General features: G+C 73.0%; 50 protein-coding genes and 1 pseudogene (2 of these 51 running past the window's edge). 21 read left to right on the top strand and 30 right to left on the bottom strand.

Annotation, left to right across the window (positions count from 1 at the left end):
• Both pcrA and ACFWIA_RS03905 read right to left on the bottom strand, forming a co-directional pair.
• Positions 1–1334 carry the 5' portion of a DNA helicase PcrA gene (pcrA, locus tag ACFWIA_RS03910; RefSeq protein ID WP_387000079.1) on the bottom strand. The gene continues 1204 nt to the left of window position 1, outside the view, so 1334 of the gene's 2538 nt are visible here — the first part of the coding sequence; it begins with the start codon at positions 1332–1334; the stop codon falls past the left edge of the window.
• Between the two features lie 652 nt (positions 1335–1986).
• Positions 1987–2340: a hypothetical protein gene (locus tag ACFWIA_RS03905; protein ID WP_387000077.1), complete on the bottom strand. Its 354-nt coding sequence runs from the start codon at positions 2338–2340 to the stop codon at positions 1987–1989.
• Between the two features lie 320 nt (positions 2341–2660).
• On the opposite strand from ACFWIA_RS03905, the gene ACFWIA_RS03900 reads away from it, so the two are divergent.
• On the top strand, positions 2661–3698 hold the full coding sequence (locus tag ACFWIA_RS03900; protein WP_387000074.1) for an NlpC/P60 family protein: 1038 nt from the start codon (positions 2661–2663) through the stop codon (positions 3696–3698).
• A 39-nt stretch (positions 3699–3737) separates the two neighbouring features.
• Here ACFWIA_RS03900 and ACFWIA_RS03895 read toward each other — a convergent pair whose 3' ends face one another.
• Positions 3738–4442, bottom strand: coding sequence for a LuxR C-terminal-related transcriptional regulator (locus ACFWIA_RS03895; protein WP_385493512.1), 705 nt, complete (start codon positions 4440–4442; stop codon positions 3738–3740).
• A complete protein-coding gene (locus ACFWIA_RS03890) occupies positions 4439–5734 on the bottom strand; it encodes a PspC domain-containing protein (protein ID WP_387000072.1) in 1296 nt (431 codons plus the stop codon). The genes ACFWIA_RS03895 and ACFWIA_RS03890 overlap by 4 nt, the downstream gene beginning before the upstream one ends.
• Before the next feature lie 249 nt (positions 5735–5983).
• Here ACFWIA_RS03890 and ACFWIA_RS03885 point away from each other — a divergent pair, with 249 nt between their 5' ends.
• The 3 genes from ACFWIA_RS03885 to ACFWIA_RS03875 all read left to right on the top strand — a co-directional run bounded on the left by ACFWIA_RS03885 (position 5984) and on the right by ACFWIA_RS03875 (position 8183).
• Positions 5984–7306 (top strand): PspC domain-containing protein, encoded by a 1323-nt coding sequence (locus ACFWIA_RS03885; RefSeq protein WP_387000070.1) that lies wholly within the window; start codon positions 5984–5986, stop codon positions 7304–7306.
• Positions 7296–7520 (top strand): hypothetical protein, encoded by a 225-nt coding sequence (locus ACFWIA_RS03880; protein ID WP_387000068.1) that lies wholly within the window; start codon positions 7296–7298, stop codon positions 7518–7520. Before ACFWIA_RS03885 ends, ACFWIA_RS03880 begins: the two co-directional genes overlap by 11 nt.
• 138 nt (positions 7521–7658) lie before the next feature.
• A complete protein-coding gene (locus ACFWIA_RS03875) occupies positions 7659–8183 on the top strand; it encodes a DoxX family protein (RefSeq protein ID WP_387000067.1) in 525 nt (174 codons plus the stop codon).
• Positions 8184–8633: 450 nt separating this feature from the next.
• On the opposite strand, the gene ACFWIA_RS03870 is transcribed toward ACFWIA_RS03875, so the two are convergent.
• Positions 8634–9512 carry an MBL fold metallo-hydrolase gene (locus ACFWIA_RS03870; protein WP_387000065.1) on the bottom strand — a complete coding sequence of 293 codons (879 nt, stop codon included), beginning with the start codon at positions 9510–9512 and terminating at the stop codon, positions 8634–8636.
• 134 nt (positions 9513–9646) lie between these two features.
• On the opposite strand from ACFWIA_RS03870, the gene ACFWIA_RS03865 reads away from it, so the two are divergent.
• Both ACFWIA_RS03865 and ACFWIA_RS03860 read left to right on the top strand, forming a co-directional pair.
• Positions 9647–10075 (top strand): MarR family winged helix-turn-helix transcriptional regulator, encoded by a 429-nt coding sequence (locus tag ACFWIA_RS03865; RefSeq protein WP_387000063.1) that lies wholly within the window; start codon positions 9647–9649, stop codon positions 10073–10075.
• A 24-nt stretch (positions 10076–10099) separates the two neighbouring features.
• Complete coding sequence (locus ACFWIA_RS03860) at positions 10100–10813, top strand: hypothetical protein (RefSeq protein ID WP_387000061.1); 714 nt, start codon at positions 10100–10102, stop codon at positions 10811–10813.
• Positions 10814–10849: 36 nt separating this feature from the next.
• On the opposite strand, the gene ACFWIA_RS03855 is transcribed toward ACFWIA_RS03860, so the two are convergent.
• Complete coding sequence (locus ACFWIA_RS03855) at positions 10850–12118, bottom strand: hypothetical protein (RefSeq protein WP_387000060.1); 1269 nt, start codon at positions 12116–12118, stop codon at positions 10850–10852.
• Between the two features lie 467 nt (positions 12119–12585).
• On the opposite strand from ACFWIA_RS03855, the gene ACFWIA_RS03850 reads away from it, so the two are divergent.
• Positions 12586–13080: a pyridoxamine 5'-phosphate oxidase family protein gene (locus tag ACFWIA_RS03850; RefSeq protein WP_387000058.1), complete on the top strand. Its 495-nt coding sequence runs from the start codon at positions 12586–12588 to the stop codon at positions 13078–13080.
• Positions 13081–13270: 190 nt separating this feature from the next.
• Entirely contained in the window at positions 13271–14509 is a 1239-nt protein-coding gene (thrS, locus tag ACFWIA_RS03845; RefSeq protein WP_387000056.1) for a threonine--tRNA ligase, read from the top strand.
• 44 nt (positions 14510–14553) lie between these two features.
• Here the strand turns inward: thrS and tgmC are convergent, their stop codons facing one another.
• From tgmC to ACFWIA_RS03815, 6 genes are all read right to left on the bottom strand, one after another.
• Positions 14554–15696: an ATP-grasp peptide maturase system methyltransferase gene (gene tgmC / locus ACFWIA_RS03840; RefSeq protein WP_387000054.1), complete on the bottom strand. Its 1143-nt coding sequence runs from the start codon at positions 15694–15696 to the stop codon at positions 14554–14556.
• The gene (gene tgmB, locus ACFWIA_RS03835; RefSeq protein ID WP_387000052.1) at positions 15693–16655 is read right to left on the bottom strand and encodes an ATP-grasp ribosomal peptide maturase; all 963 of its coding nucleotides are present in this window, start codon (positions 16653–16655) and stop codon (positions 15693–15695) included. The genes tgmC and tgmB overlap by 4 nt, the downstream gene beginning before the upstream one ends.
• Positions 16655–16927, bottom strand: coding sequence for a putative ATP-grasp-modified RiPP (gene tgmA / locus ACFWIA_RS03830; protein WP_387000050.1), 273 nt, complete (start codon positions 16925–16927; stop codon positions 16655–16657). The genes tgmB and tgmA overlap by 1 nt, the downstream gene beginning before the upstream one ends.
• A gap of 88 nt (positions 16928–17015) precedes the next feature.
• Positions 17016–17249: a hypothetical protein gene (locus ACFWIA_RS03825; protein WP_387000048.1), complete on the bottom strand. Its 234-nt coding sequence runs from the start codon at positions 17247–17249 to the stop codon at positions 17016–17018.
• Entirely contained in the window at positions 17246–17377 is a 132-nt protein-coding gene (locus ACFWIA_RS03820; protein WP_387000046.1) for a hypothetical protein, read from the bottom strand. Before ACFWIA_RS03820 ends, ACFWIA_RS03825 begins: the two co-directional genes overlap by 4 nt.
• Entirely contained in the window at positions 17374–17670 is a 297-nt protein-coding gene (locus ACFWIA_RS03815) for a hypothetical protein (RefSeq protein WP_387000045.1), read from the bottom strand. The genes ACFWIA_RS03820 and ACFWIA_RS03815 overlap by 4 nt, the downstream gene beginning before the upstream one ends.
• A 203-nt stretch (positions 17671–17873) precedes the next feature.
• Between ACFWIA_RS03815 and ACFWIA_RS03810 the strand changes: the two genes are divergently transcribed.
• The 6 genes and pseudogenes from ACFWIA_RS03810 to ACFWIA_RS03785 all read left to right on the top strand — a co-directional run bounded on the left by ACFWIA_RS03810 (position 17874) and on the right by ACFWIA_RS03785 (position 22831).
• On the top strand, positions 17874–18752 hold the full coding sequence (locus ACFWIA_RS03810; RefSeq protein WP_387000043.1) for a helix-turn-helix domain-containing protein: 879 nt from the start codon (positions 17874–17876) through the stop codon (positions 18750–18752).
• Complete coding sequence (locus ACFWIA_RS03805; RefSeq protein WP_387000041.1) at positions 18745–18930, top strand: DUF397 domain-containing protein; 186 nt, start codon at positions 18745–18747, stop codon at positions 18928–18930. The genes ACFWIA_RS03810 and ACFWIA_RS03805 overlap by 8 nt, the downstream gene beginning before the upstream one ends.
• A gap of 128 nt (positions 18931–19058) precedes the next feature.
• Positions 19059–19304, top strand: a pseudogene (locus ACFWIA_RS03800) (LysE family transporter); the annotation flags it as partial.
• A gap of 165 nt (positions 19305–19469) precedes the next feature.
• Positions 19470–20747 (top strand): glutaminase, encoded by a 1278-nt coding sequence (locus ACFWIA_RS03795; RefSeq protein ID WP_387000039.1) that lies wholly within the window; start codon positions 19470–19472, stop codon positions 20745–20747.
• 88 nt (positions 20748–20835) lie between these two features.
• Complete coding sequence (locus ACFWIA_RS03790) at positions 20836–21942, top strand: hypothetical protein (RefSeq protein WP_387000037.1); 1107 nt, start codon at positions 20836–20838, stop codon at positions 21940–21942.
• A 25-nt stretch (positions 21943–21967) separates the two neighbouring features.
• Positions 21968–22831 carry a DUF3592 domain-containing protein gene (locus ACFWIA_RS03785; protein ID WP_387000035.1) on the top strand — a complete coding sequence of 288 codons (864 nt, stop codon included), beginning with the start codon at positions 21968–21970 and terminating at the stop codon, positions 22829–22831.
• A gap of 74 nt (positions 22832–22905) precedes the next feature.
• On the opposite strand, the gene guaA is transcribed toward ACFWIA_RS03785, so the two are convergent.
• Positions 22906–24492, bottom strand: a complete 1587-nt coding sequence (gene guaA / locus ACFWIA_RS03780) for a glutamine-hydrolyzing GMP synthase (RefSeq protein ID WP_387000033.1) — start codon at positions 24490–24492, stop codon at positions 22906–22908.
• 413 nt (positions 24493–24905) lie between these two features.
• Here guaA and ACFWIA_RS03775 point away from each other — a divergent pair, with 413 nt between their 5' ends.
• Positions 24906–25226 (top strand): chorismate mutase, encoded by a 321-nt coding sequence (locus ACFWIA_RS03775; protein WP_387000031.1) that lies wholly within the window; start codon positions 24906–24908, stop codon positions 25224–25226.
• 510 nt (positions 25227–25736) lie between these two features.
• Here the strand turns inward: ACFWIA_RS03775 and ACFWIA_RS03770 are convergent.
• Positions 25737–26294 carry a hypothetical protein gene (locus ACFWIA_RS03770; RefSeq protein WP_387000029.1) on the bottom strand — a complete coding sequence of 186 codons (558 nt, stop codon included), beginning with the start codon at positions 26292–26294 and terminating at the stop codon, positions 25737–25739.
• Here ACFWIA_RS03770 and ACFWIA_RS03765 point away from each other — a divergent pair.
• Complete coding sequence (locus ACFWIA_RS03765) at positions 26293–27072, top strand: LAETG motif-containing sortase-dependent surface protein (RefSeq protein WP_387000027.1); 780 nt, start codon at positions 26293–26295, stop codon at positions 27070–27072. The genes ACFWIA_RS03770 and ACFWIA_RS03765 overlap by 2 nt on opposite strands.
• 87 nt (positions 27073–27159) lie before the next feature.
• On the opposite strand, the gene ACFWIA_RS03760 is transcribed toward ACFWIA_RS03765, so the two are convergent.
• The 6 genes from ACFWIA_RS03760 to ACFWIA_RS03735 all read right to left on the bottom strand — a co-directional run bounded on the left by ACFWIA_RS03760 (position 27160) and on the right by ACFWIA_RS03735 (position 40578).
• Positions 27160–28782, bottom strand: coding sequence for a succinic semialdehyde dehydrogenase (locus ACFWIA_RS03760; RefSeq protein ID WP_387000025.1), 1623 nt, complete (start codon positions 28780–28782; stop codon positions 27160–27162).
• 94 nt (positions 28783–28876) lie between these two features.
• A complete protein-coding gene (locus tag ACFWIA_RS03755; protein WP_387000023.1) occupies positions 28877–30838 on the bottom strand; it encodes a serine/threonine-protein kinase in 1962 nt (653 codons plus the stop codon).
• Between the two features lie 35 nt (positions 30839–30873).
• Entirely contained in the window at positions 30874–32766 is a 1893-nt protein-coding gene (locus tag ACFWIA_RS03750; RefSeq protein WP_387000178.1) for a protein kinase, read from the bottom strand.
• 191 nt (positions 32767–32957) lie between these two features.
• Positions 32958–35723 (bottom strand): protein kinase, encoded by a 2766-nt coding sequence (locus tag ACFWIA_RS03745; protein ID WP_387000021.1) that lies wholly within the window; start codon positions 35721–35723, stop codon positions 32958–32960.
• Positions 35724–35958: 235 nt separating this feature from the next.
• On the bottom strand, positions 35959–38412 hold the full coding sequence (locus ACFWIA_RS03740; RefSeq protein ID WP_387000019.1) for a protein kinase: 2454 nt from the start codon (positions 38410–38412) through the stop codon (positions 35959–35961).
• Positions 38413–38868: 456 nt separating this feature from the next.
• Positions 38869–40578, bottom strand: a complete 1710-nt coding sequence (locus ACFWIA_RS03735; protein ID WP_387000017.1) for a glycerol-3-phosphate dehydrogenase/oxidase — start codon at positions 40576–40578, stop codon at positions 38869–38871.
• A gap of 300 nt (positions 40579–40878) precedes the next feature.
• Between ACFWIA_RS03735 and ACFWIA_RS03730 the strand changes: the two genes are divergently transcribed.
• Positions 40879–42129, top strand: a complete 1251-nt coding sequence (locus ACFWIA_RS03730) for a nucleotide sugar dehydrogenase (RefSeq protein WP_387000015.1) — start codon at positions 40879–40881, stop codon at positions 42127–42129.
• Between the two features lie 181 nt (positions 42130–42310).
• Here ACFWIA_RS03730 and ACFWIA_RS03725 read toward each other — a convergent pair whose 3' ends face one another.
• The 4 genes from ACFWIA_RS03725 to ACFWIA_RS03710 all read right to left on the bottom strand — a co-directional run bounded on the left by ACFWIA_RS03725 (position 42311) and on the right by ACFWIA_RS03710 (position 46751).
• Positions 42311–43435, bottom strand: coding sequence for a GuaB3 family IMP dehydrogenase-related protein (locus tag ACFWIA_RS03725; RefSeq protein WP_385493561.1), 1125 nt, complete (start codon positions 43433–43435; stop codon positions 42311–42313).
• A gap of 117 nt (positions 43436–43552) precedes the next feature.
• Entirely contained in the window at positions 43553–45058 is a 1506-nt protein-coding gene (gene guaB / locus ACFWIA_RS03720) for an IMP dehydrogenase (protein ID WP_385493562.1), read from the bottom strand.
• A 139-nt stretch (positions 45059–45197) separates the two neighbouring features.
• A complete protein-coding gene (locus tag ACFWIA_RS03715; RefSeq protein WP_385493564.1) occupies positions 45198–45773 on the bottom strand; it encodes a sigma-70 family RNA polymerase sigma factor in 576 nt (191 codons plus the stop codon).
• 366 nt (positions 45774–46139) lie between these two features.
• Positions 46140–46751, bottom strand: a complete 612-nt coding sequence (locus tag ACFWIA_RS03710) for a response regulator transcription factor (RefSeq protein ID WP_003948568.1) — start codon at positions 46749–46751, stop codon at positions 46140–46142.
• Positions 46752–47147: 396 nt separating this feature from the next.
• Between ACFWIA_RS03710 and ACFWIA_RS03705 the strand changes: the two genes are divergently transcribed.
• Positions 47148–47483: a WhiB family transcriptional regulator gene (locus tag ACFWIA_RS03705; RefSeq protein ID WP_387000012.1), complete on the top strand. Its 336-nt coding sequence runs from the start codon at positions 47148–47150 to the stop codon at positions 47481–47483.
• Positions 47484–47589: 106 nt separating this feature from the next.
• On the opposite strand, the gene ACFWIA_RS03700 is transcribed toward ACFWIA_RS03705, so the two are convergent.
• Positions 47590–48531, bottom strand: coding sequence for a LysR family transcriptional regulator (locus tag ACFWIA_RS03700; RefSeq protein ID WP_387000176.1), 942 nt, complete (start codon positions 48529–48531; stop codon positions 47590–47592).
• A gap of 91 nt (positions 48532–48622) precedes the next feature.
• Here ACFWIA_RS03700 and ACFWIA_RS03695 point away from each other — a divergent pair, with 91 nt between their 5' ends.
• Together ACFWIA_RS03695 and ACFWIA_RS03690 are read left to right on the top strand one after the other, a co-directional pair.
• Positions 48623–49291 (top strand): MOSC domain-containing protein, encoded by a 669-nt coding sequence (locus tag ACFWIA_RS03695; RefSeq protein WP_387000010.1) that lies wholly within the window; start codon positions 48623–48625, stop codon positions 49289–49291.
• Between the two features lie 47 nt (positions 49292–49338).
• Positions 49339–50112 (top strand): SDR family NAD(P)-dependent oxidoreductase, encoded by a 774-nt coding sequence (locus ACFWIA_RS03690; protein WP_387000008.1) that lies wholly within the window; start codon positions 49339–49341, stop codon positions 50110–50112.
• 570 nt (positions 50113–50682) lie between these two features.
• Here ACFWIA_RS03690 and groL read toward each other — a convergent pair.
• The 4 genes from groL to ACFWIA_RS03670 form a co-directional block, all read right to left on the bottom strand.
• The gene (gene groL, locus ACFWIA_RS03685) at positions 50683–52308 is read right to left on the bottom strand and encodes a chaperonin GroEL (protein WP_385493570.1); all 1626 of its coding nucleotides are present in this window, start codon (positions 52306–52308) and stop codon (positions 50683–50685) included.
• 125 nt (positions 52309–52433) lie between these two features.
• Positions 52434–52742: a co-chaperone GroES gene (groES, locus tag ACFWIA_RS03680; RefSeq protein WP_067163226.1), complete on the bottom strand. Its 309-nt coding sequence runs from the start codon at positions 52740–52742 to the stop codon at positions 52434–52436.
• A 249-nt stretch (positions 52743–52991) separates the two neighbouring features.
• The gene (locus ACFWIA_RS03675) at positions 52992–53831 is read right to left on the bottom strand and encodes a polysaccharide deacetylase family protein (RefSeq protein WP_387000006.1); all 840 of its coding nucleotides are present in this window, start codon (positions 53829–53831) and stop codon (positions 52992–52994) included.
• On the bottom strand, positions 53828–54874 hold the full coding sequence (locus ACFWIA_RS03670; protein WP_387000004.1) for a polysaccharide deacetylase family protein: 1047 nt from the start codon (positions 54872–54874) through the stop codon (positions 53828–53830). The genes ACFWIA_RS03675 and ACFWIA_RS03670 overlap by 4 nt, the downstream gene beginning before the upstream one ends.
• Here ACFWIA_RS03670 and ACFWIA_RS03665 point away from each other — a divergent pair.
• A complete protein-coding gene (locus tag ACFWIA_RS03665; protein WP_387000002.1) occupies positions 54873–56180 on the top strand; it encodes a methyltransferase domain-containing protein in 1308 nt (435 codons plus the stop codon). The two genes, ACFWIA_RS03670 and ACFWIA_RS03665, sit on opposite strands and share 2 nt — an antisense overlap.
• A 16-nt stretch (positions 56181–56196) precedes the next feature.
• Here the strand turns inward: ACFWIA_RS03665 and ACFWIA_RS03660 are convergent, their stop codons facing one another.
• Positions 56197–56796, bottom strand: partial view of an MFS transporter gene (locus ACFWIA_RS03660; protein ID WP_387000001.1) — the 3' end only. The gene runs 855 nt beyond the window's last position; the window shows 600 of its 1455 coding nt (coding positions 856–1455); the start codon falls outside the window, past its right edge; the stop codon is at positions 56197–56199.

Raw genomic sequence — 56796 nt, 5'->3', positions numbered from 1 at the left:
TGGGCGTTGGTGCGGTAGAAGAGGGCGACGTCGCCCGCCTTCGCCTCGCCCGCGTCGGTGAGCCGGTCGATCTCGTCGGCGACGAACTGCGCCTCGTCGTGCTCGGTGTCGGCGACGTATCCGGTGATCGTCGCGCCCGCGCCCGCGTTGGTCCACAGGTTCTTGGGGCGGCGGCTCTCGTTGCGCTCGATGACGGCGTTGGCGGCGCTCAGGATGGTCTGCGTGGAGCGGTAGTTCTGCTCCAGCAGGATCGTCTTCGCGTTCGGGTAGTCCTCCTCGAACTGGAGGATGTTGCGGATGGTGGCCCCGCGGAAGGCGTAGATCGACTGGTCGGCGTCGCCCACGACGCACAGTTCGGCGGGCGGCAGCTCGTCCGCGCGGGGCGGCTCGTCCTCGGCGCGGGTGCCGCCGGCGGGACCGACCAGCTCGCGGACGAGGGCGTACTGGGCGTGGTTGGTGTCCTGGTACTCGTCGACGAGGACGTGCCGGAAGCGGCGGCGGTAGTGCTCGGCGACGTCCGGGAAGGCGCGCAGCAGGTTGACCGTCGTCATGATCAGGTCGTCGAAGTCCAGGGCGTTGGCCTCGCGCAGCCGCGACTGGTAGAGCGCGTACGCCTGGGCCAGGGTCCGCTCGAAGCCTCCCCCGCCGTCGGTGCCGGCGGCCTGCGCGGCGAAGTCCTCCTCGTCGATCAGCTCGTTCTTGAGGTTGGAGATCTTCGCGCTGAAGGACTTCGGCGGGTACCGCTTGGGGTCGAGGTCCAGATCGCGGCAGACCAGGGCCATCAGGCGCTTGGAGTCGGCCGCGTCGTAGATCGAGAACGAGGAGGTGAAGCCGAGCTTCTTCGACTCGCGGCGCAGGATGCGCACGCACGCGCTGTGGAAGGTCATCACCCACATCGCGGCGGCCCGGGGGCCCACCAAGTGCTCGACGCGCTCCTTCATCTCGCCCGCGGCCTTGTTGGTGAAGGTGATCGCGAGGATCTCGCCGGGGTGCGCACCGCGGGCGGCGAGGAGGTGGGCGATGCGGTGGGTGAGGACGCGGGTCTTGCCGGAGCCGGCGCCCGCGACGATGAGCAGCGGGGAGCCCGCGTGCACCACGGCGGCGCGCTGTTCGTCGTTCAGGCCCTCCAGCAGGGACGCCGGGTCCACCGGGGGGCGCGGGGCGCCGTCGCGGTAGTGCGCGTCCCGGTGCAGCGGCGCGTCGAAGCGTCCGCCGAAGAGGTCGTCCGGGATGTCCTCCGGGGCGTGGTCCTCGGGCGGCGGGGGGTGCTCGTCCGCGGCGGGGCGCGGGGGCTGGAGTCCCGCGAGGAAGTTGTCGTCGAAAAGGCTGCTCATCGCCTCCCGAGTCTAGGCGGCACCACCGACAACCGGGACCGGTCCCGGGAACCGGGCTCTGTTCCGCGGTGCGCCCCTTCTGGTACGTCCACCTGGCGGTGCGCTCCTCAGCTCGGTGCGCTGCGGTTTCGCGCAGTTCCCCGCGCCCCTGTCGGGTGCATTCCGCTGGGCGTGCGCTGTCCGGCACGGGTGCGCGGCAGGTTTGCGCAGTTCCCCGCGCCCCTTGATCAGGTGCGTTGACCTGGCGGTGCGCTGTTCGGTTGGGGTGCGTCCCGCTGTTGCGCAGTTCCCCGCGCCCCTATCGGGTGCGTCCCGGTGCGGGTGCGCGGTGTGATTCGCGCAGTTCCCCGCGCCCCTGGATTGGGGCGCTTCTCGCCGTCGTCGTCCGCCCCCGATACGGGCCCCGATAGGGGCGCGGGGAACTGCGCGAGCAACCCAGACGCACCCGCGGACAAGGTCCCGACCAGGAAGGCCCCAATAGGGGGCGCGGGGAACTGCGCGACAGCTCAGCGCACCCGCGCCGGACCACGCACGCCCAGGTGAACGCACCCGACAGGGGCGCGGGGAACTGCGCGGAACAGCAGCGCACCGAGCTGAGCGGCGCACCGCTGAGGTGTGCGTACCGGGAGGGGTCGCGGGGAACTGCGCGGGACTAAGTCCAGAGCACTGCGATGAACACGTTCACCGTGGTGAGCCCACCGACCAGCGCGAACAACCCCTTACCGACGCCCTCGTCGTCCCGCTTCACGTACACGAGCCCGAGGATCACCACGAGCAACGCCAGCTTCACACCGATCTTGACGTTGTCGACGGTGTTGCCGTCGGCCTGGTTGAGGCCGACCAGCGCGACACCGGTGACCAACATGGTGAGCGCACCGTGCAGCATCGCGGGGGTGTAGCGGGCCGTGCCCTCGCCCATCGCCTTCAGCTGGGTGAGGAACCCGCCCAGCAGCGAGGCGATGCCGATGATGTGGAGGCCGACGACCAGATGGATGAGTACGTCCATGGGGCGGACTCTAACCGGGGCGTTCCGTTCCCTTCCGGCCAGGTGACCCTAAGCCCGACGCCCGCCATACCACCGGGAACTCCCCTCCGACCCCTCTTCCGCTACTTCGGTCACACCTGCCCGAAAGAGATCAACCCACCACCCCCAGCGGTCGGGTCCGGTCGACAGGCAGGCGCGACACGAACAGCTAAGGACAATGCGCGATGGTGCCGTCACCTTGCGTCATACCTTCCTTCACCAGCACTCGCCGGCACCACCGGCGACCCCGCCCACCGGCCGGCCGCCGCCCCGGGCGGCCCGAGGAGAGGACCCGGCACCCCGTGGCAGCGCACCGCAAGAAACCGAGGAAGCGCCCCTCGTACGGCACGGCGCTCCGCCGGGCCGTGACCCTCGCGCTCGCCGGAGCCGCCACGGCGACCACCGGCGTCCTCGACGGCACCGCCGGCGCCGACCCCGGGCCCCCGGCGGAGCAGGTCAAGGACGAGGTGGACCGGCTCTACCGGGAAGCCGAGGTCGCGACCGAGAAGTACCTCGGGGTGAAGGAGCGGACACGGGCGGCCCAGGGCGCGTACGAACGGCTCCAGGACGAGGCCGCGCGCCGCACCGACAAGCTGAACTCCGCCCGCCGCACGCTCGGTTCGTACGCCGCGGCCCAGTACCGGGAGAGCGGCATCGACCCGGGCGTGAAGCTGGCGCTGTCCGCCGACCCGGACCGGTTCCTCGCGGGGAGCGCCCTCGCCGACCGGGTCGGTGACCGTCAGGCGCAGGCCGTCGAGGAGGTGCGGCGGGAGGCGGCGGGGCTGGAGCGGCTGCGGGAGGAGGCCGGGGAGCAGCGGGACCGCGTCACCCGGCAACGGGCCGAGCTGCGGCGGCACAAGAAGGCCGTCACGGACAAGCTGGGTGCGGCGCAGCGGGTCCTGTCCCGGCTCACCGCCGCGGAACGGGAACGGGTGGCCACCGCCGGCACCGCGGCGACCGCCGGTCCCGTCGCACCCGTCACCGGCGGCTCGGCCCGGACCCGTGCGGCGATCGCGTTCGCGCAGCGGGCGATCGGCAGCCCGTACGTCTGGGGGGCCACCGGGCCGCGCGCGTTCGACTGCTCGGGGCTGACCCAGGCCGCGTACCGGGCGGCCGGGGTCTCCCTCCCGCGGACCACGTACACGCAGGTCAACGCCGGGCGACGGGTGGGGCGCCACGAACTGCGCCCGGGCGACCTGGTGTTCTTCTACCCCGGGGTCACCCACGTCGGGCTGTACGTCGGTGACGGCCGGATGATCCACGCGCCCCGGCCGGGCTCCACGGTGCGGATCGCCTCCGTGGACGAGATGCCGTTCGCCGGGGCGACCCGGGTCGTCTGACCGTCGCGTCGGACGTGGCGGTCGGACCGGGCCGTGGGGTCAGACCAGGCGGCGGGCGGTGGCCCAGCGGGTCAGCTCGTGGCGGTTGGACAGCTGGAGCTTGCGCAGCACCGCCGAGACGTGCGACTCGACCGTCTTGACGGAGATGAACAGCTGCTTGGCGATCTCCTTGTACGCGTAGCCGCGGGCGATCAGCCGCAGCACCTCGCGCTCGCGCTGGGTCAGCCGGTCCAAGTCCTCGTCGACCGGCGGGGCGTCGGTGGAGGCGAAGGCGTCGAGCACGAATCCGGCGAGCCGCGGGGAGAACACCGCATCGCCCTCCTGGACCCGGAACACCGAGTTGATCAGGTCCGCCCCCGTGATCGTCTTGGTGACGTAGCCGCGGGCGCCGCCCCGGATCACTCCGATCACGTCCTCCGCCGCGTCCGACACCGACAGCGCGAGGAAGCGCACCGGGGCCTGCGGGTCGGACATCAGGGAGGAGCAGCGGCGCAGCACCTCGACGCCGCCGCCGCCGGGCAGGTGCACGTCGAGCAGGACGACCTCGGGGCGGGTCGCCGTGATCACGGTGACCGCCTGGTCGACGTCGGCGGCCTCGCCGATGACCTCGACGCCGGTCGTCTCGGTGCGGCCGATCTCGGCCTGCACGCCCGTGCGGAACATCCGGTGGTCGTCCACGAGCACGACCCGTACCCGGCGCCCGTCCGCCGCCGTGCCCTCGTTCGCTCCGGTCACGTCGCTCATGACGTCCTCTCCGCCCTCTCCATCGTCAACTCGACCTCGGTGCCGCCGTCGGGCACCGCACGCAGTCGCGCGGTGCCGCCGTTGCGCTGCATCCGGCCGATGATCGACTCCCGTACGCCCATCCGGTCGGCGGGCACCGCGTCCAGGTCGAAGCCCGGGCCGCGGTCGCGGACCGAGACGAACACGCTGTCCCCCTCGACCTCGGCGAACACCTGGACGGCGCCGCCCTCGCCACCGTACTTGGCCGCGTTCACCATTGCTTCCCTCGCGGCCTGCATCTGTGCGGTCAGTCGGTCGTCCAGGGCGCAGTCGCCGACGACGACGACCTCGATGGGGACGCCGTGTTTGTCCTCGACCTCGGCGGCGTGCCGGCGGACCGTGTCGGCGACGTTGCCGGGGCCCTCCGCCTCCTCGTCGGCGCGCCCGCTGCCCTCCGGCTTGTACAGCCAGGCCCGCAGGTCGCGTTCCTGGGCGCGGGCGAGCCGGCGGACCTCGCCGGCGTTCTCCGCGTTGCGCTGGATCAGGGTCAGGGTGTGCAGCACCGAGTCGTGGACGTGGGCGGCGACCTCGGCGCGTTCCTGTGCGCGGATGCGCATGGTGCGCTCCTCGGACAGGTCCTGGGTCATGCGGACGAGGTAGGGGCCGGCGAGCAGGGCGATGCCGACGAGGACGGCGAGGGACGCCTGGAGGATCGAACCGAGGTGGGCCGCCGAGCCCTGGAGGACGAAGATGCCGGTGACGCCCGTACCGACCAGGAGGACACCGGCGGCGGACCGGGCGACGGCGAGGTTCCGGCCGCGGCGGGTGGCCTCCGCCCAGCGGGCCCGGCGGGCGTTGTCGGCCTGCCGCCAGACCAGGGCGACGCCCGCGCCGACCAGCAGCGTCGGCCACAGGTACGCCTTGGCGGTGGTGCTCAGGTCGACGCTGCTGACGAACATCATCGCCACCAGGACCAGGGCGAGCAGCGCGACGATCTGCCCCTTGTCGGGCTTGCGGGCCACCAGGCGGCGCCGCCCGTCCGCGGAGACCTCGGTGGTCAACGGCGGGGGCCGCTCGGCGTCGACGCCACCGACCCCGAGGGGGACGAAGAACCAGAACGCGGCGTACAGCAGCGCGCCGAGCCCGTCGGCGGTCAGCAGGCCCGCGAAGACGAGGCGCACCCAGACGACCGGCAGCCCCAGGTGTCCGGCGAGTCCCCGGGCCACCCCGCCGAGCCAACGGGCGTCGCCGCTCCGGTACAGCTTGCGCGGGGAGCGTGGTTCGTCGACGGTCGCCGTCGCTGCTTCGGGCATGCTCCGATCGTCACACGTCCCGCGCCGGCCGAACATCAGGGTCCGACCCTAAGACGCCCCTGACGCCCCTGACGCCCCCGGCGCTGGACCGTGCCGGACCGCGCCGGACTTCACTGGACAGCGCCGGGCCGCGCCGGACCGGACCGGGCTGCGCCGGGCCGTCCCGGAGGCCGCGGCCGGGGGGATATCAGGGTCGGACCAGGGTCGCCGCGGGTCCCGCCGGGGCGCGGCGACCGTCACCATGGACCCATGACCGAGCAGCAGGACGCCACCCAGCCCGCGGGCCCGGCGCCGGGCGGCGCGACGGACGCCCGGGACCGCCCACCGGCCAGGTTCCGGCGCGACCGCGAGCACAAGACGATCGGCGGCGTCTGCGCGGGGCTCGGCCGGCACTGCGACATGGACCCGGTGATCTTCCGGGTCGTGCTGGCGGTGCTGAGCGTGGCGAGCGGTCTGGGGCTCATCTTCTACGGGTTCGTCTGGCTGTTCGTCCCGCTGGACGGCGAGGACGAGAACGAGGCCCGTCGGATGCTCACCGGTCGGGTCGACGGCCCCGCCCTCACCGCGGTCGTCTTCGCGTTGGTCGGCTGCGGACTGTTCCTGTCCATGCTGAACAACGGCACGTTGATCACCTCCGGTGCCACGCTCGCCCTGCTGCTGGCGGGCGCCGGGTACTGGTCGCGGCAGCGCGACACCCCGGACCCCGATCCGCTGGCCGCGCAGGCGGTGGCCGACGCCCCGCCGGAGACGACGGCGCCGCCCGTCCCGGGTTCCGGGCCCTGGTGGCGGGACCGGCTCGACAAGGACGGTGCGCCGGGCAGCAGCACCGGATATCTGTGGGCGCCACCGGACTCCGTACCCGGGACCGCCGGGGGGACCTCCTCCGGTACGGGGTCCGGCGCCGGGGCTCCCGGCTCCGCGGGGCGCCGTCCGGGGCCGGTGGGCGGCCGGCTGATCAGCGGTTGGGTGACCTCCGCCGCCACCGCCGCGGGGGCCCTCGCCACGGTGGCGACCTGGGAGGACTCCCCGCTGACGGTGAGTCTCCAGACGGGTCTCGCGGTGGCCCTCGCGATCTTCGGCCTCGGCATCGCGATCAGTGCGTTCCTCGGGCGCACGGGTCCGGGGACGGTCGTCCTCGCCGTGGTCACCGCGGTCCTGCTGGGCATGGCGACCGCCCTGCCCGACTCGATCACCACCCACTGGCTGCGCACCACCTGGGCCCCGGCGAGCGCCGCCGCGGTGGCCCCCCGCTACGACCTGGGCACCGGGGTCGGCACCCTGGACCTGCGGAAGGCGTCGCCCGCCGCGGGCCAGACGGTGGCCTCGGACGTCACCGTCGGCGCCGGCCGCCTCAGGATCATCGTCCCGGACGACGTACGGGTCTCCCTGAAGATCACCGTCGCCCTCGGTGACATCCAACTGCCCGGCGAGGAACAGCACGACGTGGACGTCTCCCCCAGCAGGTCGAGGACCGTGACACTGGAACCGGTCCGGGCCACCGAGGACCCCGGCACCTTCGCGCTGACGCTCGACGTCGCCCTCGGACAGGCGGAGGTGGACCGTGCGGCATGAGTTCCAGCCGGGCCGGCTGATCGCGGGGCTCGTCCTGATGCTGGCCGGTGCGCTGTTCCTCGCGGACGCCACCGGGGAGGCCGAGCTGCCCTGGTACGCGCTGCCGCCGATCGTCGGGGGCGGCCTGGCCCTCGCCGCGGCGACCGGGATCGCGACGATGCTGCTGCGCCGTCGCCGTCGCGAGAGCGGTGACCGCACCGGCTCGGACGGCTGAACCCGGGCACTCCGGTGCGGAAACGGTCGCCCGGCGAGTGAGTCACGCCACGTTTCCGTACGTATGGTCCGGTGGAGGGCCCGCTACGGCGCCCTCGCGCACGTCTCCCGGACCAGGAGCGCGAAAGGCGGCGGCACGATGGCGCATTCGACGATGACGGGCTACGACAGCACGGGTGACCCCCACGACGACGGGGGGTACGGCGGCTGGCGGGCCGTCGCCGCCCGGTACTCGCTGCTCCCGCTGCGGCTGTTCCTCGGGGCGACCTTCGTGTACGCCGGGATCGACAAGCTGACCGACGACGCGTTCCTCCGCGAGACGGGGGTCGGGTCGATCGGGGACCTGATGCGCAACGTCCGGGACGGCTCGGCGGTGCCGTCCCTGGTGGACTTCGCGTTGGGCGACCCCGTGTCCTTCGGGTACGCGATCGCGCTCGGCGAGGTCGCGGTGGGCGTCGGGGCGCTGGTGGGGCTGTTGACGCGGGTGGCCGCGGTGGGCGGTGCGCTGATTTCGCTCAGCTTGTGGCTAACCGTCAGCTGGAACACCGCGCCGTACTACTACGGCAACAATCTCGTCTACCTGGTGGCGTGGACTCCGCTGATCCTTGCGGGGGCGGCGGTGGCGTCCCTCGATGCGCGGGTTGCGGCGGCGCGGTATCTGTGAGGGTTCGCGGTTCCGCGCTCCCTTGAGGTGCGTTCACCTGGCAGTGCGCTGCTCCGTACGGTGCGCTGGTGTTTCGCGCAGTTCCCCCGCGCCCCTTGTCGGGTACGTCCCGGTCGAGTGCGCTGTTCCGCGCGGTGCGCTGGGCTGTCGCGCAGTTCCCCGCGCCCCCTATCGGGGGCCGACTGGTCGGGAGTTCGTCCGCGGGTGCACGGGGGTTGCTCGCGCAGTTCCCCGCGCCCCTGTCGGGGCCCTGTCTGGGGCGGGCGGGCGGCGGCGACGGGGAGCGCCCGAGCTCCAGGGGCGCGGGGAACTGCGCAGAACGACCGCGCACCCGCACGAGACCGCGCACCCCAGCGGAACGCACCCGACTAGGGGCGCGGGGAACGGCGCGAGCGACCCCAGCGCACCCGCACGGGACCGCGCACCGCCAGGTGGACCGACCACCCGGGTTCAGGTGTCCAGGGCGCGCCAAGCGAAATCGTCGCCGTTGCGACCCACGTGGCCGAACACCACGTCGGCGAAGTGGACGCCGAAGCCGATCGTGTCGGCTTCGGCCAGTTCCGCGAGGAGCCGCCGACGGTGCTCGGCCGCGCCGACGGGATCGTGGTCGAAGACCGTGGACCACCCGGGGTGGGCGACCTGGATCGGGGAGTGCAGCGCGTCACCGAAGGCGATCAGCCGCTGCCCGCCCGAGGTGATGACGTACGCGGCGTGGCCGGGCGAGTGGCCGCCGGTGACCCGTATCCGTACGCCCGGGAAGACCTCCTGCCCGTCGGCCACCGTACGCACGTACGGGGCCAGGCCCGCGGCCTCCGGCTCCTGGAGGAGGTCGCGCCGGGCCCATTCCGGTGCGGACACCAGGTAGTCGGCACCGGCGAAGGCGGGGCGGTCGGCGCCGGGTGCGGGGTGCCAGGCCCAACCGGTGTGATCGGGGTGCAGGTGGGTGAAGGCCACCGCCTCGATCTCCTCGGGGCTGCGGCCGAGCCGGGCCAGGCCGTCCAGGAGGGCGCCCCCGTGGATCGCGCCGCGCGGGCCGTCCGGCGCGGGCGGCCAGGACTGCGGTCCGAACCCCGCGTCGATCAACAGGGCACGGTCGCCGTTCTCCACCAGCAGGCCGCCGATGCCCGCCACCAGGCTGCCGGTCTCGTCCAGGTACTCGGGGTGGGCGGCCCACACCTCATCGTTCGCGTCGGGGATCAAGTCGCGCGGCCTGAGCTGCACCGCTCCGTCCGGCACGTAGGACACCCGCGTATCGCCCAGTCGTAACGAACGGGGGCCGGCCGGCCTGCGCAGCCGCTCGTCGCCCCGGCCCCTCGTGGAATGCGTCATCTACGTCTCCCCTGCTGCGTTCTGACGGATCGTCACGGTGCCCCGTGGAGGCGACGATGACGACCATAAGCATCAAGATAGAATCATGCAAGCTAGAAATGTTCTCGCTTGATGAACTTGTTAGGGTGGGCTCCATGACGACGCCCTCGGAGCCGCACGCCATCACCGAGCGGGACCTGTGCTGCCTGGTGAACGGGCTGGCCCAGCAGATCGCCGAGCACACCCGCGACTGCGCCGTCACCCTGGGCCTCACCGGGGCCCAGGCGACCGCACTGCGCGAAATGGCCGGGCCGATGACCATGCGGGAGCTGGCCGAACGCATGAGCTGCGAACCCTCCAACGCCACCTTCGTCATCGACAAGTTGGAGAAGCAGGGCCTCGTCGAACGCCGCGCCCACCCCACCGACCGCCGCGCCAAGTGCCTCGTCCTCACCCCGGCGGGCAGCGCCGCCCGCGAACGTCTCCTCGAACTCCTCGTCCAGAACTCGCCGTTGGCCGGTCTCGACCCGGAGCAGCAGAAGTCCCTGCGCAGCCTGCTGGAGCAGGCGATCACGCGCTCCTAGCCGACGAGACCGAGGGGGTACGCGGTGTCCGTGCACGAGATCGAGGACCTGGTCGCGGACTCGGTCCGGGTCCTGGACCGCCATGCCTCGCCGGGCGACCCGCGCGTGCGGAGCTGGTTCGCGACGCTGTACCGGTTCCAGAGCGGGTACGACTGCTCGTTCACGCACTTCCGGGTGAGGGACGCCCTGCTGCGCCGCGGGTACGCGTACCGGTTCCCGGTCGAGCAGCACCCCGACCACGCCGCACGACCCGAACGCTTCGACGCACTGACCGGGTTCACCGGGCTGCGCACCTTCGACGAGGACGCCCCCGACTTCGCGGGCTACGACTCCTGGCTCGAAGACGGTTACGTCGACCCGCCGTTCCTCTACTGCGACGCCGGCACCGCACTGTGGCGGCGCATGGTCGCCGCCGGTGCGCTCCGCGGCGCCGACGCCGTCCCGCCGGCCCGCACCCCGCTCATCGAGGTGGTCCGGGAGGTCGCCGTCGCCGCCGAGGAGGTGCGGGAGCACGCACTCATCGCCACCTGGTACGCGTTCGGCTGCGCCGCCCTCCTCGGCGGCCCCGCCGGCTGCCCCTACGACGTCACCGAACTCCCGGAGCTGCCCGCCGTACGGGACCTGCGCGCGATGGTGCGCCGCACCGACACGCTCCCCCTCGCGCGACGTTCGCCCTTCGCGGTGCCCGTGGAGTTCGCCGAGGAACACGACCTCGAAGCCTGGTGGTGGCAGCTCTAGGCACGCGCCCGGCCGGCCGGGGCGCGGGGAGGTGAGCTAGTCCGCCGCGACCTCGATGGTCGTGCGGTTGGTCTCGATGCCGGCCGCGGTGATGACCTGGACGTCCACCCGGCCGGGCTCGACCTCGGCGGGGACCGGGACGGTGAGGACCCCGTCGGACGGGTTGGTGAAGCCGCCCGGGATCGGGATCAGCGGAACGTGCACGTTCACCGGGCCGATGCGCACCACCAGCCGGGTCAGCGACTCGGCGTCCTGGCCGCCGGGCGGTACGAAGCCGGCGCCGCGGATCTCGATGTCGTCCCCCGCGCGGATCGGCGAGTCGAGGTCGCCGGCCTCCCGGGCGCGCACCACGGAGTGGATGATCGGGCGCCCGCCCTCCGCGTACTTCCCGGCCAGGTAGGTCACCGCCGAGACGAGGACGAGGACCGCCAGCCCCCACGGCAGGTCGGGGAAGCGCTCCGGGCGCCGGCCCAGTCGGACGGCGGTGAAAACCAGGGCCACGCCCGTCACCAGGACGTACTGGACGTCGGTGAAGCTGCCCCGGCCGGAGTCGTCGGTGAGGAGGTCCGCGGCGCGGGGCCGCAGCGCCCGCACCTTCTGGAGCCGCTGCCCCAGCACCCGGACGGAGACGACCCGGCGGACCAGTACGGCGACCGCGCACAGCACCGCGACGACCGTGAGCGTGCCGGCGCCGCGGGCGAGCGCCAGGCCGTCGATCAGGGCGTCCCGTTCGGCGTGCCCGGAGGCGCCGGCGAGTTGGCCGGCCAGCACCAGCACCGCGTACCCGGTGAACAGCACCCACGCCCCGGCGACCGCGCGGGAGGTGGAGAGGCGGTTGTCCTCGCCGATCAGCGGGGCGAGGACCCCGCCGCTGGCCCGGTGGACCCGGGCCGCCAGGGTGAGCAGCCCGGCGACCAGGACCGTGGCGACGAGCCCCGCGGTGCGGACGGTGTTCCAGCCGGTGCCGAAGGCCGTGAAGGTCTGGACGACGAGCAGGGCCCCGGTGGCGCCCCACACCACGGCGAGGGTGCGCGGCCACAGGGACGCCCGCCAGGACGTGCCGGCGGCCCGGCCGCGGGCGGCCACCACTTCGGCGGACTGGGTGAGTTCGTCGGACACCCACTGCCGGGTGGCCCCGGCGGAACGGGCGACGGCCGCGGGCAGCCCCCGCCCGGCGGCGAGTTCGTCGCGTTTGGCGAGGAACGCGGCGACCGCGCGCCGGTGCCCCTGGCGCGCGCCGTGCGGACAGTCCCCGCACGCACAGCCGCCCTCGTGCGTGTCCCGCCCCGCGTCCGTCAGTGCCACCGCGCCCACTCCGCTTTCCCCGTAGGTCCCCGCGTCGCCGCCGGTTCCGATCGTGCTCCGCGCTCGCGTCTTCGCACGCACGGGAGTTGACCCGTACGCGGACGCAAGTTCCTTGTGATGAACGAGAATTGTGCCCTACCCGGGCGGGCTCCGAGGGCCCCGGGCACCCCCGGAACGGGAGAGTGCCGGGTGTCCGGCTTGACCGGAGCGCGCGTTTTCCGCCGCGATCGAGGTCCGTACGGGTTCGTCCGGTACGCGGGATTGCGCCGTTCCGCCGTACGCGGGCGTTCATCGTCGCTGGTGAGGCGGTTGCGACGGGTCCGTGTGCGGATGGCGGACGCGACGCAGCGCGCTGTGTTCGAAACGGAACGCAACCGTTTCCGGGGGTCGACGGGCCACGGAGCCGATCGGTGGACGTCCAGGAATACCAGACAGAAGCTGTCGGGTATTGGGGGAACAGTGGCGGCATGCGAGAGACATCCCCACCGCGCCACTGGGCGGCGTTCGCCGCCGCCGCACCCGAACTCGCGGCAGCGGCCGAAGCACGGTTCGCCGCCCACACCCACCACACGCTCGCGACCCTCCGCCGGGACGGGTCGCCCCGGACCTCCGGCATCGAGGTCCAGTTCCGGTACGGGGAGCTGACGATGGGCATGATGCCGGACTCCGTGAAGGCGCGGGACCTGCTGCGCGACCCCCGCTTCGCGCTCCAGGCCAACCACGGGTCCGGCGCGGGGGAACTCGCCCAGGGGGACGTACGGGTCGCCGGGCGGGCGGTGGAGGTCGTCGACGCCGACGAGCTGGCACGGTTCCGAGCGGAGGTGGGGCCGCCGCCCGGTCCGTTCCACCTGTTCCGTACGGAGGTCACGGAGGTCGTGCGGACCACCGTCGAGGACGAGCAGTACTTGGTGGTCGAGTTCTGGACGCCGGCGGCCGGGGTGCGGCGCCGCCGCCGGACCTGACGAGGAACGAGCGTGTGGGCATCGCGAGGTCCTGCTAACGTTTCCGACATGAAGCGCGCTGCGATGACGACGACGCCGGAGAGTGTCCCGGCGCGCTGACAGACGATCTGATCCGAAGCCCCGGGGCCAAGTGCCCCGGGGCTTCGTCGTAGGCCCGGTCACTTGCCCCGCACCCAGCGAGGAGACCGCGATGACCACCCGGCACGACCACCGCAAACTGGGCCGTGAGCTGAACCTGTTCGACACCGACCCGCTGATCGGCGCCGGCCTGCCGTACTGGCTGCCCGACGGCGCGACCGTACGGCACGTCCTGGAGGAGTACGTCCGTGACGCCGAGCGGCGGGCGGGCTACCAGCACGTGTACTCACCGGTGCTCGGCAAGCGGGAGCTGTACGAGATCTCGGGGCACTGGGCGCACTACAGCGACGACATGTTCCCGCCGATGGACCTCGGCGGGGAGCAGGTCGTCCTACGGCCCAGCCTGTGCCCCCACCACGCGGTGATCTACCGCTCCCGCTCCCACAGCTACCGCGAACTGCCCCTGCGCATGGCGGAACTGGGCGGCATGTACCGCTCCGAACTCTCCGGCGTGCTCGGCGGGCTGACCCGGGTGCGGGCCATCCAGCTCAACGACGGGCATGTCTTCTGCACCCTGGACCAGGTCGCCGAGGAGGCGCGGGCGGCGCTGGAGATGATCCGCCGGGCGTACGAGGCGCTCGGCATCGTCCCGACCCGCTACCGGCTCTCCCTCCCGGGTCCCGGTGGCAAGTACGTGGCCGCACCCGAGAAGTGGCAACGGTCCACCGCCCTGCTGACCGAGGTCCTCGACGGCTCCGGCCTGCCCTACGAGGCGGCAGGGGGAGAGGCCGCGTTCTACGGTCCCAAGATCGACGTCCAGGTCACCGACGGCGCCGGCCGGGAGTCCACCCTGTCCACCGTCCAGGTCGACTTCCACCAGCCCGAGCAGTTCGACCTGCACTACGTCGGCGCGGACGGCGCCAAGCACCGCCCGGTCATGGTCCACCGCAGCATCATCGGCAGCGTGGAGCGAGCCGTCGCCCACCTCGTGGAACAGCACGGCGGCGCCTTCCCCGCCTGGCTCGCCCCCACCCAGCTGGTGGTCCTCCCGATCTCCGACACCGAACTGCCGCACGCCGAAGCCCTCGCCCGGCGCTGCGCTGCTCTCGGGCTGCGCGCCCGGATCGCGGGACCGGACCGCGGCAGCCTGGGCGCCCGCATCCGCGAGGCCCGCCTGGTTCCCTACCAGGCCGTCATCGGCGCCAAGGAGGCCGCTGACGAGTCCGTCGCCCTGCGCCTGCGCGACGGACGCCGACTCGACCCGCAGCCGGTCGCCGGCGCGCTGACCCGCATCAGCGCCCTCGTCGGGGCCCACAGCACCGAACTGTGGGCCGACCCCGCCGCCGCGTAGCAGCGTCGGGATCGGCGTGCCCGGGTGACGCCGGACAGGACGGGTCAGATCGGCAGGTCCCAGCCGGGCCCGTCCTCGCTGCCGAGCCACACCCGCTGACCGGCGGTCGAGACCGTGAGGCCGAACGCCTCCTGCCCGGGTTCGTCGGCGGACTGCCAGCACTGCACGGCCCGTTCGACCCGGTCCCACAGCCGCACGGGCCCGCGCTGCACGACGGTCCACCCGCCGTCGGGACCGGGAGCCGTCCGGGCCTGCGAACCGGTGGACACGTCCCACAGGATCTGCTCCGCCCCCGCCCCCAAGCGCTCGGCCGCGGGCGCCGCGAGCTGCGCGACCCAGGCGCCCGTCCACTCGTCGAGCTTCCCGGGGTCGATCCGGCTCGGGCGCTCGTCGCCGGGCAACAGGGCCAGCGTCGGGCGGGGCGGCCGGTCGTGCGGCCGGGCGATCATGAAGCTGGTGCATCCGGGCAGGAACCGGCCCGTGGCCTCCCCGGGACCGGTCACCTCCAGCAGGACGAGGGCGTTGGCGTAACCCCACCCTGACAGGGTGACCAGGATCTTTCCGCCCGGCCGCACCTGGTGCAGCCACGGCAGCGGAACGTACCGGACCGCGCACGTGGCGATGAGCCGGTCGTACGGGTCCCCGTCCGGGTCGCCGCGCAGCCCGTCACCGACGATCAGTCGCGGGGCGAACCCGGCAACCTTGAGCGCCGCGGCAGCAGCTGCACCGACCACCGGGTCGTACTCGATGCTGGTGAGCCGGGCGGACCCGAGACGGTGCGCGCCCAGGGCGATCGAGTACCCGGTTCCGGTGCCGATCTCCAGCACCCGGTGCCCCGCTTCGGCTCCGAGTTGCTGCCACATGCGCAACACCAGCGAGGGCAGGGTGGACGACGAGGACGGGGAACCGGACACGGCCCCTTCCGCTACGTCGTCGGGCCTGGTCCGGCCGTCCAGCTGAGTGATCAGCGTCCGGTCGGAGTAGATCCCTTCCAGCCATCCGGGCGTGCCCTCCCGCACCGGCCGGTAGCGGGTGGGGGCGCTGTCCGCCACCGGCGCGAAGTACGACCCCGTGAAGAGTTCCCGGGGCACCGACCGGGCGGCGCTGCTCCACTCGGGTTCCGTCAGGGTGCCGTCCTCGGTGAGTCTGTCCGTCAGGGTGTCGCGGAGCCGTGCCGATGTACTCACGTGTCGGGACCTTTCTCCAACTGGTCGGCCAGGGCGCGGGCGATCGCCGAGGTGGCCTCCGCGGGCTGCCACGCCCATTGGCCGTTCGGGTTGCACTCCAGGAAGTACCAGTCGCCGCCGGCGGTGACGGCGAAGTCGAACGCACCGTAGGTCAAACGGAGTTCGGTGAGGTAGGTGACGACCGCCCGCGCGACCGGCTCCGGCACCTCGATCGGTGTGCACGTCATCAGGCCCTGACGGCGGCGCCAGTCGAGATCGGGGCTGTCGATCCGGACCCCGATCAGTCGACCGCCCACGCCGGTGACCCGCACGTCGAACGCCTTGTCCACCTTGACCTGGAACAGGTGCGGACAGACGGACACGGCGTCGGTGATCTCGGACCCGTTCACCTCACGGACCCACACGCTGTGCGGCTGGCCGTTCACTCGATAGGGGGAGTTCCACAACGGCTTGTAGACCACGGGGCCGTGCGAGGACGCGACGAACCGTCGAGCTTCCTCGACGTCATCGGTCATCACCGTACTGGGCACCAGAAGGCCGCAGCGCCGTGCGGTTGACAGTTGCACGGGCTTGAACTCGGCCGCTCGGTTGTCCCACGGATGATTGACGTAGTGCGCTCCGGGCAGCGACGCGAGGACGCCGCCGGCACCCCAGAACGACTGCTCGGCAGCGAAACGGCGGTTCTGGCCGTGCTGCTCCGACGGACCTTCGTAAGGAGAGGGTCGACGCGTCCACACCGACCGCACGTGGTCGAGGTCGAGCTCCCGACTTGCCGTGCGCAGAGCGCCCCGCTGGTCGCCCGTACGGAACGTGACGGTCAGCGAGGCGCCCGCGTGCAGGTCGACGCCGGGGTCGAGACGGACCACCGGCACCCGGCGCTCGGCGAGCAGCCGCAGCACCACGTCCGCGGTCACGTCGTGGGGGTTGGTCAGCACCAGTACCGACCTGCTGCCGGCCATCAGTCGGAACTCTGGTCCTGGTCGTACGACTCGGTGGTGTCCGCGTCGGTCGCGCCGTCCGGACCGGACCCGTCACCGGGGGTGGTCATGGTGGGCGTCAACCCGCTCGTGCTGGTGCCGTGGCGGCCCAGCTCGACGGTCCGGCCGTGCTCGTCCACGGTCACCGCGATCTGCGTTTCGGGGTCGATCACTGGCGTGCACTGCGGAACCGCGGTGGTGCTCGTGTACGGCCCCATCCGCTGCGTGCCCCACGGCGCGCTGCTCTGCGTCATCTCTTCTACGCCTCCGTTTCCTGGTGTGGTGTCGATAGTTCAACGACTCGGCAGGGCAGCCGAGTTACGCGCTGCTCCCGTACGGGTTTCACCGACCGGCCCGCATGGCGGACGCGTGCCGACGCACCAGTGCGGCAAGACGGCGCTCTTCGAGCGGGGACGCCGGGCGCAGCGCCCCGACGCGGGCCTCCCAAGGGCGCCCCGCTGCGCGCTGGAGCATCGCCAGGTCGTGGTGGAGTCCGATGACCCGGCCCACCGCGCCCTTGGTGGGGTCGAACACGACCGCACCGACCGCGGGTTCCTCCGGCGTCGCCGGGTTCACATCCCCTCCGTCGCGACGAGCACCACGACGACCATCAGGGACCCCCACGCCAGCAGCAGGACGATGCCGCCCCACAGGGTCCCGTCCGGGGACACCCGGTAGCGCGGACGACGACGCGTACGGCTCACGCGTCCGTCCCCGGTGTGCCCACGAGTCGACGCATGATCAGGGCCTCCGCGATGACCTCGCCGGCCCGGGCGTTGCACCACCCCAGGTAGACCAGCGGGGGCCGGGCGCCGTCCTCCAGTACGGACAGCCCGGGCAGCTCGATCCCGCTCTGCCGCGCGGCGGCGGTCAACCGCTCGACGGCGAGGTCAGCGGCGTAGTCGCCGCCGGGCGGGGGCGGGGTTCCGTGTTCGCCGGCGCGGATTTCCGCGAGTGTCGGGCGGGGCGGGTGGGGTTGAGGGTGAGGGGGTTCCATGTGTCTCCTCGTGAGGGTGATCCCGGTCAACGCCCCAGTAATCAGAAGGGGGTTGCCTGCCACCAAAGCTGCCCGGGCAGCCGGGAGCCGTGCAAGGCTGCACAGCGAATAGACCCCTTGAGGGGAAGACGAAAGTGCCTGGTCATGCACGGTGCAAGAGCCTGTCACCTGTGGTGCAAGACTCGGCGCGGGATGGGGAAAGCATGAGCAGCAAAGGCGTGTCCACCGTGCCCCGGCGACAGCTCGGGCGAAGCCTCCGTCAGTTGCGGGAGCGCGCCGGGATGACCCTGCGGGCCGCGGCTCAGCAGTTCGAGTGGTCCGAGACGACGATGTGGCGCATCGAGACGGGCAAGACCCCCGTACGGGCCCTCGACGTACAGATGATGTGCGGCGTCTACGAGGCGGACGAGGCCGCGACGAGCGCGTTGATGGACTTGGCGCGTGAGGCCAAGACACCTTCTTGGTGGCAGACCTTCGGGGACGCCGTGCCCGTGGGGTTCGACGTCTTCGCGGGCCTGGAGTCGGCGGCGAGCCGCATCGACACGTATGAATCCGACGTGATGCCTGGGCTGCTCCAGACCCCGGACTATGTGCGTGCGATCGTTCGGACTCGCCTCCCGGACGCGCCCGCCGAAGACGTCGAGAACCGGGTGCGCTTTCGAACGGCTCGTCAGGCGATCCTTACCGGAAGCCGTCCCCCAGTACTCCGTGCGGTCCTGTCTGAAACGGTGCTGCGTCGCCCTATGGGTGACGGCCCCGTGATGGCGGCGCAGCTAGCGCATCTGGTCTACATGGCCGGATTGCCAAGCATCTCGATCCGCGTCGTCCCCCTGGCAGCTGCGGCACACCAGGGCACGTTTGCAGGCGCGTTCGTCGTCATGCACTTTCCCTCGCCTACAGGAGGAATCGGGGAGCCGACAACTGTCTACGGCGACACGTATACCGGGGGCTACTATCACGACAAGGAAGCTGAAGTGGCGCAGTACACAGCGGCTTTCGAGGCCATTTGGTCCACAGCGCAGGATGAGGACACGTCTCGCGGAGTCCTCGCCGACACAGCAAGGAGTTATCAAGGTGGATAGCCGCTGGGTCAAGTCGTCGTACAGCACCGACCAGGCCAACTGCGTGGAGGTACGTACACAGAACGACGGGGTGGCGTTCCGGGACAGCAAGCGCGGCGAATCGGCGCCCATCGTGGCGGTCGCCGCACGCAGCTGGAGTGCGTTCGTAGCGAACCTCTCGGACACCAACCAGACGTAACGGCCTCGGAAACGAGAAGCGCCCCCACCCAGCCAGCTGGCGAACGGGACGGGGGCGCAACCCTGCGCACGGGTGCCCGGGACCCCGGCCCGTGGACACGTTCCGACCACGAAGCGCACGATGAACGGATGCCAAGCACCCTGCTCGCGTTCCTCGGCGCCTGCGCCCTGATCGCCGCCTCGCCCGGCCCGAGCACCATGCTGATCATCCAGCAGTCCCTGCGCAGCAAGCGTGCCGGCTTCCTGACCGTGCTGGGCAACGAGACCGGCGTCTTCGTCTGGGGCGTCGCCGCCGCACTCGGGCTCACCGCACTGCTCGCGGCCTCCCAGGTGGCGTACGACGTGCTGCTCGTGCTCGGCGTCCGGATGGCCGTGGAGGGCTGACGGTCCCCGGCCCACGGCACCGTCCGTGGAGCCGTGAAGCAGCCACGCCGCGCGACTGGGCGGAGGAGCGCCGCGTACGAGGGCTGCGGCTACCGTGCACGCATCGGCGTGGTGACCACCTCGGCGCCGACGGGCGAAAGGCACGGAGGAGAACGCATGCGGTCGGTCATTCCCGACTATCTGTCCGAGGCCGTCGGAAGGGTCGAGTCGGACGCTTCCGGTCAGTTGGCGGACTACATCCCTGAGCTTGCGGCAGCGGACCCCGAGCGTCTCGGCGCGGTCTTCGCCACCGTGGACGGCGAGGTCTACGGTGCCGGTGACGTCGACACCGAGTTCACGATCCAGTCGATCTCCAAGCCGTTCGCGTACGCGCTGGCACTGGCGGACCGCGGCTTCGACCCCGTGCTCGCCAAAGTCGGTGTCGAGCCGTCGGGAGAGGCGTTCAACCACATCTCCCTCGAAAGCGATACCGGCCGCCCCTTCAACCCCATGATCAACGCCGGTGCGATCACCACCCACTCGCTGGCCGGTGCGGAGGGCCTGACTCCGACGGAGCGCGTGGAGCGCGTGGTCCGCGGCCTTTCGGCGTTCGCCGGTCGCGAGCTGAGGCTCGACGAGGCGGTGTGCGTGTCGGAGATGGAGCACGCGAACCGCAACCTCGCCATCGCGTACATGCTCCGCGGCTACGGCATCCTCGCCGAGGACCCCAGGGCCGTCGTCGAGGGCTACACCCGCCAGTGCTCCGTGCTCGTCACCGCGCGGGATCTGGCCATGATGGCCGCGACGTTGGCCAACCGCGGCGTGAACCCCCTCTCGGGTGAACGAGTGGTGGGCGAACGGGTGGTGCGTCAGGTGCTGAGCGTCATGTCCACCTGCGGCATGTACGACGCGGCCGGTGACTGGGCGACCCAGGTCGGCATTCCGGCGAAGAGCGGGGTGGCCGGGGGCCTGATCGGTGCGCTCCCCGGCCAGATCGGCATCGCCACGTTCTCACCACGGCTGGACGCCCACGGGAACAGCGTGCGCGGAGTGTCGCTGTTCGAGCGGTTCTCCTCCGACATGGGTCTGCACGTGATGGACGTTCCCCCCGCCGCACGGGCCATCGTGCGGTCCAACCACGTCGTCGGCGACGGACCGAACGCCGTCCGGGTCTTCGAACTGCAAGGGGGGATCGGCTTCGCCGGGGCCGAGAGGGTCGTCCGGGAAACCGTGAACACCGCTCCCGAAGAGGTCAGGGTGGTGCTGGACCTGAGCAGGGTCTATGCGATCGATGACGTGGCGCGGCGCATGGTGCTGGAGGTAGTCCGTCGACTCACGCTGGACGGTCACGAGATGTACCTGGTCGACCCGGAGTCGATCCTGCCCGACCCCGATCCCGGCGACGGCGGCCGGGTCACCGTCGTCAGGGACGTGGAGCACGCCGTGATGGCGTAACGCATCGCCCACCGGCCCCCCGCGAACGCTGAAGAGCCCTTCGGCACAGGGCTGTCGGGCGGCAGTCGTGACGGGGACAATCGGCCGCATGACGAACCCCGCGAGCGCGCCGTCCCCGCACAGCAAGCCCGCCGGGCTGGCCCTGGGGTTCCTGACGGGCGGGGTGATCGGCGCGTCGCTGACCGCGTTCATCGGTGGCTGCGTGGTCGAGCGGGCGCCGCTGGTCGTCACGGGGCTGGCCCTGCCCGCGGTCTACGGGCTGGCCTACTTCCTCGCCGCCCTGCCGCGCCGCGCCCGGCGAGCGGCCGTGGCGCCGCGCACGGCGCTCGCCAGGATCGAGGCCCGGGAGGCCACGGCGGGTGAGACCAGCGACGTGCCGGTGCGGTTCGAGCTATCCGTGGTCCCGGACGACGCACCCGCGTTCCGGGTCGAGATGTGGCAGGACGTCAACCAGGTCGAGCTGCCCGACTACCGGCCGCGCGGGGTCGTGGTGGTGGAGTACCCGCCGGACCGGCCGTGGAAGACGCGGATCGTGGAACGGCCGACGCCGCAGTGGGAGGAGCGGGCGGCCGGGGCCGAGGTGGATGCGGTGCCCGGTCCGGTGGTGAAGGGCGAGACCCCGAGCGGCTGTGCCGGTGGTCTGCTCACGCTCCTCGGGCTGCTGCTCGGCGTGGCCGCCGTGCTGCTGCTGTTCCGGGCGGACCTGTTCGACTCCGACGGGGGCACGAACGACGGCCGCGCGCCGTCCGCCCCCGCCCCCGTCCCCTCCGTCTCCTCCTCGTGGTCCACGAGCACCGTGACCTCGGTGACGGGAACGGTCACCCTCGGTTCGGGGCAGTCGATGCTCGACGGGCGCCAACTGCGCGCGGCCGTGGAGTCGTTGACGCGGGGCGCGGACCGGCGTCGGGCGCTCACCGTCGTGGTGCAGGAGCGGCTGCTGACGGTGGTCTTCTCCCCCACCGGCGGGCGGGCCGCCGGCTTCGACCCGAGGTCCCTGCCCTACGACCGGGTGCCCGGCCTGGTCGAGGAGGCCGGGACCGCGCCGGGTGTGGGGACTGCGCGGAGTTGGCAGCTCATCGCCGACGGGGTCACCGGCTCGCTCAGGCTCAGGGTCGTGGTGACCGGCAGCGGGGGCAGCGGAACGCTGGAGGCGGACGGTCGGGGCACCGTGCTCCGGCGCAGCGGCGGCAGTTGAGCGGATCGTCGTAGGAGGAGGGGCCATGGGGTGGGACGCGATCGCGGTGCTGTGGTGCGCGGTGTGGGGCGGGGCGGCGCTCGTCGGGTTCGGCATGTCGCTGGCCGGGGTGACGCGGGAGCAGCGGACGGTCCGGCTCACCGGGCGGATCGAGCAGGTGCGGCAGCCCCGGCACGGCGGGCCCCGGCGGGGCGGGATCTGGGTGGTGGTCTCGTACCGTGACCCGGCCTCGGGTCGGGAGGTGGTCGTGACGAACGACGGCGAGCGGGGCGAGATGATCACCGCGGCCTGGGAGGGCCGGGAGGTCGGGGTGAGCCATCCTCGGGGCAGACCGCACGCGTACCGGTTCTCCGCCGCCCCGCAAGAGCCCGGTCGTGGACTGTGCTGGCCGACTTTCGCGCTGTTCCTGGTGTACGTGGGGCTGGTGGTGCTCGCCGCGGTCGAATGGGGGTGGCCGTGGGCGTTGATCGGTGGGGGTGCGCCGTGGGCGGTCGCCGGCGCCGTGCAGCTGCCCGGGGCGGTACGGGCCAAGAAGCGCCGCGCCGAGGGGCTGGCCGCGATGGAGAGCGTGCCGGGTCGGGTCGTCGCGGTGCTGAAGGACGTCACCGTCGACGACAGCAGTTGCACCATGACCACCCTCACCCCGGTCGTGTCGTTCACCACCCGGGCGGGCACGGCCGTCACGGCCCACTGCACCTCGCACCTGCCGGACCCGGCCCGCGCGTACGGTCGCGAGGTCACGGTCCACTACCCGCCCGCCGACCCGGCCGGGTTCACGCTGGACCGCGCGGCCGAACAGCGCTCGGCGGGGTGGGACGTGAGGTGGCACGTCGCGGCGGTGGTCGTGCTCGCGGCAACGGCCGCGGCGGGAGCGGTGCTGCTGCTCTGAGGCCCGGTACGCGAACGGCGCGGGGCGGACCGGAGTCCGTCACCGCGCCGTTCGCGTTCACGCGTTCGTGGGGGTCACTCCCACTCGATGGTGCCCGGGGGCTTGCTGGTGACGTCGAGGACGACCCGGTTGACGTCCGCGACCTCGTTGGTGATGCGGGTGGAGATCCGGGCGAGGACCTCGTACGGCATCCGGGTCCAGTCCGCGGTCATCGCGTCCTCGGAGGAGACCGGGCGCAACACGATCGGGTGACCGTAGGTGCGGCCGTCGCCCTGGACGCCGACGCTGCGGACGTCCGCGAGGAGGACCACCGGGCACTGCCAGATCTCACGGTCGAGTCCGGCGGCCGTCAGTTCCTCACGGGCGATGGCGTCGGCCTCGCGCAGCAGGTCCAGGCGGTCGCGGGTGACCTCGCCGACGATGCGGATGCCGAGGCCGGGCCCGGGGAAGGGCTGGCGCTGGACGATCTCGTCGGGCAGCCCCAGTTCGGCGCCGACCATCCGGACCTCGTCCTTGAACAGCTGGCGCAGCGGCTCGATCAGCTGGAATTCGAGGTCTTCGGGCAGTCCGCCGACGTTGTGGTGGGACTTGATGTTGGCGGTGCCGGTGCCGCCGCCGGACTCCACGACGTCCGGGTACAGGGTGCCCTGGACCAGGAACTCCACGGGCTGGTCGCCGGGGGCCTCGGCGACGATCTCCGCCTGGGCCTGCTCGAAGACCCGGATGAACTCCCGGCCGATGATCTTCCGCTTCTGCTCCGGGTCGGAGACGCCCTTGAGCGCGTCGAGGAAGCGGTCGGCCGCGTCCACGACCTTGAGCTGCACGCCGGTCGCGGCGACGAAGTCCTTCTCGACCTGCTCGGTCTCGTCCTTGCGCATCAGGCCGTGGTCGACGTACACGCAGGTCAGCTGGGAGCCGATGGCCTTCTGCACCAGGGCGGCGGCCACCGCGGAGTCGACCCCGCCGGACAGCCCGCAGATCGCGCGGCGGTCTCCGACCTGCTCGCGGATCGCGGCGACCTGCTCCTCGATGACGTTGCCCGTGGTCCAGGTCGGCTGGATGCCCGCGCCCCGGTACAGGAAGTGCTCCAGCACCTGCTGGCCGTGCGTGGAGTGCATGACCTCGGGGTGGTACTGGACCCCGTACAGCTTCTTCTCGTCGTTCTCGAAGGCGGCGACGGGGACCACGTCGGTGGACGCGGTGACCGTGAAGCCCTCGGGCGCGGCGGAGCAGGCGTCGCCGTGGGACATCCACACGGGCTGCTCGGCGGGGGTGCCCTCGAAGAGGGTGGAGCCGGTGCGGCTGACGTGCAGCGGGGTGCGGCCGTACTCGCGGGCGCCCGTGTTGTCCACGGTGCCGCCGAGGGTGGTCGCCATGAGCTGGAAGCCGTAGCACATGCCGAAGATCGGGACGCCGGCCTCGAACAGGGCGCGGTCGAGCTTGGGCGCGGCCTCGGCGTAGACCGAGGAGGGGCCGCCGGAGAGGATGATGGCCGCCGGGTTCTTGGCGAGCATCTCCGCGACCGGCATGGTGCTCGGCACGATCTCGCTGTAGACCCGCGCCTCGCGGACACGGCGGGCGATGAGCTGGGCGTACTGCGCACCGAAGTCGACGACCAGGACGGTGTCGGGGGCGGCGGCAGCGGGAGTCGCTGAGGGCACGGGGAGCCTTCCGGCTGTCTAGCGGGTCTACGGGCGCGGCGGCCGTCGCGGCCACCGGGGGCCCGGTCTGGCGGGGGCGGAGGGCGCGCCGGGCACCGGCGACACGACTCCTGCCTCCGATTCTAACGGGGCTCCCGCGAACCTCCCGCGTCTCACGATCCGGGCGGTCCGGGAACCGGATTGACCGGCCCGGGCCGCGGCCGGGCATACTGGCCGGGTGACCACGCACATGACCTCCGTCTTTACCTATGGCATCCGGCCCGCCGGTTGCCACGGTCGTGCTGCTTGATCTTCTGACGAGCACTTCCACAGGCGCCCCGGGCCGACAAGGCCCGGGGCGCCTGTTGCTGTTCCGGACCGTGTCGGTCTCGGTGGCGCCGTCCCCACCGAGTCCGACACCCCGGGAGCCACCGATGCAGCACACCGTCACCACCCCCGACCGCGTCCACGCGCCGACCGTCACCGAGCGCACCGGCGCCCGCACCGAGGAGGCGGCCGGGACGATCGCCGACGCGCGGGCACGCATCGACGCGCTGGACGACCGGATCATCGGCCTGGTCCAGGAGCGCGTCGCGGTGTCCACCGTGATCCAGCAGACCCGGATCGCCTCCGGTGGCCGGCGGGTGAACCTGTCCCGCGAGATGGAGGTGCTGGAGCACTTCCGGGAGGCGCTCGGCAAGCCGGGCACCGCGCTGGCGATGACCCTGCTGGAGCTGTGCCGGGGCCGCATCTGACGTACCCGTCCGAGGGCTCGCACCGGAGTTCGGGCGCTCTCACCCGTACGGAGCGTGACCGGCGCGCGACGGGGGTCGTTGTCCCGGTGTCCGTGCCAGCCAGGGGCGGGCGAGTACCACGCGTGGCTTGGCCTGAGCGATGAGACGTGCGGATCGTGCCGTGCGTCGTGGGACCTCGCTCCGGTTTCCGTGACCGGACAGCAGGGGACAGCAGCCCGGTCACCCCAGTGAACGGTCGGCTCCGGGGACGCCCGGAGCCGACCGTCTCCAGCACGCTCGTCCCCAGGGCCTCCCCCGGCCCCCCGTTCCTCAGACGGCGCCACCCTCCCCCCTGTGGTGCCGCTCCGAGCGGCGCTGACGCTGCCCTGACGTCGCTGCCGCCCGAAGGCCCCGCGGCCCCGCACCGCGGGGCCTTCGTCGTGCCCGGACGCGAACGACTCCGCACCTAAGTGATCTACGCCACATAAGAATTTCGTGAGAGTCGGGACAACCATTGCCGGACACCACGGGTCACATCACCTGACACAAGGGCCACATCCGTGCGCTGCGCACGGGCGGGCCCGCCAGCTGTGCCGCCGTGCGGTACGACCAGATACCCGAGGTCTCCATGAAGCTTCGCCGTGCTGTGGCCGTCGCGGCGGTCACCGCCGTCATCGGCCCGGTCGCGCTGTTGTCCGCGCCGGCCGCCCTCGCCACGACGGAGCCCGGCAACGCGACGAGCGCCACCCCGACCGAGTCGGTGTCGCCCAGCGAGGTCCCCGGACAGTCCCCGAGCGAGACCCCGTCGGATTCCGCCCCGCCTTCCTCGCCCTCCTCCACTTCCTCGTCCTCGTCCTCCTCCTCGCCGGGCGCCACCGACTCGTCCACGCCGAGCACCACGCCCTCGGACGACGACTCCACCTCGCCCGCGCCGAGCGACTCGGTCAGTTCCTCGGCCAGCGGCTCGGCCGCACCGGAGGGGCCCGAAGAGCCGGAGGAGTCCACCTCGTCCTCGTCCTCGTCCTCGTCCTCGTCCTCGCCCGGCGAATCCGAGTCCCCCGCCCCGAGCGAGCACCCCGACGACCTCATGCCGTGCGACTACGTCGACGAGGAGTACGTGGCGGACACCCTGGAGTCGAAGATCTCCGGCCTCCCCGGCCGGATCGTCGCCGGCTCGGGCTGGCACGAGTTCTCGCTGACCACGACGAACACCTCCGACGTGACCCTCAACGAGATCGCGATCTACGCCGAGGTCGAGAACTTCGAGATCGACGAGGACAAGCAGCTCTCGCCGTTCCTGTCGCTCCAGTACTTCAACGAGACGACCAAGCGTTGGGCCGAGATCCGGGACTCCTACGAGATCGACCCCGACACCACCGTCGAGTGGGCCGGCGGCTACTTCACCGGCGTCAAGACGATGAAGCCCGACGACTACCTCACCAACAAGCTGCGGCTCGCCATCAAGGAGAACGCCCCCGTCGGCGACGGGTACGCCTTCGGCTCCGGCGGCTACCTCGACACGGTGAACGGCGAGCGCTGCATCGCCGAGAACTACGGCACCGACGTCTACTTCTCCGTGCTGAAGCCCGGCAGCTCCAACGAGGACCCGGGCGAGGCGGAGCCCGGCACCGACCCCGGCACGGACAAGCCGAAGCCCGGCCCGGGCCCCGGGTCCGGCAACGGGAACAACGGCGGCACCACCCCCCAGGGCGGCGTGAGCCAGCAGCCCGTCACCGGCAACCTCGCCGAGACCGGTTCCTCCTCGGCCATGCCGGTGATCGGCCTGGTCGGCGGACTCGCGGTCCTGGCCGGCGCGGGCGCGGTGTTCTACGTCCGCAAGCGCAAGGCGTCCGACACCCCGGCGTGAGCAGCTCGCCCCCACACGTGGAGGACCCGCACTCGGAGGGGGGTGCGGGTCCTCCACCTTTTCACTCACGGCGCCCTCGCGCGGAGGTCAGCGCAGCCGCAGTGCCTTCATCACCCGCAGGCCGCGACTCATCAGCGTGGCGTACTGCGCGTCGGTCATCCCGAACGAGGGCGCCATCGGCATGATCCGCTGCTCCGCGACGGTCTGCGCCTCGGTGAACTTGAGGATGCCCTCGGAGCCGTGCCGCCGACCGAGTCCGGAGTCCTTCATGCCGCCCATCGGGGACTGCGCGCTGCCGTACGCGGGCGCGTACCCCTCGTTGATGTTCACGGTGCCGGAACGCAGCCGGGCGGCGAGCACCCGCCCCCGGCGGGCGTCCCGCGTCCAGACCGAGGAGTTGAGCCCGTAGGCCGTGGCGTTGGCGCGGGACACGGCGTCCCGTTCGTCGGTGAACCGGTACACCGACACCACCGGGCCAAACGTTTCCTCCGCGCACACGGCCATCGTGGGCCCGACCCCGTCGAGGATGGTCGGCTCGTAGAAGTACGGGCCGATGTCGGGGCGCGCGACCCCGCCCGCCACCACCCGCGCCCCCTGGGCCACCGCCTCCGCCACGTGCCGGCCGACCGTGGCGAGTTGCCGCTCGCCGACCAGGGAACCCATGTCGGCCCCGTACGCGAGGCCCGTGCCGAGCCGCATCGCCCGGGTGCGGGTGGCGAACCGGTCGAGGAAGGCGTCCGCGACGGACTCGTGGACGTACAGCCGCTCGATGGAGATGCACAGCTGTCCCGCGGACGAGAAGCAGGCGCGGACCGCCCCGGCCGCCGCCGCCTCCACGTCCGCGTCGGCCAGGACGAGCATCGCGTTCTTGCCGCCGAGTTCGAGGGACGCGCCGATCAGCCGGTCCGCGGCGCCCCGGGCGACCTCGCGGCCGGTGCGGGTGGACCCGGTGAAGGAGACGTAGTCGGCGTGCCGGACGATCTCGGGGCCGATGACCGGGCCCTCGCCGATGACCATCTGGAAGACGTCCGCCGGTAGCCCCGCCTCGACCAGCAGGTCCCGGGCCCACAGCGCCGTCAACGCGGTCTCGGTGTCCGGCTTCATCACCACGGCGTTCCCGGCGACGAACGCGGGCAGGGCATCGCCGACGGACAGTTCCAGCGGGTAGTTCCAGGGGGCGATCTGGCCGACGACCCCGCGCGGCTGCCGCAGTTCGGTGACCTTGGTGAGTACGGGGAGCGCCCCGGTGTGCCGGCGGGGCCGCAGGTACGCGGACGCCTTGTGGCCGTAGTGGCGGGCGGACACCGCCACCGCCTGGACCTCCTCGTGCGCGTGCAGTCGGGCCTTGCCGGTCTCCAGCTGGATCAGGTCGAGCACCTCGGCCTGGCGGGCGATCAACAGGTCGTGGAAGCGCAGGACGGTCGCCGCGCGGTCCCGGACGGGGGTGGCCGCCCAGACGGACTGGGCCGCGCGGGCCCGGGAGAAGGCGGTCTCGACGTCCTCGGGCGTGGACGCGGGCAGGTCCGCGAGCTTCTGCCCGGTGAACGGGGTGTGGTTCGCGGTGCGACCCGTGCCCACGATCCCCTTGGTGAGCTGGGCCACCAGCTCGGGCGTCACCACGTCCTGCGCCGTGCGGGAGCCGGGCGGCACGGGGGCGAGGGGGTTCGTGTACGTGCTCTGGTGAGGTGCGGTGGCCTGCGAGTCCGTCATGAACGTGAGCGTAGGCCCCCGTCCCGGATTTTGGGTACCCGACAGTAACCGGAGGGGCCGCCACCAGCCGCCCGGCGAGCCCGTCCGGACCGGGTCAGCGGTGGGTCAGGGTGTCCACGGCCGTCGCCAGGTGGGTCCTGGCCTGCCCCGACCAGGCGCCCGGGGCGGACACCCGGACGGTGGTGAGGCGGGTGGCGTCCTGCCAGGCGAAGTCGGCGGCGAACCGGTCGCCGCCCCGCTTCGGCTTGGCCGGGGTGACCAGCTCCCAGCGCGCCGCGGGGTGGCCCCGGTGGACGGCGGCGGTGACCTCGGCCCTGCGCTCCTTGCCCCGGCCGTGGTCCTCGCTCAGCGCCGCGACCGGACCGCCGGGGTGGCGGTCACCGATCCGCACCTGGATGCGGACCTCGCCGCCGGGCGAGGCGTAGCCGATCCAGTGGCCCTGCCGTGACCGGGTGAACCCGTTGGGGACGGCGAGGGAGAACCCCGCCGGGTCGTCGACCAGTTGGTACCCGGCGGGCACCCGCGGGCGGGGGGTGCTGGCGGGGGCGACGGCCGCGGGGGCGCTGGCGGCACCGGAGGCGGCGCCGCTCGGCGCACCGGCCGCGCCGGTGCCGCGGGTGACCGTGACGGTCGGGTTCGGGGACGGGCCCGCACCGGTCGGGGCGGCGCCCTTCGTGGCGGTCCCGGTGCCGCCGCGGGGCGCGGGGTCCGCCCGGGGCCGGTCCGCCCCGTCGGCGGGGACCGGTCCGGTCGATGCGGTGGCCGTCTCGGTGACGGTCGGTCCCGCGATCACCGGGCTGTCGTCCCCGTGCCGTCCCTGGCCGAACAGCATCACCGAGCCCGCCACGACGGCCCCGGCCACGGCGGCGACCAGCACCGCCACCAGGACCGTTCCGCGGGGCATCCGGGCCGGGGCGGAGGACGCCGTGGAGGAGGCGGCGGAGGTGGAGGAGGCCGTCAGTAGGGGTTCGTCGTCGATCGACGACGCGGGCCGGGCGCCGGACGGGACGCCGCTCCCGGGCCCGCCGGACGGCACGGCGTGCGGAAGGCCCTGCGGCACGGAGAGGGATACGGGCACCGGGACGCCCGGTGAGGGGGCCGGGGGTGGCGGGGCGGACGGCCGCGGGCCGCCCGACTGCGGGGAGGGAACGACCGGGAGGCCCCGGGGCCCGGCCGTCGGGAGGGCGTGCCCGGGGGAACCCGCGCCGACCAGCCCCGCCCGCAACAGCCGCTCGGCCTCCACCGCCCCGAGCCGCCGCGCGGGGTCCCGCTCCAGTAAGCCGCGGACCGCGGGCAACAGGGGACCCGCCTGCGCGGGCGGCCGTATCTCCTCGGCGACCACGGCGTGCAGGATGCCGCTGATCGAATCGCGTCGGAAGGGCGACCGCCCGGTCAGTGCCGCGCACAGGAGCACCCCGAGGGACCACAGGTCGGCCTCCGGGCCGCTCGGTCCGCCGGACATCCGCTCGGGCGCGCTGTACTCGGGCGAGCCGACGAACATGCCCTCCTCGGTGAGGGTCCGGGAGCCGGGGACCCGCGCCACCCCGAAGTCGGTGAGGACCACCCGACCGGAACCGGCCTCCAGCAGCACGTTGTCGGGCTTGAGGTCCCGGTGCAGCACCCCCGTCGCATGGGCGGCGGACAGCGCACCGAGCAGATCGATGCCGATCCGGGCGGCCTCCGCGACGGGTAACGGACCGTGCGCGGCGACCCGGTCGGCGAGGGAACCGCCGGTGACGAGTTCCATCACGATGTACGCGTCGTCCTCGTGTTCCACGACGTCGTGGACGACGACCACGTTCGGGTGCCGCAGGCCCGCCACCGCCCGCGCCTCCCGTAGGGTGCGGCCCCGCACCCTACGGGCTTCGGCGTCGGACAGGCTGGGATCGGAGTCGAGCTGTTTGACCGCCACCGGGCGCCCGAGGAGTTGGTCCTCGGCGCCCCACACGACTCCCATGCCGCCCCGGCCGAGCCGGGTCCGCACCAGGTAACGCCCGCCAATGAGACGGGACTTGGCACCCGTTCCGACCGCCGCACGGTCCCCCTCGGTCCCCATGTAGCCCATCATGCACCACACTTCGGGGGATGCGGTCAGGTTCCGTCCGGGTTCTCCCGCCAGCTGCCCAGCACCGTCTCGAACTGTGCGCGCGTGGTCGCCCAATCCGCCTCGGGACCGGACATGTAGATCGCGTACTCGACGCCGTCCCGACTGAAGTAGGCCTGTTCCACGGCCCGGCGCGGCCCGGGCGCGGTGTCCGAACCGCCGGAGACCCAGCTGAACTCCCAGCGGGCTCCCGGCCGGTCCCGGAAGGTCTGGGGGACCAGATGCTGCCGGCGGTAGTCGGTCAGCCGGGTGAGCTGCTTCTCCAGGTCGAGCAGATGGGCGTACGGAGTGTCGAAGTCGGGGCTCGGGTCGACGCCGATGCGCAGGAAGTGCTCCCCGCCGTCGGGCGTGTAGTCGATCTGCCCCCGCGTCATCTTCCGCTGCCAGCCCTGCGGTAGGGCCAGACTGAACCCCCCGGGGTCGTTGACGCGCACCCAACCGGCGGGCACCCCCTCGGCGGGCGGGGCGCTCGTACCGGCGGCGGGCGTGCTGCCCGTGGGGCCGGCCGCGGGGGTTTCGGGGCCCTTGCTGAGGGTTCCGGCCGGGGTTCCGGAGGATGCGCCCGACGGGGACGCAGGGGCGCTCGGGGCCGTCGAGCCGGTGGCGGCCGGAGCCACGCTGCCGCCCGCGGCGGGCCGCTCGTCCTGGCCGCCCCCGTCGACGTACCGCAGGGCGACCGCACCGCCCACGCTGAGCACGACGACGGCCACCGCACCGGCGAGGTACGCGTACCAGCGCGGCCGACCGGTCGGCGGGGCGGACGCCACCGTCGTGGTCGGCAGCACGGTGGGGTGCGCCGGGGTGGACGGGAACGGGGCGGGCGGCGGCGGGCTCGGCGGGAGAGGGCCCTGCGGGAGCGGGGTGGACGGGGCGGGGGTGGACGTCGTCGGCGCGCCGGCCAGGGCGCTGGACGCCGCCGGGTCGCTCGGCACCGGGGTCGACGTCGGCGGGGTGGGGGCCGGCGGTTCCCCGGGCGGCGGCGGGGCCGCGGCGAGCCCGGCGAGCACCTCCGGCGGGACCGGGCGGGTCGGGGTGTACCCGGCGGCGGGCCCGGTCTCGACCGGCCAACGGCCCTCGGCGGCCTCCTCCAGCATCCGCTCGACCTCTTCGGCCGCGGGACGGGCCTCGGGGTCCTTGCGCAGCAGGGCGGTGATCACGGGGGTGAGCGGTCCGGCGTGGGCGGGCGGCGCGGGTTCCTCGTCCACCACGGCCTGGAAGGTGCCGAGCGCCGAGGGGCGGCGGAACGGCGAGACGCCCTCGACGGCCGTGTACAGGGTCGCGCCGAGCGCCCACAGGTCGGAGGCGGGGCCCGGTTCGCCGCCGCGCACCCGCTCCGGGGCGAGGTAGTCGACGGAACCGACGATCTCGCCGGTCTTGGTCATCCCGCTGTCCCCGTCGACCTGCGCTATCCCGAAGTCGGTCAGCAGGACCCGCCCGTCGGAGGCGAGCAGGACGTTCGCGGGTTTGACGTCCCGGTGCACCACCCCGGCGTCGTGCGCGGCCCGCAGCGCCCGCACGACCCACAGTCCGGTGCGGGCCACCTCGTCGGCGTCGATCCTGCCGCGGTCCTGCACGGCGTCGGCGAAGGAGCCGCCGTCGATCAGCTCCATCACGATCCACGGGCGTTCGTCGTGTTCCAGCACGTCGTGCACGGTGACCACGGCGGGGTGCGAGATCCGGGCCGCGGCCCGGGCCTCGGCCCGGGTGCGCTGGAGCAGGACGGGCCGGTCGCGTTCGGCCGCGTACAGGGCCGCGGTCAGCTCCTTGACGGCCACGAACCGGTGGAGGACTTCGTCGCGCGCCCGCCACACCCGGCCCATGCCGCCGCGTCCTATGCACTCCTGAAGCCGGTAACGCCCGGCGAGCAGCACGCCGTTCATCTCGTTCACGTTCCCCCGTGGTGTGGTGTCAGGCACCAAGTTGACGTGCCCTCAAGTCTAGGTCCAGGGCTTCCGGTCCGGTCCGCCCTCCCCTACGGGAACCTCCTGCTTCCCCGGCGCCGCACGGGTGTGAAGTCCCCCTGCTCGGGATCGAACCGGAGGAGCCCGCGGCCCGCTGTGAACCGGCGGGGTCAGCCCTTGGCCCGGTACGTCGAGGCGGCCTGCTCGTAGAGTTCCGTGACCCGGTCCCGCTCGGACTCCGGGCCGCGGAGTTGGACGATGTGGTAGCGGCCGTCGACGTTAATCGCCCGGTTGCGTACGAAGAGTTCGCCGCCGCCGGTGTCCGTCCAGGTGAACTGGCCCTCGCCGCTGATCTGGCCGCCGACCTCGATGGTCCGCATGCCGCTGGACGTGGACCAGGTCGAGTCCCGGAAGGGATCGAGTTCGCGCTGGGTCTCGCGCATGTAGACCAGCGGGTCGGAGCCGTGCGAGCTGACCGCGTCCCGGCCGGGCACCAGCAGCAGTTGGAACCGTCCGTCGGTGTAGACGATCTGACCGCTGGCGTTCTTCGGCTGGCGTTCCCAGCCGTTGGGCACGGCGACGTGGAAGCCCTCGGCGTCCTTGCGGACCGTGAAGCCGTCCGGCACGGCGGGGTCGGCGGCACCGGTCCGCTCCCCCTCACCGCTCTTGCCCGGCGCACCGGTCTTGGCGGGCTTCTCGGGCTTCTCGGTCTTGGCGGGCTCCTTCGGCTCGTCCGTCTTCCCCGGCCGGGTGTCCGGTTCCGCGGAGCTGCCGGCGCCCCCTGACGAGCCGTCCGGTGCGCCGCCCACGGAGCTGGCCCGTTGGCCCTCGCCCGCGTCGGTGCCGGCCTTGGGCATGAAGAACATCGCGTAGGCCACGGCGCCGGAGAGCCCGAGGAGCACCAGCAGGAGCAGGGTGCGTCCCAGGCGGGCGGGGGTCGCGGGGCCGGCCGCCTCCTTGCGGTGCCGGTGGGTGCCGTTCTGGGGCCGGGACCGGGACTTGCGGCGGCGCAGCAGCTCCCCGCGCCGGCGGATCACCGGGAGCCGGCGCGGATCGGGCGGCGGCGCGGCGATCACGAACGTCCCGGCGTCCGGCTCGGGCGCCGAGCGGATCAGCGACCGCAGCCAGCCGCGCAGCTCCTCGAAGTCGGGCCGTTCGGTGGGGTCCTGACGCAGCAGCGACTCGACGACCGGGCGCAGCGGTCCGCACTCCTCGGCGAAGGCCGGCGGCTCCGCGCACACCAGTTGCACGAGTTCCGCGGTGCTGTCCTCGGGGTACGGGGCGTGCCCCTGGACGGCCCGGAAGAGCAGGGCGCCCAGCGCCCACAGGTCGGTGGACGGCCCGATCGGCGCGGCGAGCTGCCAGTTCTCGTGGACCGGACCGGCCTGTTCGGGGGCCCAGCGTTCGGTGGCGGGCCCGACGACGGCCATCCGGGCCTGCCGCGCGCGTTCGGCGGCGATCGCGGTGGCCGGGCCGCGGCGGGGGGCACTGGGCGCGTTGCCCCAGCCCCCTTCGGACGACGCGGCCGGTGCGGGGTGCGTCGTCGGGGCCGGGGGCGCCGTCGGGACGGGCGAGTGTTGCGCGGGGACCCGGGACGGGTCCGGGACGGGTCCGGCACCGGCCCGGGGCTGGGCACCGTGCCAGCTGCCGGACGGGGCCGGGGCCCCGGGGAGCGCGGGACGGTCGGCTTGCGCGGACGGGCGACGGACCCCGTACGGGTCGGTGATCCGACCGTGCGGGGTGTCCCGGCCGGGTGTCGACGCCTCGTTCGGCGTGCCGGTGCCGTCGGGGTGCGGGGCGGGGGCCCCGGCCGGGCCGAGCGCCTCGGGCCGGCCCGCGGCCCGCTGCTCCTCGCTGACCCGGGCGGCGGCCTTGGCGCCGGCCCGGTAGGCGGCTATCGCCCCGGCCCGGGCGGCCCGGGCGTCGGTGCCCTCGGCGGGCAGCCGGGGACCGCTCGCGACGGCGCCCGGTGCACCGGGCAGCGCGGGGAGCCCGGGGAGCCCGGTGGTTCCCGGAGCGACGGGCCCGGTGGGCGCGGCGGGGTGCGCGGGGGGTCGGCCGGCGCCGGTCGCCTCGGCCCAGGTGCGGCCGGTGGTGGGGCGGCCGTCCGGGGACAGACCGTCCGGGGACCGGCCCTCGGAGGACCAGCCGTCCGGAGGGAGGATGCCTCCCGCGGCGGGACCGTCCGGACCTGCGGGCGCGTCCGGGGCCGGGGGCGCGTCCGGGGCGGCGCCGTTCCAGGGACCGGCGACGGTGGCGCGCCCGCTGCCGGGGGAGCTGCCGAAGCCGCTGCCGTCGCCCACGTGCCCCCGGGGCGTGCCGGAGGGCGCTCCGGCGGCGGGGTCGGGGCGCGGGTCGTACCCGCACAGGGCCTCCTCGGCGGCCCCGGCGGCGAGTCCGGTGAGCATGACCCGGCCGTCGTCGAGGATCATCACCGTGCGGGCGGTGATGTTGCGGTGCACCCAGCCGTGGGCGTGCAGGGCGCGCAGCCCGGTCAGGACGTCCGCGGCGACCTCGGCCGCCCGGTAGGGCGACAGCAGTTCCTCGTCGAGGTACGCGGACAGCGGTCGGGCGGCGACGAGTTCACTGACGATCCACAGCGAGCCGCCGTCGGCGAAGACGTCGAAGACCTGGTCGAGGCGGGGGTGATCGGGTATTTGGGCGGCGGCCTGGGCGGCCTCGATGGCGCGGCGCACGGCGGGGTCGGTGGCGCGGGCCACGGCCGCCCGGCCCGACTCGCTGAGCGCGAAGCCCTCGGGCAACCCGTCCGCGTCGAGCACCTCGGCTTCGACGATCTCCGGCAACGGCACCTGCCGGACCAGGACTTCCTGTCCGCTGTAGGTGTCGAACGCCCGCAGGTACGCCGCGTCCTCGTCGGACGGCGCGAGGGGCAGGCGATAACGGTCGGCGAGCACGCGCCCCGCGTAGTCGTCCACGGCGCTCCCCCTGTCCGGTGGTCCGGTACGGTCGGTCGGTTCCGTTGGTTGCGCGTCCGCGTCCCGCTGCACACGGTCCGCGGCCCTTCACGATACGTGTCCTGAGCGGGGCGTCGAGCGCGGATGCCGGATCTCGTGGGACGTTCGGTTCCCGGGACGCGGCGGAGCCGTGGATTCCGGGGCACCCCCCGGTGGCGGGCTCCACGGTGCGACGCGCCCGGCTCCGGGCGGTGCGTCAGGACTTGGGCTGGAACGTCTCGGTGAAGGTCCGCCAGGTCTGCTTGCGGTCGGCGCCGCTCCAGTCGGCGGCCCGGGCGGTGTACATGAGGGCGTACCCCTGACGGGAGTTGACCACGAAACCGCGGTTGGTCACCCGGTACTTGGTGCCGTCCTCGGCGTAGGTGAACTCCCAGTCCGCGGCCTCCCACCCCCGGTAGTCGACGCCCTTGATGTGTACGCGCTCGTACTGCGCGCGCCGCATGGACCGTTCCTGGTTCTTCCAGTCGGCGACCGCGTCGTCCTTGGGGGTGGTCGTCCAGCCGACGAGCAGGCGCTGACCGTTCGGTCCGGCGTAGCGGGCGCCGGCGAGGTCGGTGGAGCGGAGCTTCCAGCCCTTGGGCAGCCCGACGGAGAACCCCTGGTCGTGCCGGTGCGTGGAGGCGGCGGCGGTGTCGGACTCCTTGCCGGACTCCTTGCCGGGTTCCTTGCCGGGTTCCTTACCGGAGTCCGCATCGGAGTCGGGCTTCTGGTCCGCGGCGTCGTCCGGGGTGTCCTTCCCGGAGTCGCCGGCTGCGTCCCCGGTGGCCCCGGCCTTCTTGTCGGCGGGGTCCTCGGCGCCCGTACCGGTGTCCTCGGCGTCGTCTTCGGTGCCCTGACCGGCGGCGCCACCGCCGGTGGCGCCGCTGGAGGCGACCTTGTCGCTGCCCTTGCTCTCGTCGCCGGAGGTGTCGTCGTCGCGCATCGCGAGGGCCACGACGCCCGCCACCACGGCGAGGGCCACGACCACGGCGATCACCACCAGGGTGCGGCGGGGCATCACGTCGGTCAGCGAGGCCCCGGGTCCGCGGGAACCGCTGCTGCGGGTCACGACCGGTGCGCCGCTCGCCGCACCGGGCGGGCCCGACTGCGGGGCGCCCGCCCGTCCGTGGGCGGCTCCGGTCGGTGCCGGACGTCCGGCGCCGGCCCCGGCCGTCGACGCGGCGGCCGGGGAGACGGCGCCCGGGAGGGCGCCGGTGGCGGGCGGGGCGGTCCGCGCCCCGGGGCGACCCGGCACAGGCGGCGGCGCGGGGGGTGCGACCGGTGCCGCACCGGCCACCGCGGCGGACCCGGCCGCGGCAGCGCCCGCGGCGCCCGTCTTGCGGGTGGACCACTTCTTGCGGTCGACCCCCCGACCCCGGGTGCGCTGGGCGCGCTGCTCCGCGAGGGCGGCCTCCGTCACCACGGGCATCGCGATGACGACGGTCGGGTCGGCGGGCGCGGCCAGCGGTCCGTCAGGGGCGTTGAGCACGTCGGTGAGCAGGGCGCGGGCGCCCTCGTCGTCGAGTCGCTGCGCGGGGTCCTTCGCCAACAGCCCGTAGATGACCTCCTCCAGCGGGCCCGCGTTCTGCGGCGGGTCCAGGGGTTCGGTCATGACGGCGGTGAGGGTCGCGATCGCGGAGCCCTTGTCGTACGGCGGGATGCCCTCCACCGACGCGTACAGCAGCCCGCCGAGCGACCAGAGGTCGGCGGCCGGTCCGGGGCGGTGGCCCCGGGCGCGCTCGGGCGAGATGTACGAGGGGGCGCCGACGAGCATGCCGGTCGAGGTGATGGACGGGTCGCCCTCGACCTGGGCGATGCCGAAGTCGGTGAGCACCACGCGGCCGTCGTCGGCGATGAGCACGTTGGACGGCTTCACGTCCCGGTGCAGGATGCCCTCGCCGTGCGCGGCGCGCAGCACGTTCAGCACGGCGAGGCCGACCTCGGCGGCCCGGCGGGGTGTGAGGAGGCCGTCCTCCTTGATCGCCTCGGCCAGGGACTTGCCCTCGACGAGTTCCATGACGATCCACGGGCGGTCGTCCTCGTCGACCACGTCGTAGACGGTCACCGCGCTGTTGTTGCGGATGCGGGCGATCGCCTTCGCCTCCCGCAGGGTGCGGGTGATCAGGCGGCGCTTCTCCTCCTCGTCGATGGTGTGGGGGAAGCGGAGTTCCTTGACGGCGACGGTCCGGCCGAGGGTTTCGTCCTTGGCCCGCCAGACCGTGCCCATGCCGCCCCGGCCGAGCACGTCACCGAGCCGGTACCGGCCCGCGAGCAGGCGTTCGCCGGTCGTGGTCGGGGTGGTCCGGCCGCCGCGCGCTCTGCTGCCGGCGGAGCGCTCGGCGGCCGGCGCCGAGCGGTCGGCAGGTGCCCGCTGCGGGGCGGCGGGCCCGGCGTCCCCCGGCTCTCGGGCGTCCTGCGGGGGGCTGGTCGCGCCGGCACGGGCCGCACCCCGTGCACCGGCCGAATCGCCCTGGTGCGCACCGGACTTGCCGGGCTCCCCCGCATCGGGTTCCCGGCCCGGGAGGTCCGCCGGTCCGGCACCGGTTCCCTTGCGGGGCTCGGTCGCCCGGGAGGTTCCCGACCGCGTGCCGGACTTCTCGTCGCTCCGCTGCCCGGTCGGGGCGGCCGTGACGTCGCGACGGGCCCCGCCCCTCTGTTCCGCGTCCGACATGCGTCCCCTCTGCAACCCGCCCTGACAGAGCCTTCATTGTCCCCCACCGGGGGATCGCCCGGTGCCCCGGGGGCGTCCGTCACCCATGACGTACGCCTCGGGGGTGGCCGTCACCTGGTCCGTGTCCCGCGCCGTGCCTGCACGGCGGGAGCCGCGCCGGCGGCTTCGGAGCAGGGCAGCACACGCCCCGGCTCCGGGGAAGGTCCCGGCCCTGTGCGACAGCCTCTCCCCGTTGTCCGGTAAGGGCAAGTCCCGTATCGGCGCGGCGCCCTCACGGTGACGCTCCAGCGACCTTCCGTGCACGGCGAGTTGCCGTATCGGGCGGGAAACGCTCCGGGGTGGGCGAAGTGTCGGGAGCCTCGCGTCCGCCGGGGGGAGGGCGACGGCACGACCCGCCGCCGTCCCCTCACTGGGGGTCAGCCCCCGTGCCCCGCAGCGCGCTACGGGCCGGGGCGGTCAGCCGAGCGGGACGATGTCGGGGGCGCCGAGTCTCGCCGCGTCCGCCGTGAGGTCGTCCGGCTGGCGCTGGGACTCCCGCTCGGCCTCCACCCGCTTCTCGTAGTGCTGCACCTCGCGCGCGATCTGTCCCTCGTCCCAGCCGAGCACCGGGGCCATCAACTCCGCGGCCTCCCGGGCGCAGCGGGTCCCCCGGTCGAAGGTCTCGATGGAGATGCGGGTGCGCCGGGTGAGGACGTCATCCAGGTGGCGGGCGCCCTCGTGCGAGGCGGCGTAGACGACCTCGGCGCGCAGGTAGTCGTCGGCCCCGGTGAGGGGGGCGCCGAGGCCGGGGTCGGCGGCGACGAGGTCGAGCAGCTCCTCGCTGAGCGAGCCGTACCGGTTGAGCAGGTGCTCGACGCGGACCACGTGCAGACCGGTGCGCGCGGCGGTGCGGGCGCGGGCGTTCCACAGCGCCCGGTACCCCTCGGCGCCGACCAGCGGGACGTCCTCCGTGACGCAGTCGGCGACCCGTTGGTCGAGGCCGTGCACCGCCTCGTCCACCGCGTCCTTGGCCATCACCCGGTAGGTGGTGTACTTGCCGCCCGCGACGACGACCAGACCGGGCACCGGGTGGGCGACCGTGTGTTCGCGGGACAGCTTGCTGGTGGCGTCCGACTCCCCGGCGAGCAGCGGGCGCAGGCCCGCGTACACGCCCTGCACGTCGTCCCGGGTGAGGGGGACGGCGAGCACCGAGTTCACGTGTTCCAGCAGGTAGTCGATGTCGGCGCTGGAGGCGGCGGGGTGGGCCTTGTCGAGGTCCCAGTCGGTGTCGGTGGTGCCGACGATCCAGTGGCGGCCCCAGGGGATGACGAACAGGACGCTCTTCTCGGTGCGCAGGATGAGGCCGGTCGTCGCGTTGATGCGGTCCTTGGGGACGACGAGGTGGATGCCCTTGGAGGCGCGGACGTGGAACTGGCCCCGCTCCCCCACCAGTGCCTGGGTGTCGTCGGTCCACACGCCCGTGGCGTTGACGACCTGTTTGGCGCGCACCTCGTACTCGCCGCCGCCCTCGACGTCCTGGACCCGTGCCCCGACGACGCGTTCGCCCTCGCGCAGGAAGCCGATGACCCGGGCGCGGTTGGCGACCTTCGCCCCGTACGCGGCGGCGGTGCGGACCAGGGTGGCCACGTAACGGGCGTCGTCCATCTGGGCGTCGTAGTACTGGAGGGCGCCGGTGAGGGCGTCCTTCTTGAGACAGGGGGCCACCCGCAGGGCGTGACGTCGGCTCAGGTGGCGGTGCAGCGGCAGGCCCCGGCCGTGTCCCTTGGCCATCGACATGGCGTCGTACAGGGCGACGCCCGAGCCGGCGTAGAGGCGTTCCCAGCCCTTGTGCTGGAGGGGGTAGAGGAACGGCACCGGTTTCACCAGGTGCGGGGCGAGCCGCTCCAGCAGCAGGCCGCGTTCCTTCAGCGCCTCCCGCACCAGGGCGAAGTCCAGCATCTCCAGGTAGCGCAGGCCGCCGTGGATCAGTTTGCTGGAGCGGCTGGAGGTGCCCGAGGCCCAGTCCCGCGCCTCCACCAGGCCGGTGGACAGCCCTCTGGTCACCGCGTCCAGCGCGGTGCCCGCTCCGACCACCCCGGCGCCCACGACCAGGATGTCCAACTCGCGCTCGGCCATGCCCGCGAGCGACTCGGCGCGCTCCGCCGGGCCCAGTGTCGCTGTCCTCACCGCTGCCTCCCGTCACGTCCGGGGCCGGTCCCGCACATCCGGCGGGTGCCCGTGTCCCCCGTACCGCACACCCAACGCCTGCCCTCTGGTGCCATCGTCACCCCGTGCACCGATTCTCGCCGCACGACCCCGCTTCCACCACCACCCACCGTCCACCTGTGGACAACACTCGGTGCGTCACCGCGCCCAATACCGCAAAACGGTCATATTTACTCCTAGTCTGACAGTGCGCTGGTCCACTTTGTCCACAGGGCTTGCGCGACCCTCCCGTTCCTTGCTACTGGGAAGGACGCCCCCGTCATGCCCGCAGACCTCGCCGTCATCGGACTCGGCCCGCTCGGACTGCCGCTCGCCCAGGCCGCCGTGGCCGCCGGGATCCCCACCCTCGGCCATGACCTCCGTCCCGCCCCGGACGGCTGGCACGGGCCCGCCCCGCTGCTCGACGGCGGCGTCCTCAGCACGGCCGAACTGCGCCGGATGCTCGCGGGCGGATTCACCCCCACCACCGACTCCAAGGGCCTCGGCCGGGTCCGCACCGCCGTGATCTGCGTGCCCGCCCCGCGCGGCGCGGACGGATCGCCCGACCTCACCCCCCTGGGTGAGGCGGCGCGCGTCCTCGCCGGTCGGCTGCGCCCGCACACCACCGTCATCCTCGAATCGCCCGTCCCACCGGGCACCACCGAGGAGTACCTGCGCCCCCTGCTGGAGGAGGGCTCCGGACTGCGCGCCGGCCGTGACTTCCACCTCGCGTACTCCCCCAGCCGGGTGGACCCCGGCAACCGCACCCACCCCTGGACCGCGATCCCCAAGGTCATCGGCGGTCTCACCCCCGCCTGCACCGAGTCGGCCGCCGCGTTCTACGGACGCCTCACCGACAAGGTGGTCCGCGCGCGCGGCACCCGGGAGGCCGAGACCGTGCAACTGCTGGAGACCAACTTCCGGCACGTCAACATCGCCCTCGTCAACGAGATGGCCGTGCTCTGTCACGACCTCGGCGTCGACCTCTGGGACGTCGTACGCTGCGCCGAGACCAAACCCTTCGGGTTCCAGGCGTTCCGCCCCGGACCCGGAGTGGGCGGCCACGGGGTGCCGCAGGACCTCTCCGGCCCCCCGTACGCGGTCCGCCCGCTGCGGATGGTCGAACTCGCCCAACAGGTGAACGGCCAGATGCCCCGGTACGTCATCCAGCGGGCCGCGACGCTCCTGAACGAACACGGGAAGTCGGCGCGGGGCGCCCGGGTGCTCCTGCTCGGGGTCACCTACAAGCCCGACGTGCCCGACCTCCAGGGCTCACCCGCCCGGGAGATCGCCGTCCGCCTGATGGAACTGGGCGCCTCGGTCAGCTACCACGACCCCCACGTCCCCGCGTGGAGCGTCCTGGACCGCCCGGTGCCGCGCGCGGACTCGCTCTACGAATCCGCCGCCGACGCCGATCTCACCCTGCTCCTCCAGCACCACCGCACCTACGACCTCCAGGGCCTCGCGGTCAAGGCCCAACTGCTCCTGGACACCACGGGCGCCACCCCCACCGGAACGGCCCACCGCCTCTGACGGAGGGCCACCAGCCCTCGGCCGGAGGAGCGCGGAGACCGTCGCGAGCGAACACAGCGCCTCCGCACGGACCCGCCTCCACCCGTCCCCGCCCACGAAAAAAGGGGGTGCTCCGGACCCCGTTCATCGGGCCGAAGCACCCCCGCACCGCCCGGGCCGCGCACGCTCCCGGGCGGCTACCTCACCGCTTGTGCTGCGCGTCGGCCACCGTGACCTCGACCCGCTGGAACTCCTTGAGCTCGCTGTACCCGGTCGTGGCCATGGCCCGCCGCAGCGCGCCGAAGAAGTTCATGGACCCGTCGGGGATGTGCGAGGGACCGGTGAGGATCTCCTCCGTGGTCCCGACCGCCCCGAGGTCCACCAGCTTTCCGCGGGGCACGTCCTCGTGCACCGCCTCCATGCCCCAGTGCAGCCCCTTGCCGGGCGCGTCGGTGGCACGGGCCAGCGGCGAGCCGACCATCACCGCGTCGGCGCCGCAGGCGATCGCCTTCGGCAGGTCACCGGACCAGCCCACCCCGCCGTCGGCGATGACGTGCACGTACCGGCCGCCGGACTCGTCCATGTAGTCGCGACGGGCCGCGGCCACGTCGGCGACGGCCGTCGCCATCGGGACCTGGATGCCCAGCACGTTGCGGGTGGTGTGCGCAGCCCCGCCGCCGAAGCCCACGAGCACGCCCGCCGCCCCGGTCCGCATCAGGTGCAGCGCCGCCGTGTACGTGGCGCAGCCGCCGACGATGACCGGCACGTCCAGCTCGTAGATGAACTGCTTCAGGTTCAGCGGCTCCGCGGCGCCCGAGACGTGCTCGGCGGAGACGGTGGTGCCCCGGATGACGAAGATGTCGACCCCGGCGTCCACGACGGCCTTGGAGAACTGCGCGGTCCGCTGCGGGGACAGCGCGGCGGCCGTCACCACGCCGGAGTCCCGCACCTCCTTGATGCGGAGCCCGATCAGCTCCTCCTTGATCGGCTCCGCGTAGATCTCCTGGAGCCGGCGGGTCGCGGTCACCGAGTCCAGCTCGGCGATCTCGTCCAGCAGCGGCTGCGGGTCCTCGTAGCGGGTCCACAGCCCTTCGAGGTTCAGTACGCCCAGGCCGCCCAGCTCACCGATGCGGATCGCGGTCTGCGGGGAGACCACCGAATCCATGGGGGCCGCCAGGAACGGCAGCTCGAAGCGGTAGGCGTCGATCTGCCAGGCGATCGAGACCTCCTTCGGGTCGCGCGTGCGACGGCTCGGCACGACGGCGATGTCGTCGAAGGCATACGCCCTGCGCCCGCGCTTGCCGCGCCCGATCTCGATCTCAGTCACGTGTGTGGCCTCTCCCTTTGCGTTCCAGCGCCTTCCAGTATCCCCGACACGCGCGACGAGGGCGGCTCCGGAGTCTCCCGGAGCCGCCCTCGTCGGGCCGCTGCCTGCGGTGGCGGGTTACTTGCGGCTGTAGTTCGGTGCCTCGACGGTCATCTGGATGTCGTGCGGGTGGCTCTCCTTGAGCCCGGCGGAGGTGATCCGCACGAACCGGCCCTTGTCCTGGAGGTCCGGAACGGTCTGCCCGCCGACGTAGAACATGGACTGGCGCAGCCCGCCGACCAGCTGGTGGACGACCGCCGAGAGCGGACCGCGGTACGGCACCTGGCCCTCGATGCCCTCGGGCACCAGCTTCTCGTCGGAGGCGACGCCCTCCTGGAAGTAGCGGTCCTTGGAGAAGGACTGGCGGTCGCCGCGCGACTGCATCGCACCGAGCGAACCCATGCCGCGGTACGACTTGAACTGCTTGCCGTTGATGAACAGCAGCTCGCCCGGGGACTCCTCGCACCCGGCGAGCAGCGAGCCCAGCATCACGGTGTCGGCGCCGGCGACCAGCGCCTTGGCGATGTCACCGGAGTACTGGAGGCCGCCGTCCCCGATGACCGGGACCCCGGCCGCCTTGGCCGCGAGGGACGCCTCGTAGATGGCGGTGACCTGCGGAACGCCGATGCCGGCGACCACCCGGGTCGTACAGATGGAACCGGGGCCGACGCCGACCTTCACCGCGTCCGCGCCGGCGTCGATCAGGGCCTGCGCACCGTCGCGGGTGGCGATGTTGCCGCCGATGACGTCCACGCCCGAGGAGTTCGACTTGATCTTGGCGATCATGTCGCCGACCAGTCGGGAGTGCCCGTGCGCGGTGTCCACGACGATGAAGTCGACGCCCGCCTCGATCAGGGCCTGGGCGCGCTCGAAGGCGTCCCCGGCGACGCCCACCGCGGCACCGACGATGAGCCGGCCCTCGGCGTCCTTGGCGGCGTTCGGGTACTTCTCGGCCTTGACGAAGTCCTTGACGGTGATGAGGCCCTTGAGGACGCCGCCGTCGTCCACCAGCGGCAGCTTCTCGATCTTGTGGCGGCGCAGCAGCTCCATCGCGTCGCCGCCGGAGATGCCGACCTTGCCGGTGACCAGCGGCATCGGGGTCATGACCTCGCGGACCTGGCGCGAGCGGTCCGTCTCGAAGGCCATGTCACGGTTGGTGACGATGCCGAGGAGCTTGCCGTTGCCGTCGGTGACGGGGACGCCGCTGATCCGGAACTTGGCACAGATCGCGTCGGCCTCGCCGAGGGTGGCGTCCGGGTGCACGGTGATCGGGTCGGTGACCATGCCCGACTCCGAGCGCTTGACGAGGTCCACCTGGTTCGCCTGGTCGGCGATCGACAGGTTGCGGTGCAGGACGCCGACGCCGCCCTGGCGGGCCATGGCGATGGCCATGCGGGACTCGGTGACCTTGTCCATCGCCGCGGAGAGCAGCGGGATGTTCACGCGGACGTTGCGGGAGATCAGCGAGGAGGTGTCGATCTGGTCCGGCGCCATGTCCGAGGCGCCCGGCAAGAGCAGCACATCGTCGTAGGTCAGCCCGAGTGTCGCGAATTTCCCGGGTACTCCGTCGACGTTGGCAGTCATGACACCTTCCAGATGGCCTTGTCCGTGCGGGATGTCCATGCTAACGGGAAGCGGACGGCTCCCATTCCCCGTTCGGGTGCGCGCGACGGAGGGTGACCGGACGTGCGCCCGAGGCGGCGGACGTCCGCCGGAACGGGTCCTACTGCTCGGCGAGGGCGCGGAGGCGACTGAGGGCGCGGTGCTGGGCGACCCGGACCGCTCCGGGCGACATCCCGAGCATCTGCCCGGTCTCCTCGGCCGTGAGCCCGACCGCGATCCGCAGCAGCAACAGCTCCCGCTGGTTCTCGGGGAGGTTGGCCAGCAGCTTCTTCGCCCAGGCCGCGTCGCTGTTCAACAGCGCGCGCTCCTCGGGTCCGAGCGAGTCGTCGGGCCGCTCGGGCATCTCGTCGGAGGGGACCGCCGTCGAACCGGGGTGCCGCATCGCGGCCCGCTGGAGGTCGGCGACCTTGTGCGCGGCGATCGCGAAGACGAACGCCTCGAAGGGCCGCCCGGTGTCCTTGTACCGCGGCAGCGCGAGCAGCACCGCCACGCAGACCTCCTGGGCGAGGTCCTCCACGAAGTGCCGTGCGTCACCGGGCAACCGGGACAACCGGGTGCGGCAGTAGCGCAGCGCCAGCGGATGCACGCGGGCGAGCAGGTCGTGCGTGGCCTGCGCGTCACCGTCGACGGCACGGTGGACGAGCGCACCGATCACCGTGGGCTCGTCTTCGCGCATCGGTCCATGGTGCCCTGCCGCTCCGCCGTCCGTGGCACCGCGTCCGTTGTTGTGCACCGAAGCGTTATGAGTAGGTGCGCCGGCGCTCATGTCCCGGTCCCTCCCCTTCCGCTCGGCCGACCCGTCCCCGAGGAACTCCACACCTCAAGGATGCGGCATCGGCCGCGAAACGGGGGACGCCCGTCGTACACACCGCGCGAACGGGCCCGTCCGCCCCACCATATGCACCGGTTCCGACGGGCCCCGGAGGGGGCCCGTCGATGACCTTCGCCGTGGTCAGGAGGGGTCGGCGCACCACGGCGCGCCCCGCCCCGCCCGCCGTGGGCGGGCGGGGATCGCCGTACCCGTGGGGCGGCACCGATCCTCCTAGCGGACCAGGCCCCACCGGAATCCGAGCGCCACGGCGTGCGCGCGGTCCGAGGCGCCGAGCTTCTTGAACAGCCGCCGGGCGTGGGTCTTCACCGTGTCCTCGGAGAGGAACAGCTCGCGACCGATCTCCGCGTTGGAGCGGCCGTGGCTCATCCCTTCGAGCACCTGGATCTCCCGGGCGGTGAGGGTGGGCGCGGCGCCCATCTCGGCCGACCTGAGGCGCCGGGGGGCCAGCCGCCAGGTGGGGTCGGCCAGCGCCTGGGTGACCGTGGCGCGCAGTTCGGCGCGCGAGGCGTCCTTGTGCAGGTAGCCACGGGCCCCGGCGGCCACCGCGAGGGCGACCCCGTCGAGGTCCTCGGCGACCGTGAGCATGATGATCCGGGCGCCCGGATCGGCGGAGAGCAGCCGCCGCACCGTTTCCACACCGCCCAGTCCGGGCATGCGCACGTCCATCAGAATCAGATCCGAGCGGTCGGCACCCCAGCGGCGGAGGACTTCCTCGCCGTTGGCCGCCGTCGTGACCCGCTCGACGCCGGGCACGGTCGCCACCGCACGGCGGAGCGCTTCCCGGGCGAGCGGGGAGTCGTCGCAGACGAGGACGGAAGTCATGACCGTCCTCCGCAGCTGATGCGCGTCACCTTGAGCCTCCAGGCTGGTACGAATCGTCACCTGTGCGGTTGACGCTCCCGGACGTGTGCCCGAGCGCTTGTTTGCTCAACCGCCTCCGGACCTCTCAACGATGGTCACCCGAAAGAGTTACGGGTCACTCAGCCACCTTCGGCACTCTACGTGAGGGGTCCGACACTCCCTCGGCACGGCGCGTGATGAGAAAGCTTTCGTCAAGACCGATGCCCCATTTAGCGGCTTTTCTTCACTTTCACCGGTGTCTGAGGCTAGATTCGCAAAGAGTCATATTTTCATCTTCTTCGACAGTAGTTGTAGCGTCGTGGGCGCTGTCCGCGTCGGCACGGCCACCAGCTGTACGCACGCTGAAGGGGACACGCAATGGCAGATTTCTCCCGCCTTCCCGGACCGAACGCCGATCTGTGGGACTGGCAGCTCCTCGCGGCCTGCCGCGGGGTGGACAGTTCGCTCTTCTTCCACCCGGAGGGCGAGCGCGGTGCGGCACGCAGTGCGCGCGAGAACTCGGCCAAGGAGGTCTGCATGCGCTGCCCGGTGCGGGCCGAGTGCGCCGCGCACGCGCTCCAGGTGCGCGAGCCCTACGGGGTCTGGGGCGGACTCACCGAGGACGAACGCGAGGAACTGATGGGACGGGCCCGCAACCGGCTGGTCCCGGCGAGCGCGGCGACCTCGGCGCACAGCGCGCCCCGCCCCCACTGAGGGAACGTTTCCTCTCCACCAGGACGGGCGCGCCGGCCACCCGCCCCGGGCATCGTGCGCGCGGACGGGGGGATCGTGCGCGCGGGCGGCCCGACCCCGTACGCCGTCAGTGCCGGGCGACCCGGGCGAGGTGGTCGAGGGTGGCCGCGACCGCCGGGACCTGTGCCAGGTCCGGCAGGGTGAGCGCCACGATCTGCCGCCGTACGGCGGGCTCCACCGTCACGGTGCGCACCCCCTTGGGCCGGATCGACTCCAGGGCCAGTTCCGGGAGCACCGCCACGCCGAGCCCCGCGCCGACCAGTCCCGTCACCGCCGGGTAGTCGTCGGTGGCGAAGTCGATCCGGGGCGTGAACCCGGCGTTCTCGCACACGTCCACGAGCTGGCGGCGGCAGCGCGGGCACCCCGCGATCCACGGGTCGTCGGCGAACTCCTCGATCCGGACCGTCCCCGCGTCGGCGAGCGGGTGCCCTTCCGGGACCAGACCGACCAGCCGGTCCGCGAAGAGCGGCCGTACCGTCAGGTCGGTCCACTCCTCCGGCAGCCGCCCGCCGGCCCCCTCGGCCGCGGCGTCCGCGCCCTCCGCCCCGGCCGGGTCCGCGTAGTGGAAGGCGAGCGCCACGTCGCAGTCGCCCTCGCGCAGCATCTCCACCGAGCGCGGCGGCTCCGCCTCCACGAGGGAGACCCGGGTGCCCGGGTGGGCGGCGCGCAGGGCGGCGAGGGCCGCCGGGACCAGGGTCGAGCTACCGCTCGGGAAGGACACCAGCCGGACCCGGCCCGCCCGCAGCCCCGCGATCGCGGCGACCTCCTCCTCGGCGGCGGTCAGCCCCGCGAGGATGCCGGCGGCGTGCCGCACCAGGGCCTCGCCGGCCTGGGTCAGCCGCATCTCACGGCCGGCGCGGACGATCAGCGGGGTGCCGGAGGACGCCTCCAGGGCCTTCATCTGCTGGCTCACGGCGGGCTGGGTGCAGCCCAGTTCGCGGGCCGCCGCGGAGAAGGAACCGGTGGCGGCGACCGCACGCAGGACACGGAGATGACGGGCCTCGATCACCCCGCCATGGTACGCGAGCATAAGCACCCCTTGGGTGTCCAGTGAAATAATCCATCGACACTTTCACCTCGGGGTGCATAACGTGCGAAGCATGAAGCTTCTGTCACTGAATGCCGGCAGGCCGAAGGCCGTCCCCTACACCAAGCAGCTGGACGGGGTGACCGGCATCGACAAACGCCCGGTGACGGGCCCGCTGCGGGTGGCCGCGCCGGGGCCCAAGGGCATCGGCGGCAGCGGGCTCGCGGGGGACGCGGTGTGCGACCTCCGCCACCACGGGGGCAACGACCAGGCCGTGTACGCCTTCGCCCGGGAGGACCTCGACGACTGGGAACCCGACCTGGGCCGCGCACTGCCCGCCGGCTGCTTCGGCGAGAACTTCACGACCGAGGGCGTCGACATCACGCACGCCCTGATCGGCGAGCGCTGGCGGGTCGGCGGGGAGCTGGTGCTGGAGGTGTCCTCGGCCCGCATACCGTGCCGGACCTTCGCGGGCTTCCTCGGGGAACGCGGCTGGGTCCGCAAGTTCACCGAGAAGGGCGCCCCCGGCACGTACCTGCGGGTGATCACCCCCGGCGAGGTCCGGGCGGGCGATCCGGTGGAGGTCGTGCACCGGCCCGACCACGACATCACCGTGCTGACGGAGTTCCGTGCCCTCACCACCCGGCGCGAACTGCTACCCCGGGTGCTCGTCGCCGGGGACGCGCTGCACCCGGAGACCCGGGAACTGGCGCTGGCGTACCGGGAGAAGTACGCGCAGTGAAGCGGGTGGGCCACCGGGCCGCGCCCCGCGATCACTAACCTTGCCCCATGACTACGGCTCTGATCACGGGTTCGACCGCCGGTATCGGCGCGGCGTTCGCCCGCCGCCTCGCCGCGGACGGCCACGACCTGGTACTCGTGGCGCGCGACGTCGAGCGGCTGCGCGCGCAGGCCACCGAACTGCACGACCGGCACAGGGTGGAGGCCGAGGTGCTCCGCGCCGACCTCGCCACCGACGAGGGGATCGAAGCGGTGGCCGCCCGCTCGTCCCAACCGCGGCGGCCGGTGGACCTGTTGGTGAACAACGCCGGCTTCGGGAACAAGGGCCGTTTCCTGGACGTGCCGGTCGCCGACGAGTTGACGATGCTCAAGGTGCACTGCGAGGCGGTGCTGCGGATCACGGCCGCGGCGACGGGGGCGATGCGGGAGCGGGGGCGCGGGGCGGTCGTGAACGTGGCCTCCGTCGCGGCGTTCCTGCCGCGCGGCACGTACGGGGCGTCCAAGGCGTGGGTCGTGCAGTTCACCCAGGGCGCGGCGAAGGACCTCGGCGGTTCGGGGGTGCGGCTGATGGCGCTGTGCCCCGGGTTCGTCCGTACGGAGTTCCACGAGCGGGCCGGGATGGGCACGGAGAACATCCCCGGGTGGATGTGGTTGGACGCGGACAAGGTGGTCGGTGCGGCGTTGGGCGACCTCTCCCGGGGCAAGGTCGTTTCCGTTCCCGATCCCCGGTACAAGGCGCTGATGGGGCTCGCGAAGTTGGCACCGCGGCCCCTGCTTGGTGGGATCACCGCCTCGACCGGCCGCAAGTACGGTCCTCGCTGACGCGGTGTCCTTTGTGGTGTCTTGTGCGGGTGCGCTGCCCTGCGGGTGCGCTGGTGCTTTGCGCAGTTCCCCGCGCCCCTGATCGGGTGCGTTGGCCTCGCGGTGCGCTGTCCTGTGCGGGTGCACTGTGGTTGCTCGCGCAGTTCCCCGCGCCCCCTATCGGGTGCTTACACCTGGCGGTGGTGGTTCCCTGCGGGGTGCGTGGTGGGATTGCGCAGTTCCCCGCGCCCCTGGATCTCGGGCGCTCCTCGCCGTCGTCGTCCGCCCCGCAGCGCACCCGCGCTGGAGAAGCCGCAGACAGACCCCAACCAGTCAGCCCCGATAGGGGCGCGGGGAACTGCGCGAATCCCCCCACGCACCCGCACGGGCCAGCGCACGGCCGCCGGACGGGCCCCGATAGGGGGCGCGGGGAACTGCGCAACAGCGGGACGCACCCCGCGGAACAGCGCACCGCCAGATGAGCGCACCCCGCAGGGAACCGCGGACCGGTAGGTGGACGCAGGCGGGCCCCGGGCCGGCGCCCCTGGGGAGGGGGCCGGGCCGGGGCCCGTCACCGTTAAAGCGTCAGACTCAGTGCGAGTGGCCGTGACCGCCGTGACCGGCGTCACCCTCGTCCTCAGCCGGCTTCTCGACGACCAGCGTCTCGGTCGTGAGCAGCAGCGAAGCGATGGAAGCGGCGTTCTCCAGCGCGGAGCGGGTCACCTTGACCGGGTCGATGACGCCGGCCTTGACCAGGTCGACGTACTCCTCGGTGGCCGCGTTGTAGCCGTGTCCGGCCTCCAGCTCGGCGACCTTGGAGACGATGACGTAGCCCTCCTTGCCGGCGTTCTCCGCGATCCAGCGCAGCGGCTCGACGGCGGCGCGACGGACGACGGCGACACCGGTGGCCTCGTCGCCCTCCTTGCCGAGGTTGCCCTCCAGCACCTTGGAGGCGTGGACGAGCGCGGAGCCACCACCGGAGACGATGCCCTCCTCGACCGCGGCGCGGGTCGCGGAGATGGCGTCCTCCAGACGGTGCTTCTTCTCCTTGAGCTCGACCTCGGTCGCGGCACCGACCTTGATCACGCAGACGCCGCCGGCGAGCTTGGCGAGGCGCTCCTGGAGCTTCTCGCGGTCCCAGTCGGAGTCGGTGTTCTCGATCTCGGCCTTGATCTGCGCGACGCGACCGGCGACGTCCTCGGAGTTGCCGCCACCGTCGACGATGGTGGTGTCGTCCTTGCTGACCGTCACGCGGCGGGCGGTGCCCAGCACGTCCAGGCCGACCTGGTCGAGCTTGAGGCCGACCTCCTCGGCGATGACCTGGGCACCGGTGAGGGTGGCGAGGTCGCCGAGCATGGCCTTGCGGCGGTCACCGAAGCCGGGGGCCTTCACGGCGACGGCGTTGAACGTGCCGCGGATCTTGTTGACCACCAGGGTCGACAGGGCTTCGCCCTCGACGTCCTCGGCGATGATCAGCAGCGGCCGGGAGCCACCCGCCTGGATGACCTTCTCCAGCAGCGGCAGCAGGTCCTGGATGGAGGAGACCTTGCCCTGGTTGATGAGGATGTACGGGTCTTCCAGGACGGCTTCCATGCGCTCCTGGTCCGTCACGAAGTACGGAGACAGGTAGCCCTTGTCGAAGGCCATGCCCTCGGTGAAGTCCAGTTCGAGGCCGAACGCGTTGGACTCCTCGACGGTGATGACACCGTCCTTGCCGACCTTGTCCATGGCCTCGGCGATCAGCTCGCCGACCTGCGGGTCCTGGGCGGAGAGCCCGGCGACGGCCGCGATGTCGGACTTCTCGTCGATCGGGCGCGCGGTGGCGAGCAGCTCGTCGGAGACGGCCTTGACCGCGGCGTCGATGCCCTTCTTCAGGGAGGCCGGGGAGGCGCCGGCGGCAACGTTGCGCAGACCCTCCTTGACCAGGGCCTGGGCGAGCACGGTGGCGGTGGTGGTGCCGTCACCCGCGATGTCGTTGGTCTTGGTCGCCACCTCCTTCACGAGCTGCGCGCCGAGGTTCTCGTAGGGGTCCTCGATCTCCACCTCACGGGCGATGGTGACGCCGTCGTTGGTGATGGTCGGGGCACCGAACTTCTTGTCGATGACGACGTTGCGGCCACGGGGGCCGATCGTCACCTTGACGGTGTCGGCAAGCTTGTTGACGCCGCGCTCAAGGGCGCGACGGGCGTCCTCGTCGAACTTCAGGATCTTCGCCATGGGAGCGGTTCAGCCCTCTCAGAAACTGCAGGAAAGCGGTAAACGGACCGCGCCCCCGGCACCCGGCTCAGCTTCGCGGGGGGCCAGGGGCGCAGCACACAACAAGATTCGTTGCGCTCGGTGAACTACTTCTCGATGATCGCGAGCACGTCGCGGGCCGAGAGGACGAGGTACTCCTCGCCGTTGTACTTCACCTCGGTGCCGCCGTACTTGCTGTAGAGGACGACGTCGCCGACGGCTACGTCGAGCTCGACGCGCTTGCCGTCCTCGATACGGCCCGGGCCCACGGCCAGGACGACGCCCTCCTGGGGCTTCTCCTTGGCGGTGTCCGGAATGACCAGGCCCGAAGCCGTGGTCTGCTCGGCGTCGAGCGGCTGGACCACAATGCGGTCCTCAAGCGGCTTGATGGCAACCTTGGAGCTGGTGGTCGTCACGATCCGACCTCCCCCTTCGGAGATCTCACGGGGTTAACTGTCTGAGGTGGCGACCAGGTGGATCCGTCGTCGCGGGTGCCGGACCTGCCTGTCGCTGCTGGCACTCACCAGTGGAGAGTGCCAGGGCCGAGACTATGACCGCGATTAGCACTCGGTCAAGCGGAGTGCCAACGCGCCCTCCGTCCGAGGGTCCGGAACCGCCCGCGGAGCGACCCCCGGAAGGCGGCCGTCGGGCCGGGTCCGCGGGGGTCAGACGTAGTCGGTGAGCCGGGCGACGGCGAGGCCCAGGGCCTGGACGCGGCGCAGCAGCCGGAGGGTCGCGGTGGTGGTGGAGGTGCCCGCCGGGGGGTCGGCGACGAGGACGTCCCCGGGGTTCAGCCGGGCGTCCGGGGCGGGGACGGGTCGACCGGTGACCACGGCGGACATGCCGCAGTCGGCGGCGGCCCGTAGCGTTTCGCGGTCGTGGGCCCCGTGGGGCGGGCGCAGCAGGTCCGGCCGGACGCCGAAGCGGCCGTGGAGCTTGTCGCGTTGGCCGCAGATCTCGGCGCGCTGCCCGGCGTAGGGCAGGCCCGGCAGGTAGGGGTGGTCGAGGGTGTGGTTCTGCACGTCCACGCCGAAGGGTCGCAGCCGCGCCAGTTCGGCGTGGCCGGGGCCCGGGGCCCGGTCGGTGAGGAAGACGGTGACCGGGAGTCGCAGGTCACGGACGAGTTCGCCGAACCGGGGGTCCTGGCCCGCGCCGTCGCCGTAGACGAGGAAGACGACCGGGTCCCGGGTGGGGACGCGGTCGATCACGGGCGCGAGGTCGGTGGCCGGGGGTGCGCCGGGGGCGCTCGCCCCGCCCGGGCGCGCGGGCCGCGGGGCGGGGGCGAGCGGTGCGGCCAGCCCCCAGCGACGGTGCGCGTCCGGCGCCGGGCTCGGTGCCGGGTCGGCCCCGCGCGAGGCGGTCCGGTGCAGGGACCCGCGCACCCCGTCGGCCCGGTCGGCGGGGTGCGCGCAGCCGGTGAGGGCCGGGGCGAGGACCCCGGCGACCAGCAGGGCGGCCAGCCGGCGCGGTGGAACGCGTCGCGCGGACCGCCCGCGGGCACTCACAGATAGTCCTCCAACTTCGCCACGGCGTAGCCCTGGTCGGTGATGAGCTTGAGGAACCGGCGGATGGTGTCCGGCATGGTCCCGTTCCAGTCCTTGCGACCGCGGAAGTGGGTGAGGACGATGTCGCCGGGCCGCAGGCTCTTGTCGTACTCGCGGTACTCCCAGCGGTCGACGAAGACCTCCTCGTTCCACAGCGGCACCTGGGTGATGCCGCACGCCTTGGCGGCGCGCAGGGTGTCCTCGTTGTAGTTGCCGTAGGGCGGCCGGAAGACGGTGGGGCGGGTCCCGTACTGCTTCTGGAGGACGTCCTGCATCCCGCAGATCTGGTGCTTCTGCTGCGCGTAGGACAGGCCCGGTAGGTACGGGTGGGTCAGCGTGTGGTTGTTGAGGGTGACTCCGGCGTCGCGCATCTTGCGGAAGTAGCCGTAGTCCTCCTTGACCAGGTAGTCGCTGAGGAACGCGGTGTACGGGACGTCGAGTTCCTCCAGCATCTTGATCAGCGCCGGGTCCTTGTCGGCGCCGTCGTCGATGGTGAGGAAGACGACCTTGTCCTCGGTCGGGATCGTGGTGAAGACCGGCGGCAGGTCCTCGTGGCCCTCGACCTCGAAGCCGGACCTGGTGGTGGTCTTCGGCTTGACGGCGGGCGGGGGCGGTGCGGTCAGCGGGGCCTTGGCGAGTCCCCAGCGCTTGGCGATGGCGAGCCGGGCGGCGGCGATCGTCCGCTTCCGGGCGGCGGCGGCCTCCGCGGCCTCCTTCGCCTCCTTGGCCCCCTTGGCCTGTTTGGCTTGTTTTCCCTGCTCGGCCCGTTCGCCCGGGGCGCCGCCCGCTCGGCCCGAGGCGGCGGGTCGGGTGGGCTCGGCCTCCGTGCCGCAGCCCGCGAGGGCGGTCGTGGCGACGGTGAGGGCGAGTGCGGCGACGAGGGACCGGGTGAGGGCCCCGGGGCGTGCGGACCCGCGCCCCGCGCGACCGACTCGCCCGTCCCGCTCGTCACCCCTCGGACAACCCTTTTCCGTATTTTGTTCGTTTTGTCGTACTAGTCGCATGGGGCCGCATCCTGTCAGCGCCCCCGGCGCGCCCCGCGCCGACACCGCCCACCGGCACCGGACCGTCCACCGACTGGCCCACAATGGCCCGGTGAGCACCACCGATCCGCACCCCGCGCCCGAGGCGCAGTTCGCCGCGCTCCTCACCGACGAGGGCCGCGCCCTCCTGGAGGAGGTCCGCGACACCGAACCCGCACGGGAACTCGCCGTCGCCACCCGGCTGCGCCGCGAGCACCCCGCCGCACTGGTGAACGCCGCACTCGGTCAGGCCCGGTTGCGGCAACGGGCGGTGGCGAAGTTCGGGGCGGTCGACGCGGCGCGGATGTTCTTCACCCCGGACGGGGTCGAACAGGCCACCCGCACCAGCGTGGCCGGCTACCGGGCGCGCCGGATGCGGGAGTCGGGGGTGACCTCGGTCGCCGACCTGTGCTGCGGGATCGGCGGGGACGCGATCGCCCTGGCCCGGGCGGGCATCCGGGTCCTGGCCGTCGACCGCTCCCCGCTGACCTGCGCGGTGGCCCGCGCCAACGCCCGGGCCCTGGGGCTCACGGAGCTGATCGAGGTCCGCGAGGCGGACGTGACCGAGGTGGCCACCGACGGGTACGACGCGGTGTTCGTGGACCCGGCGCGCCGGGGCGGACGGGGCCGGATCTTCGACCCCGAGGCGTACTCGCCCCCGCTGAGCTGGGCGGTCGACGCGGTACGGACGGCCGGCCGCGGGGCGTTGAAGATCGCACCGGGCATCCCGCACGAGGCCGTGCCGGACGGCGTGGAGACCGAGTGGATCTCCGACCGGGGCGACCTCAAGGAGGCGGTGCTGTGGTTCGGGACGGGGGCGCCCGACTCCCGCCGCTCCACCCTGCTGCCCGGCGGCGACTCCCTCACGGCCTCGCTGGCCGCGATGCCCCCGGACCCGGCGGTGCGGGAGGTCGGACGGTACCTGTACGAGCCCGACCCCGCGGTGATCCGGGCCCGGCTCGTCGCCTCGGTGGCCGCGGAGGTGTCCGGCGGGCTGCTGGACGAGACCATCGCGTACGTCACCTCCGACGTGCTGCGCCCCACGCCGTTCGCCACCGCGTACGAGGTGACCGACCACCTCCCGTTCCACGTCAAGCGGTTGAAGGCGCTGCTGCGGGAACGGGGGGTGGGCGTCCTCACCGTCAAGAAGCGGGGGTCCGCCGTCGAACCCGAGGAACTGCGGCGCAAGGTGCGGCCCCAGGGTCCGCATGCTGCCACGGTGTTCCTGACCCGGGTGGCCGGCGCCCCGACGATGCTGATCGGCCACCCGGTGCCGAACGGGGCGTAGCCACCCCCGTACCGCTCTATGCCGAGCGGTCGGCGGGGGTGGGGGCCGACGACGGGGACGGGGACGAGGTGGGGGCGGCGGGCTCCGGGGCGCGGTAGACCAGGGCGGCCAACAGGGTTCCCCCCGCGAGCATCGCCGCGGCGACGAGGAACGCCGCCGAGTAACCGTCCGTCAGCGCGCCGCGCGGGTCGCCGTCCGAGGCGGCGCCCGCCCGGGTGGCCACCGCGACGAGCACCGCGAGGCCCACCGAACCGCCGATCTGCCGGGAGGTGGTGAGCAGCCCGGACGCCATGCCGGCCTCGTGCGCCGACACCCCGCTCGTGGCGGCGGTGCCCAGCGGGACGAAGCACAGGCCGATGCCGATGCTGGAGACCAGCGAGGGCACGAACATCACGGACCAGAAGCCACTGTCCGGCGTGATCGCCAAGGCCCAGTAGAGGAGCCCGACGGCCCCGAGCAGCCCTCCGGTGAGCATCAGCGGACGGACGCCGAACCGTGCCATGGTCTTCGCGGCGATCACCGAACCCACGATCAGGCCCAGGCAGAACGGCAGGAACGCCAGCCCGGTCGTCGTCGGCCCGTACCCCAACACCTGCTGGAGGTAGAGCGAGACGAA

Source organism: Streptomyces sp. NPDC127068 (genome assembly GCF_042724695.1).
Lineage (GTDB): Bacteria > Actinomycetota > Actinomycetes > Streptomycetales > Streptomycetaceae > Streptomyces.
This window is presented reverse-complemented; position numbering and strand designations above follow the sequence as displayed.

What these genes read in the sequence shown, in the direction of transcription:
- ACFWIA_RS03905 (WP_387000077.1), bottom strand. Translation starts at nt 2,340, where the DNA reads ATGGACGTACTCATCCATCTGGTCGTCGGCCTCCACATCATCGGCATC.
- ACFWIA_RS03895 (WP_385493512.1), bottom strand. Translation starts at nt 4,442, where the DNA reads ATGAGCGACGTGACCGGAGCGAACGAGGGCACGGCGGCGGACGGGCGC.
- ACFWIA_RS03890 (WP_387000072.1), bottom strand. Translation starts at nt 5,734, where the DNA reads ATGCCCGAAGCAGCGACGGCGACCGTCGACGAACCACGCTCCCCGCGC.
- ACFWIA_RS03885 (WP_387000070.1), top strand. Translation starts at nt 5,984, where the DNA reads ATGACCGAGCAGCAGGACGCCACCCAGCCCGCGGGCCCGGCGCCGGGC.
- ACFWIA_RS03875 (WP_387000067.1), top strand. Translation starts at nt 7,659, where the DNA reads ATGGCGCATTCGACGATGACGGGCTACGACAGCACGGGTGACCCCCAC.
- ACFWIA_RS03870 (WP_387000065.1), bottom strand. Translation starts at nt 9,512, where the DNA reads ATGACGCATTCCACGAGGGGCCGGGGCGACGAGCGGCTGCGCAGGCCG.
- ACFWIA_RS03865 (WP_387000063.1), top strand. Translation starts at nt 9,647, where the DNA reads ATGACGACGCCCTCGGAGCCGCACGCCATCACCGAGCGGGACCTGTGC.
- ACFWIA_RS03850 (WP_387000058.1), top strand. Translation starts at nt 12,586, where the DNA reads ATGCGAGAGACATCCCCACCGCGCCACTGGGCGGCGTTCGCCGCCGCC.
- thrS (WP_387000056.1), top strand. Translation starts at nt 13,271, where the DNA reads ATGACCACCCGGCACGACCACCGCAAACTGGGCCGTGAGCTGAACCTG.
- tgmB (WP_387000052.1), bottom strand. Translation starts at nt 16,655, where the DNA reads ATGGCCGGCAGCAGGTCGGTACTGGTGCTGACCAACCCCCACGACGTG.
- tgmA (WP_387000050.1), bottom strand. Translation starts at nt 16,927, where the DNA reads ATGACGCAGAGCAGCGCGCCGTGGGGCACGCAGCGGATGGGGCCGTAC.
- ACFWIA_RS03815 (WP_387000045.1), bottom strand. Translation starts at nt 17,670, where the DNA reads ATGGAACCCCCTCACCCTCAACCCCACCCGCCCCGCCCGACACTCGCG.
- ACFWIA_RS03810 (WP_387000043.1), top strand. Translation starts at nt 17,874, where the DNA reads ATGAGCAGCAAAGGCGTGTCCACCGTGCCCCGGCGACAGCTCGGGCGA.
- ACFWIA_RS03795 (WP_387000039.1), top strand. Translation starts at nt 19,470, where the DNA reads ATGCGGTCGGTCATTCCCGACTATCTGTCCGAGGCCGTCGGAAGGGTC.
- ACFWIA_RS03790 (WP_387000037.1), top strand. Translation starts at nt 20,836, where the DNA reads ATGACGAACCCCGCGAGCGCGCCGTCCCCGCACAGCAAGCCCGCCGGG.
- ACFWIA_RS03785 (WP_387000035.1), top strand. Translation starts at nt 21,968, where the DNA reads ATGGGGTGGGACGCGATCGCGGTGCTGTGGTGCGCGGTGTGGGGCGGG.
- ACFWIA_RS03775 (WP_387000031.1), top strand. Translation starts at nt 24,906, where the DNA reads ATGCAGCACACCGTCACCACCCCCGACCGCGTCCACGCGCCGACCGTC.
- ACFWIA_RS03765 (WP_387000027.1), top strand. Translation starts at nt 26,293, where the DNA reads ATGCCGTGCGACTACGTCGACGAGGAGTACGTGGCGGACACCCTGGAG.
- ACFWIA_RS03770 (WP_387000029.1), bottom strand. Translation starts at nt 26,294, where the DNA reads ATGAGGTCGTCGGGGTGCTCGCTCGGGGCGGGGGACTCGGATTCGCCG.
- ACFWIA_RS03760 (WP_387000025.1), bottom strand. Translation starts at nt 28,782, where the DNA reads ATGACGGACTCGCAGGCCACCGCACCTCACCAGAGCACGTACACGAAC.
- ACFWIA_RS03755 (WP_387000023.1), bottom strand. Translation starts at nt 30,838, where the DNA reads ATGGGGACCGAGGGGGACCGTGCGGCGGTCGGAACGGGTGCCAAGTCC.
- ACFWIA_RS03750 (WP_387000178.1), bottom strand. Translation starts at nt 32,766, where the DNA reads ATGAACGGCGTGCTGCTCGCCGGGCGTTACCGGCTTCAGGAGTGCATA.
- ACFWIA_RS03740 (WP_387000019.1), bottom strand. Translation starts at nt 38,412, where the DNA reads ATGTCGGACGCGGAACAGAGGGGCGGGGCCCGTCGCGACGTCACGGCC.
- ACFWIA_RS03730 (WP_387000015.1), top strand. Translation starts at nt 40,879, where the DNA reads ATGCCCGCAGACCTCGCCGTCATCGGACTCGGCCCGCTCGGACTGCCG.
- guaB (WP_385493562.1), bottom strand. Translation starts at nt 45,058, where the DNA reads ATGACTGCCAACGTCGACGGAGTACCCGGGAAATTCGCGACACTCGGG.
- ACFWIA_RS03715 (WP_385493564.1), bottom strand. Translation starts at nt 45,773, where the DNA reads ATGCGCGAAGACGAGCCCACGGTGATCGGTGCGCTCGTCCACCGTGCC.
- ACFWIA_RS03710 (WP_003948568.1), bottom strand. Translation starts at nt 46,751, where the DNA reads ATGACTTCCGTCCTCGTCTGCGACGACTCCCCGCTCGCCCGGGAAGCG.
- ACFWIA_RS03705 (WP_387000012.1), top strand. Translation starts at nt 47,148, where the DNA reads ATGGCAGATTTCTCCCGCCTTCCCGGACCGAACGCCGATCTGTGGGAC.
- ACFWIA_RS03695 (WP_387000010.1), top strand. Translation starts at nt 48,623, where the DNA reads ATGAAGCTTCTGTCACTGAATGCCGGCAGGCCGAAGGCCGTCCCCTAC.
- ACFWIA_RS03690 (WP_387000008.1), top strand. Translation starts at nt 49,339, where the DNA reads ATGACTACGGCTCTGATCACGGGTTCGACCGCCGGTATCGGCGCGGCG.
- groL (WP_385493570.1), bottom strand. Translation starts at nt 52,308, where the DNA reads ATGGCGAAGATCCTGAAGTTCGACGAGGACGCCCGTCGCGCCCTTGAG.
- ACFWIA_RS03665 (WP_387000002.1), top strand. Translation starts at nt 54,873, where the DNA reads ATGGGGCCGCATCCTGTCAGCGCCCCCGGCGCGCCCCGCGCCGACACC.
- ACFWIA_RS03670 (WP_387000004.1), bottom strand. Translation starts at nt 54,874, where the DNA reads ATGCGACTAGTACGACAAAACGAACAAAATACGGAAAAGGGTTGTCCG.